The organism is Shewanella atlantica (assembly GCF_003966265.1).
GTDB lineage: Bacteria > Pseudomonadota > Gammaproteobacteria > Enterobacterales > Shewanellaceae > Shewanella > Shewanella atlantica.
On the sequence record NZ_RXNV01000021.1, the window covers coordinates 1 to 43097 of the forward strand.

Consider the following 43097-nt stretch of genomic DNA (forward strand, 5'->3'; position numbering starts at 1 on the left):
GCCTCCATTTGCAATATTGTATGGTCACAAATACAGTATGGCTCTGGTGCACAATTTAATTATTTTGGACTAACCCACGAACTTGGAGGCTAGCACCTCGTGGGGAGTCATTATGTCTATCGTATCCCCAGTAGCCTTACTTTTCATCATTCAAACCTAACGAGTTATGGTCTAGACTCTAACGCGCTTTTGTCCAAAATCGTGTTACAGGCATAAGATACTAAATGGAAGAGATACTTTTATCGAAACCAGAGTCTGTGTGAACGCGGCTGTGAACTTCGTTTTTTGGGAGAGGTGACTTGTAACAATCTCCTTATCTTAAAACCCGTTCGACATCCATGTCTCTCGTTCATAAGGGCTGACGCAACTATTCGTCCACCCAAGTTTGTTAGTTGTTATCCTGTCTACTCAGCATTCAGGGCTGAGTGGTTTACACCAGATATTCATACTCTCGATCTGGCCACTGATCTGGGTGTTGTTAATCAGTCGTCCCTGATAGTGGTAGCCATGTTTGGCAAATGTCCTGTTCATGCCGACAGAGCCCGCTCGGGCTATGGTAAAAGCCTGACGAAGGCCCTGTTGTACCATGCAAGATTCCATCTTATCCAGTAGTGCGGCAGCCAGTTGCTGCCCTCTGAACTCAGGTAAAGTCGCAAAGTCTGTCATCTCCACGGCCATATTATCCAAATCCTGCTCAGCAGAGGCCAGGGCAATCAGTCGGCCCTGGTGTTTGATACCAAAATAACTGACATTATCGGACATGGTTTCACGCAGGTAGCTGGCCTGTTGAATAGGGAAGGGATAACTTGGGAAGACCTCTCGATACAGATGGGCCATCTCCTCACAGTATTCTTCCCCCAAAGGGATTACCTGCCAATGGGTTTCAGGCGCTGCTTTAGTCAGATTATTGCGGGCCAGAGTGAGCACTTTTTCATGTTCTGCAGCTTTGAGATCCGTTTGTCGATCCATGTCCAGATAAGCGCCTAACAATAACGCATCTTCAGCTTTTTCTTCATCTTTAGCTCTCTCTTCACCTTCGCCGACAGCTAGATTTTGGCCAGTGGCCGGGTAATACCCCGGCAGGCGCGCTTCCTCGGTAAAGCCCTGGTTGAGAAAGTGCTTAGAGTCAGACTGCTTCACCTTGGCAATCAATTTGCCATAACCCTGTGCTTTGGCTAATTGGCGCATGGCCGCCGGCAGACGAGCCGGTTCAGCTTGCTTCATAGACATTAAATACACCCGGCTGCTGTTAGGGCCATATTGAATACTGGCACCTTCAAGTAGATCACAGGTATCAAACGAGCTGCATTTAACTTCGCTCATAATCGACCTCCACATCTTGTGCCGTGGCCGTGAGTTCAGGTGATAATTTGTAGCCTATAAGCATGGTAAGCGCCGACAGAGCCAGACCATAAATGCTTACATCCAGCCCTAAGGCGGTAAGGGGCTCGGGTAGTGGCAACAGGCCAGTCATCAAAGCGATGGCGCACAGTCCACCACTTAACATCGAGGCCAATGCCGTTTTGGCGCTCACCTTGGGCCAGAACAAGGCTGCGAGGGTGGGGAAAACCAGACCGGAAACCATAAAGCCATAGGCATACAAAATGGCGTCCAGAACCTGATTTGCCTGACTCGCCAAAAAGATTGCTGCGAGTCCCAACAGGGCGGTGGCTATCATTGAGATGCGAACCGTTTTAGTGTGACTGGCTGGAATTTTGAGTACGTCTTGCGTCAGATTCGCCGATGCGGCCATAAGGCAGCTGTCAGCAGTCGACATAATGGCAGAGAAGTAGGCTGCAATTATGATCCCGGTAATGCCAATGGGCAAAAGATCACGGATCATCGCAGGTACTGCCATCTCCGGCTCCATATCCGGCAAAAGTACTCTGGCACACATCCCCAGAATGACACCACTGACAGCCATCAAAGGGAATTCGAGAAACCCTGCAAGGTACCAGGCGCGCTTAGCGGTTTGTGTGTCTCTACAGGCGAACATGCGCTGATACAGTGTCATGGCAACCAGCCAGATAGGGGTAATGGTAAGTAACCAGTTGATGGCTAACGCCGGAGAGATGGCCGTGAGTGAAAAGTAACTGGCAGGCAATGAGTCCATAAGTCCCTGCCAGCCACCCACTGCATCGAGTGCATAGGGCAAAGCAAACAGCGACATACCAGCAAGTAGAATGAGCCACTGCACACTGTCGGTGTAGATCACCGCCTTTAAGCCGCCAAATACGGTGTACAAAATGGTGACACCACCTATCACCCATAACATGAGTTGCAGGTTGGAGATCCCCAATGCTGGTTCGGTCATTAAGGTTGCCGCGGCTAACTTAGCACCCGCCAGCATCTGTGCACCGGTGAAACCCAGGTAACCGATACAGGAAATTATCGCCGCCAGCATGGCGACTTTGGTGCCAAATCTAACTTTCAGCAGTTCCGGGTAGGTAGACAGTCCGTGTTTCCCTTCCAAAAACTTAACTCTGGGGAGCAACCACACGGCCGAGAGCCAGGCTCCCAGCAGGCCGGTAAATAGCAGCCAGGCACCTGAAAGCCCCATACTAAAACCCAGCCCGGCAAGTCCGATTGAGAAGCCGCCACCAACATCCGTTGCAGCGATGGAGAACCCCACGTGTCTGGCTTTGATATTTCGCCCACCGAGATAGTAATCTTCACCTGTTTCGTGACGACGAAAATGGTAGTAACCAAACGCTAACAGTCCAATCAAATAGCAGGCAAAAATTGCATAGTCAAAATAATGCATTATTACTCACCCAGCAGGAAAGACATGTCGGCGTTTCGCCCTTCAAAGTTGGTTGCTAAGAGTTTGGTTTCGCCATCGATCACTTGCTTGCGTACGTATTCCGGCTGTACCGGCATTTTACCCAGACCACCAATGCCATCAACGATAAAGGTTGGAATGGCAGGGCCCGATACCCAGCCCCGCAGGCCATGGTAGATCTCCAGCATACGGTCATAGCTGACTTGAAACTTGCTGTTACCCGGAGCCGGATCCATGGAATAAACATAGTAAGGACGAATACCATTGGAGACCAGATCCATGACCAGATCTCGCATCACTTCAACGCTGTCGTTAACGCCCTTGATCAACACGCTTTGGTTGCCAAGCATAATTCCGCTGGTGCGCAGCATAGCCATATGCTTCACAAACAATGGAGTGATCTCTTTGGGATGATTAACCTGGGTATTGAGCAGGGTCACTCGGTTTTTAACCAGTATCTGACACAGCTCAGGCGTAATACGTGTAGGCAACTGAGTGGGCAGGCGGCTACCGATACGCAATATTTTCAGATCAGGCCTTGCTTCACGGATCATGGACAACACCTGGTCCAGTTTGTCATCTGTCAGCAACAATGGATCACCGCCTGAAAGCAGCACGTCCTGTACTTCCGGGTGTTCACGCAGGTATTCCACAGATTTGCGGATCCGCTCCATAGAGATAACATTCAGGGGATCTGACACCATGCGCTTTCGGGTACAGTGGCGACAATAGGCGCCACAAATATTGTGTACCAGAAAGAGCACGCGGTTAGGATAGCGGTGAACGATAGAGGTTCCTTCAGGCATCATGTCATCTTCAGCCAGCTGATCCCCCATCTCTTGTGGTGCAACATCCATCTCATTTTGCTCTGGAACGTATTGAATGCGGATCGGGCATGCCTGATCGTCCTTGTCCATCAACTGAGCAATATAGGGCGTAATGCGGGTGGCAATGACCTTATAAACGTCCTCTTCGACCGGATTTATATTGCCGAATACTTTGGAGAGCTGCTTATCCGTTTTAAAGGAGTGAGCCAATGTTTCCCGCCAGGGGCGACCGGCAACATCAAAGTCCATCAGTGACTGGTAGTCAGCAAACTTATCTTCTTTATTATTTTTGACCAGCTTAAGGGGGATCTGTGGGGTGTATTGCTTAACTTGTGCGGATGCCTGAGACATGAAGGGGTTACCTGTAGACGAACTGAATTTGGTTACAGTCGTAATGATTAGAGTTCGAACTATTTTCGCATTAATAATCCATGGCTTCAATACTGCCGTTGCAAATTGTTTACATTTGGCGTGGTGAAGTTTAACAAGTGGGCCCCGATTTTTAACTGAAACATCGACTGAGCTGAATATCGAGAGCGTCACAACAGACAGTGACTTCGACAGGTGACAGAAGAAAAAACACTATGTTTATGGCTTGGGTAAACGAAAGGGGGTTGTTTAAATTTGTTTGATTAAACAATCATTAACTGACTGCTTGGCTCTGCATCTTGATCGGTTTTGTCTGCTGCTAGGGGGATGTTAATTAGCGAATCAACAGTTTTATCCCGATGAGTCAGTAGTGATGATGTATTGAATAAATATGTGATTATGAAAGCTTAGAAGTTTAACGTCTATTTATCTTATTTGAACTAATGATAAGGGTCGGTGTGGGCAAAATAATTTCAACTGAATGTAATTGATGTCTGAACCTATAGCATTAGCTTCTATGAATAACCAGTTAAAACTCTTGCTTAGAAAGTTAGGAATTAGTGAGCACGTGAATTGGTGCTCACTTTTTAGCTAAGTTAAGTCCTGTCCAGTTTAGCTAGGCTTGCTCTGAAGCAATCACATCTTTGATCCCATGGGGATGCACCTTGATGCAGATATTACTCTTCTTGAATGCGATGGTGGGGTTAGCAAGACGTTCATGTTCGCCCTGAGGAGAGCTCATCTTGACCTTAATGTCTGTGTTATTCGTAATGACTGATTCGAGTTGCGGCGCTATCTTGAATAGTTCGTCTCTGAGTTCATCACAGTTTTTAACCTGGCAAGGCAGGACAAGCTCTATGTGCTCCCATCCTTCTACCGGATAGGCTTTCTCTCCCGGGTAGGGCAGTTCGACACAATCTATGCTCATATCGCCAATGATTAAGGGAGCGTTAAGTTCAAATATTAATATGGGACGACCATTGATGATATTGTTGGAGATGACGTTGCCGACCCGTTCAAAATCCTGGCTTAAACGTTTGGCAGACTCGGTGTCATTGACTCTTAAAGCCACATGGTCGCAGGCTAATTGAAGCTGAGTTAATCCTAATTCTGAGATGAAGTCTGTGATGCTGTCACTAAAGTTTGGCCATGCATCAACTAAGTTCCGATATGAGATTGGAGAGGTCATTATAGGTGTATATTTCCAGTAAAAGTTAGGCGTTAAGGCCAGATTTCGATCGGGGTACCTTCGTCTATCGCGCGCCAAAGTTCATCCATTTGAGCATTGGTAATGGCGATACAGCCATCGGTCCAGTTGTACCTTTGTGCCTCTTCGGGCGATAACGATGAATTTGGATTTTGTCCGTGGATCATGATCTGTCCGCCGGGATCTAGCCCTAATGCACTTGCCCTGAGGCTGTCTTCTTCATTTGGATAGGAGATATGGATGGCGCGGTAGTAGGCGCTATCTGATTTTTTGTAATCCAGCAGGTAACGGCCTTCAGGTGTGCGCTGATCGCCTTCGGTTACCTTGTGGCCTACAGGGCGGTCACCCATAGCAATACGATATTTGCGTAGGATCTGTCCATTACGCATCAGCGCCATGCTCGACTGTGACTTGTCGACAACGACAAGATCTATTTTGCCAATGCCGGTATTAGAGGAGCTGTAACTCGCACTCTGTAACGAGGTTACCGCACCTGACTGTAAAGAGAAGCCGATAGAGCAGGCTAATAGGAAAAATCGAAATATTTTGTACATTTAGTATCGAGAGTCCGATGATTAAACCGCTGTTAATAATTATATCTTACCTTAAATATTAGTTTAGGGCAGGGAGGAATTTAATCTGTTTGGTATTCTCTATTAGAAGTGGCAAAATACTCTGCTGCGCTATTTGGCGTTGCCTCATCACCTCAATCAAGGAAAGTGTGCCTACATGCGTCAAGATAATCATCAAATACCTGACACTTCGATGAGGTATAAACTGCGAGAGATCATCTTTGGTACCGATACCAAGGCTGGGCGATATTTCGATATCAGCTTGATAATTTGTATTATCATCAGTGTCTCTCTGGTGTTCTTAGACACCATGGCTGGGATCCATGAGCAGTATGGTGAAATCATCCGGATATTTGAATGGATATTTACCGTTATTTTTACCATAGAGTATGCGCTGAGGCTGTATTGTTCGACTCATCCCGTTAGCTATGCACGTAGTTTTTATGGCGTCGTCGATCTCTTATCCGTTTTGCCCAGTTACCTGGCCCTGTTTTTCCCCGGAGCCAACTTTACCCTTGTCATCAGAATATTAAGGCTCTTTAGAATTTTCAGAGTGCTTAAATTGTTACGATATCTTAGTGAGGGCAATGTTTTACTGAGGGCTATGTTACAGTCCGGGCGTAAAGTCTTTATCTTCTTTTTCTCTGTCAGCCTGATTGTCATGGTGCTGAGCGCGATTATGTATGTGGTAGAAGGGCCTGAAAATGGCTTCACCTCGATACCTAAGTCAATCTATTGGACCATAGTGACGATCACAACGGTAGGGTACGGTGACATCACGCCCGGCACCACTTTGGGTCAGGCTATCGCGGCATTTACTATGTTGCTTGGTTATTCAATTATTGCGATCCCAACTGGCATTTTAACGGTAGAGATATCTCAGGAGATGGGACGAAATAAAGACCTGCGACGATGCAGCAACTGCTTGAAGAAAGGCCATGAAAATGACGCAGAATATTGCGATCATTGTGGCAGCGAATTACAGAGGGATATCTAGCCGGATAGGCTTTAACCTGAGTTAAGGTTATGTAACCCGGGTTCAGGATATTTAAAACGAAGGAAAGAGATGACAGTCGCTAAATTTGTTCAAGGTTCGATAATGCGTCACATATTGGTGATGAGCTCTACGGCAGCGGTCGGGATCTCGGCGCTGTTTGTGGTCGACTTAATCGATATCTTTTTTCTCAGTTTACTCGGTGAGCAGGAGTTAGCCGCAGCCGTCGGTTACGCCGGCACCATCTCATTTTTTACCACCTCTATCGGCATAGGTTTATCTATCGCGCTGGGCGCATTAGTCTCCCGCGCCATAGGGGCGAAGAAGTTAGATATGGCCAAGAGGTTACTGCTCAATAGTGCGGTGGTGACCTTACTCATGACCCTTTGTGTATCTGCGGTCGTGACCTACTTTATTCCTGAAGTGCTTACCTTAGTCGGCGCGACCGGCCATACGGCTGATTTAGCCGCCAGTTATCTCTATATCCTGGTGCCGTCTCTTCCTATTATCTGTCTGGCTATGGCGTTAGGCGCCGCGTTGAGGGCCGTCGGCGATGCTAAGCTATCTATGATGTCTACCTTAGCCGGCGGTGGCGTTAACTTAGTGTTTGATCCGATTTTTATCTTTGCCTTAGGCATGGGTATAGAGGGAGCCGCGGTTGCTTCTGTATTGGCGCGCACCGCGGTTCTCGTTATCGCAGCTCGAGGTGTCATCCAAAAGCATAAACTCTTCGGAGAGTTTGATTTTGATAACTTCAAGGCCGATTTGAGGCCGATATTTGCCATTGCAGGGCCTGCGATGTTGACCAATGTGGCGACACCTATAGGCAATGCCGTTGTAACCAGGGCTATTGCCGATTTCGGTGATGGCTATGTGGCAGGTTGGGCTGTTCTAGGGCGGTTAATACCCGTTTCATTTGGAATGATATTTGCGCTGTCAGGTGCTATTGGCCCCATTGTGGGCCAAAATTATGGTGCCCATGAATTTAGCCGGGTAAGAGAGAGTCTTACTAAGGCACTGCAGTTTTGTGTCTTATATGTCATAGGTGTCTCTCTGATTTTGATGCTGTTACAAGAGCAGATTGTCTCCATATTTGATATGAGCGGAGACAGCGCCGACATCATTCGTTTCTTCTGTACCTATATTGCCGTATTTTTTATCTTCTCCGGGGCACTGTTTGTAGCGAATGCTTCATTTAACAATTTAGGTAAACCTAAATACTCGACCTTCTTTAATGTGGGTAAAGCCACGATTGGCACCATTCCATTTGTCTATTTCGGGGCTAAGTTGGGCGGCGTATATGGTGTCTTGATAGGACAAGTTATCGGCGCGATTATTTTTGCCGTGTTTGGGGTGATTGCAGCATTCAGGCTTATCGAGAAAGTTAAACAAACGTCTCTGGAGTATGGTGATGCGGAGCCCGTGAGTGAAACTGATGAGGAGTTGCTGGAAGGTGAGCTTATTCCAAGTAGCCCTAACCCCTTGTCCTCATCATGTGCTCAGATGGCACAGATAACCGAAGAGCAGGATTGTGAAGCCAGTAATGAACTGACTAAACCATTGAGGAGTACGGAGCGCGGCGCTGGCTAACCGCAGAGTTGATTTGAATATCAAAAAAGGGAGCTTAAGCTCCCTTTTTATTGCCTTAAACCTTATCAAGAAAGATATTGTTTAAGCTTTTTCTGTATCCGTTGGCTCAGCCTGTATCTCCTGAACCTCTTCGACTGAGCTTTGCTCTGCGTCGCTTGGCTTGTTACCCGATAGCGCCGCTTCGGCTTGCTCTTGAGCTAACGCTTTCGCACGGTCACCTTTAGAGACATATTTCTTGATGGTAGGAGCTGTATGCTTATTTTTACGGGCTTTAGCGCGCTTAGCCGTAAGTTTGATCATTTTCTGTTTTTTGTTCATAGCTCTCTACCAATGTGCTTTCATATCTCTGACCATCAAAAGTGTCGGCCAGTTGTAAACCGGGTGCGGATTTTAACTTAATCTAAGCCGTCAAGCCATTAAATATGGATTTTCTTGCTACTTATTGGCAAAGTGAACCCCAATTTACTGCATCAATAGACTAGTGAAGCTTTATGACATCGAATAAAATTACTTTTTTTCAAAGGTTTGAGAAGGATATTCTTTCCGGAGCGAAAACCATTACATTAAGAGATGATTCTGAATCTCATTTTAAGGCGGGGCAAGGTGTCAGTGTCTCAACCTATGAAACCGATCGTTGGTTTTGTGATGTCATGATCGACTCGGTTGAGCGCATCAAGTTTGATGAACTTAACCTTATTCACGCCGAGCAGGAAAATATGACATTACCGGAATTGAAAACTGTTATTACCGATATCTATGGTGAGATAGAGAATCTATGGATGATCAGCTTTCACCTTGTACGCTCGTAAAAAAGGTTAAAAGTCTGGAGGGAAGGTTTTTGGCACTATGTTGGCCGATATATTCCCTTTGACTGATTCTACTAAGAGGAGAACTTCGCTCTGTCTTCATCGGTGGCACCTTCATTGCACTCACCTCTGATTTCTGCGCGTCCAACCTCTATCATTCTGCTTAACTCCATAAAGCCTTCCCGGCAGTATCCCGTCATGTCCAATGTCTTCGATAACCCTAATTCTATCTGTTCAGTCCAATCTGAAAGATCGGGTGTGTAGATAGAGCGCTTGCTATTTTTGGAGCGACTCTGTTTCTTTAGCTGATTGATTCGTTCACGGTGAGCCAGTTCCGTATTGTTGTCATCAGGCATCTCGAGCTTAGCATTGTATGTAAATAGCTTTATGCCATTACTTCTGATGTCCGTTTTAAATCTGTCTTTAACTCGGTTCTTGAAATCGTCGGTATCTGGCTTATGACTGGCACAGCCAGAAGCTATAATGAAAGCCATGAGGATCGGTACAATTCTTATCATTTTTTTAACATATCCGTTCTTTTAATTCTTTACTTCTTCGCTGACGGTTTTACCATTTTGGTTAGCGTAGAAATTTACCATGAAATGCCACTTTGACAGCAGGATAACTGAAAACCAAGCAAGTTAGCAGCTTACTGACATTTTTTTACACTCCTGATTCGGATATGACCCGGTGACATCTGAATTAACGGCAACTTGATTTTGGTCAAGGATTGATGTGACTCTGTTATTTAGTTGTTGCTATTTATTACGGTGCTGGCACTATTTATGTGTGGCATAACCCAAAGGAGAGGGGAGTTTATGGTGAATGTTGGATCTCAGTTTTCCATTTTCAGATTGTTCGATTCGGAGATTAGATGGCCGCTATTATAAAACTGCTTCAATCCCTGTTATCGAGTTTTAAGGATCTTATCCCAATCATTCTCGTAGTCGGCTTTTTTGAAATTTTTGTTCTGCAGCAAGCTCCGGATAATCTTTTCTCTATCCTTATTGGCCTAGTGTTCATTGTTTTTGGTTTGACTTTTTTTGTATTCGGACTGGAGATGGGTCTGTTTCCCATAGGTGAGTCTCTGGCTCAGGCGTTAGCGAGAAAGGGCAGTATATTCTGGTTGGTTATTTTCTCATTCTCTTTGGGGTTCGGGACGACATTAGCCGAACCCGCGCTCACCGCCGTGGCAAATGAAGCGGCAGAAGTTGCGGCGGAGGCCAATGCCATCGCGATGACCGAAGAGGCGATGGACAGTTATGCTATGGGTCTGAGGCTAACCGTTGCAGTATCGGTTGGCTTGGCCATTTTGCTCGGTGTGGTACGTATTCTTAAGGGCTGGCCGATCCACTATCTGATTATTGGCGGCTACATTACTGTGATGATACTGACGAGCTTTGCTCCTGAGAATATCATCGGCATCGCCTATGACTCGGGCGGTGTTACCACTTCAACCATCACAGTCCCTTTGGTTACGGCTCTGGGCGTTGGTTTAGCGACAGTCATTAAGGGGCGGAACCCTATGTTAGATGGGTTTGGTTTAATCGCTTTTGCCAGTTTAACACCTATGATATTCGTCCTTCTTTACGGTATGGTGGTGCTCTGATGGAGATGTTAACCAGTTTACTGACGACTTTATTATTGACTGCACGGGATGTGATCCCCATTGCTGTTATTCTGTTTGGCTTCCAGCTTGGGGTATTGAAGCGTCCGATAGCAAATTTACGTCAGGTTGTGTTGGGATTTGTCTACGTGATCATTGGCTTGAGTCTATTCCTGGTTGGGTTAGAGCTGGCGCTGTTTCCTATTGGTGAGAGTATGGCTGAACAGCTGACTTCACCTGAATTTATTCACCCTGAAGCCGGTGCTCATGCGCCTACCGTTTGGCAGGATTATCTTTGGGTCTATATATTTGCTGCGGCCATAGGCTTTAGTACTACCATTGCCGAGCCTTCCCTGATTGCGGTAGCGATTAAAGCAAATGAGGTGTCGGCTGGAGCTATTGGTGTACAGGGCTTGCGGATCTCGGTGGCTATCGGTGTATCATTTGGCATCGCGTTAGGGTGTTTTCGAATTGTTGTTGGCGATCCTATTCACTACTACATCATGGCGGGTTATGTGATCGTGGTGATCCAGACCTTTTATGCGCCTAAGCTTATCGTTCCGTTAGCCTATGATTCCGGAGGCGTGACAACTTCAACGGTGACCGTCCCCTTAGTTGCGGCCTTAGGTTTAGGTTTAGCAACCAATGTCGATGGTCGAAATCCGCTTATCGATGGATTCGGTCTAATCGCTTTTGCCAGTCTGTTTCCCATGATATCTGTGATGGGCTACGCGCAAATAGTGGATAAATTAAATAAGAGACGTTCGTTAAAGGAGCAAGAAGATGCGCTTTAAACTCATTATCGCATTTGTAGATGATGTTACTACCAACAGTATTGTCGACGCTGCGAGAAAGGCGGGTGCGACAGGCGCGACAGTAATCAATCACGCCAGAGGCGAAGGGTTAGAGAAGAAAAAAACCTTTATGGGGCTCTCTTTAGATGTTCAGCGGGATGTGATTCTGTTTCTGGTAGAAGAACATAAGAGCAGAAGTATTCTTGAAACAATCAACCGAGTCGGTGGGTTTGATATAAACCCGGGTCAAGGGATAGCAATTCAGATTGATGTCGAAGATGCCGTTGGGGTTGCCCATCAGGTTCAGAAGATTAGTAAAGATATTGAGGATGAGTTATGAGCCACCGCAAGATAGTCCGAAATTCAGATGTGATGACTAAAAAGTTTGTTATGGTTGACGGGCTTCATACTGTCGCCGATGCCATCGAACTCGCCAGCGCTCAAGACGTGAGAGTACTGCTCGTCAATAAGCGTAATGAGGATGATGAGTTCGGTATGGTACTGATGAGTGATATTGCCAAAAAAGTGCTGGCAAAAGATAAGGCTCCGGAGCGGGTGAATATCTATGAGATCATGATAAAACCGGTACTATCTGTCAGCCCTGAGATGGACGTCCGCTATTGTGCCCGCTTATTTGAACGATTCCGTATCACTAAAGCGCCGGTGATCGAAGCCGGTGAAATTTTAGGTTTAGTCAGTTACCATGACTTGGTACTTAAAGGGATGATGGCTGAAAAGCAGTAATACTAATCGGTATAACAATTCGATATCGTGAACTTAGTAAATGAAATAGCGACCCGCAAGGGTCGCTATTTTTGTCTCATTTATGCGAATCGCTTGTCCAGATAACTGATAATATCTGAAGATTCATACATCCAGCGAGTCTCGCCGTTCTCTTCTATTCGCAGGCAAGGGACTTTAGCGTGACCGCCCTGGCTGACAAGCTTTGCCTTGTGGTCATCTTGTTTAGCGTCGAGAGTCTCGATGTTGAGCCCCTGACGACGCATTGCGCGACGAACTTTGACGCAAAACGGGCAGGCCTTGTATTCATATAAGGCTAGTAGCTTAGTTTCAGCATCGATTTTTAATTGCTCATCTTGCGGGCGCTTACGTTTCTTAGGAGTGAAAATAAAATTAAGGATCAGGATGATACGGCCTAAAATCCAACGAACAATAAACATGAGCTACCTCTGAATAAGTCAAAATCCGCCAGAGTGTAACCCATGTCACAGAATTATTAAATCTTTTAATCAGCCCCTAATGTCAGCAGCGCCTCTTGTGCGCCTTGATTGATATCAATGCGACTGTCGAGCAGAAATATTCTGTTAGCCGGTACTTTATCGATTTCGACCAGATGTGTTTTCACCGCTCTGGCCCTCTCACTTGCAAGCGTGCCTAGCATATTGTCATCGACCACCTGCTGGTTAAGGCAGGTGTTATAGAGCGCGATATGCCACTGAGTCAGCAGCTGTGTTTCATTGAGCGTTGAATCCGGTTCGGTGCTCTTGCTAATTTGTTGTTTTAGCTCATCGGCATTTTGCATTAATTCAGTTTCATACAGGGCTATAAGCGCTTTAGATAGTGGCCCTTGTGTCGGATACGTACTGGGAGATAGATTTTTCGGTAACTCCTCAACGTCAAGCTGACTTAGCTGAGCCAGTTTGAGCCTGAGAGCTTGCTCTTGAAGTATCCGGCCGTCACTTGCCGGGTCGATGGCTCCTTCGATACTCAAGGTAAGCTTAGGCCTGTCGAGAAGGGCGGTGGCAAGTGTTGTCAGCTTACTGTTCTGTTCATCTGATATCACTGCAGTACCAGCACCGAACTCGACTCTATCGAGCTCCTCATCATCACCAAATATTCCGGCAAGCAAGGTAAATGGGGCTGTTACTGCTTTAGTTATCACATTGGTTAATGCCGTCATCACTATGCTGCCCACGCTGAAGTCGGGGGAGTCTAAATCGCCAGAGACCTCGAGTCCTAAGTCGATAACACCATGCCTGTCTTGCAGTAGGGCGATGGCAAGGGTGACCGGCAGGCTTGTTGCCAGACTACTATCACTGGGTTCGCCGAGTTTTAGCTGATTGACGACAATATGATTGCTGCCGTTTAGTTTATTGTCTTTTAGCAGGTAGCTTAGCTCTAATGAAAGCTGGCCCTTGTCGATATAATATCCAGCATAGGTGCCGGAGTAGGGGTTAACGGATGTGAGTTCCACGCTGTTAAAGTCAAGATCCAGATCCAGATAGGGCTGTTCGAGTAAGGGGTTAATCTCTCCTTTGAGTGTGACGGGGGCATATCTGTTAATCTTTCCCTTTATATCGACGACTGCAGCCTTATTCGAAGATGAGGAAAGCTGGCTCACACTTCCCTCTACCTGTTCAATACTGGCCGCGAAGTTAGGGGTCAGAGAGTTATCGGCAAAGAAGGTCGAACCGTCAGTGATATTGATTTTCCCAATCTGTATCTCTAAAGGAGCTTGTTGATCAGCGTTTGTTTGCTCAGGAGCATTTTTACTGGCTTTCGGGGAACTCTCAGTCTCGTCAGCAACGGCTTGGGCCGTATTCACTAACAGCTGTTGAAAGTTAGTGCTTTTATCTTCCGCTATGATGATGCGACTGTAAGGTTGAGAGAAGTTAATCTGATCTACAGATAGTGTCTGTTTTGCTTGATCAAAGATTAATTCCTCAATCATCATAGACTGCCATTTCAGTAATGTCTTTCGGTGCTGATTGTCTTTGACCAGTAGATCGTTGATGGTGATATCGCCGGTAAAATTTAAATCATCGGCCGAGCTTGCCTCTATGGCTCCTATCGAGTCGAGCTTACCATTTTTGACTGTGATATTAATAAAGGGCTCAAGATAGGGCTGTATCTGTGTTAAAGCAAAATCTGTCAGTTGTAGCTCAGCGTTGAGTTGTGGTTGATTGACCTCTACCTGACCCGTTGAGGTCAATTTTCCTTGGTCATTGATGATCATATCTAAACTGTATTCTATTGGCTTATGGAAGTCTGAATACACGGCGCTGGTCGTCAAATTTAGGGGGGCTATGCGCCATGGAGTCTCCTCTGTGACCAGACTTTCTGTGATATTGAAGCCATAGTTTTTTACTGAGACAGCACCTAAACTAACCGACCAAGGTGTCTGTTCATCTGCCTCTTGTTCATCAAGTTGCTTCGGCTCACTGTCATCGGTTTGTGAGATAAAGCTCGGTATGAACAGTGGGACAATATCGATTCCATCTGAGGTGATATGGGCATTCAGGTCTAAATTTTCGCTATGCAGGCGCTCAACCACTACCTGTTTATCGTTAAGGTTGAGCTCAATACCTTCCAGTGCCACCCGAGGCAGAGTGACAAGCGGGCGCTTTTCATGAGTAAACAAAATATTGTCCAAAGAGAAAGAGCCTTGATTGGTGATCACTTGGACAGAGCTCTCTTCTGTCGATGCCTGAGATTTAACCTCAAAGTGACTCTTGAAATTTAATTGTCCGGTTTCGAGTGTCGCCTGAAAGTCTTGTGAGATAAATGACCAAAACTGTGGCAGCTTTATTGCGGTTAACTCTAACTCACCAATGACATTGAGCGGAGATATTTGTATTTGTCCCTGTGTGGAGATCTCGCCCCCTTCATCACCGACAAAGTGAATGGAAAAGTGATTCCCCGAATCGGCGCTTGCTATGTCATTTAAGGTATCGAATGCTTTCACTTTCAGGTTGACCGCCGGGTAGCGGATCTGGCTGTTGGTGACCTTATCTGAATAAAGAAGAGCTGCGTTAGCTATTGATAGGTTTTCAACGATCACATGAGGTAAAGCATTCTGTTTGTCCGCTGGCTCTTGCGGTGCTTCAGGAGACTTTGCAAGCTCTGCCAGAATGTCTGAAAAATTGAATTGGATCTCTTGTTGCGATTTTAATCGCTCTGCATAGATAAAGGGGGTACTTAATGTCACATCGTGAATGCTGATAGCTCCATTAAACAGCGAGTGCCAAAAACGGAGTTCAAAATTAAGCTTATCGAAACCGATAAAATCGCTGCGATCTGGCTCATCGATTCTAAAGCCGCTCAATGATACGTTAAGAGTGAAGGGATTTATCTTGACTTCATTAAGCTGGACAGGTCTTTTGAGCATAGCGCCCAATTGAACTGGTAGCTGTTTTTCTACGGCATAGGGAACAACCAGTCCTAAGATGCCGGCGAAGGAGAAATAAGCGGCTAACAGGAGAGAGAGGTATCGCTGATACTTAGGTAATTGTTTAAATTTCTTCCACAGACTACTGAATTTTTCCCTAATAGCGAACATACTTACCTTAATCATCTATAAATAACTTTGATCCTTTTGCTAGTTTAGCTAACTTAGTAGATTTGTAGTAGAAATCTCTGGTAAAAAAAGCTTACTTGCTCGGATTTGAGCCAACTTTCTAAGCTGAATATTTATTAAAATTGGTATAAAAGCAGATGACAAAATTTTATTTTGATGGGCAGGCAGTCGATGCCTTGCCCGATGAAACTGTATTAGATGCCTTGTTAAGAGAGGGGCATCCGGTTAACTACTCCTGTAAGAAAGGCAGGTGTAAAACCTGTTTAGTGCAACACACTGAAGGGGAGTTGATGGCGGGTGCCCAAAGAGGGCTCTCCTCTCGATTAAAAGAGAGTCATTATCTGTGCTCTTGTCAGTGTCGGCCGACAGAGGGGCTAAAACTAAAATCGTTATTGGCTCAAGATCTTTTTATTCCTGCAAAATTGTATTCCAAACAGTACCTGTCTGACTCAGTTGTTAAATTGAAAATTGAGGCGGCGGAGAAAATTGAGCATAAGGCAGGCCAGCACATGAATTTACGTCGTTTCGATGGTCTGACGAGAAGTTACTCGGTCACCAATGGGGCTTATTCTGAGTTCATCGAATTGCATGTCAGAAGAAAATATAATGGCCAATTCAGTGACTGGTTGTTCAACCATGCCAGTGTCGGTGAAAATTTACTGATCCAGGGGCCCTTGGGAGCTTGCTGTTATTCGACAGACTATAGCGATGATACCTTGATCTTAATTGGCAGCGGGACGGGTTTGGGAACGGTTTATGGTATAGCCAGAGATGCATTGATGAGCGGGCACAGGGGAGAGATTTATCTATACCATGGTGCTAAAAACTTCGATGAGCTTTATCAACACTCAACCTTGTTGAAAATGATGATGGAGTATCGAAACTTTACTTACCAGGCCTGTATTGAGAGTGGTAATGAGGGAGATGAACACCTTTCGGGTCGTGTGCTTCAGGGCAACCCGTTCGATGTGGCGATGAGCCGGCACCCGTTTGATGCAAGTCTGCCTTGCGATAGTCAGAATCGTTTTTACTTGTGCGGAGAGTCAAGCTTTGTCTCCAAGGGACAAAAAACGATATTCTTAAACGGTACACCATTGGATAGAGTGCACGTGCTATCTTTCGATTATAAAGATCTCAGGAGTCGAGCACGGGATTAACTATACTGCCTCTTTATCATCGGCTACTGCCGACTTCAGGTAACTTATTGCCGCAATGATTGCGCCTTGGGGATCTTTTATCCAACAAAATCGGCCCACGTGAGGAATATCTTCGGGGCCATATAGCAGCTCACCTCCTAATGATTTAGCCTTGATAGCGACTCTGTCCACATCTTCTACCGTGATGTAACCGGTCCAATGGCTGGTCTGCTTGGGGCAAGGGTTTGGAGTGATCCCACCGATGGCGACGCCTTGATTTTCTATTATGTGATAGGGACCGTGTCCCAGGTGCATGGTTTTAAATTTCCAGCCAAAAACTTCTCCGTAGAAAGTGATGGAGTCTTCACAATGGTTTGAAGTTAACTCGTGCCAACTCAATGCGCCAGGTGTCGTGAAAGGTGAGCCCATCTTTAGCTCCTTAATGAGCAACATATATGGATAAAGTGTAGTTCAGCTTTAAATTTTTAAAATATGTCTGAGTATATTGTTTTCAGCTAATAAAATTACTAATCTATGATAAGGTGATGTAACAGAAAGAGAAGTTACCGGTATCGGTCAGGTTTAGAATTAGGTTTCGAGTCAGGTTTAGAGTTAGTTTTGCCCCTGGTCAAGGTATTGTGGGGCGCCGTTTCAAGGAATGAAAATGCAGATAAGAATAGCGATAGATGAAGATCTTGAATCTTTAGCACTCATGTTCAATGAATATAGAAAAAGTTTAGGAATGAAGTCAGATCTTCAGGGTGGAAGGGAGTTCATCGAGTCCAGATTACTCGAAAATGACTCGGTTATTTTTATCGCTATACGTGCCGGTGAGCCGGTTGGATTTATTCAGTTATACCCGTCATTTTCATCCAGCTTATTAAAACCTTTGTGGTATTTCGATGACCTTTACGTGGCCGAGCCATGTCGTGGCCAAGGGATTGCGAGAGACTTGGTCGCTAAAGCCAAAGAGCTTGCCGATGAAACTCAGGTCCTCGCCGTTCGTCGGGAAAAGTTGGAAGGGGATGGGTTCATTCCTATCGAATCATTCTCCATTTAAGCTCACAATAATATGGGATTAACACTTGATTAATGCCGAATACTCTATGGTATTATTGCGTGTTTAGTTAATTTTGGAGCTAGTAGGTTGAATAAGAGCGTTATTACAAACCTGATCGCAGCCGCTTTGGTTATGACAGGGTATTTCTTTGCATCCCAAATTTTAATCAGTATTGGATTATTTGCACTCTCCGGAGCTGTCACGAACTGGCTCGCCGTTCATATGTTGTTTGAGAAAGTACCGGGCCTTTATGGTTCAGGGGTCGTCCCGTCTCGTTTCGAAGAGTTCAAGGACGGGATCTCTCATTTAATGATGAAACAATTTTTCACCGACGAGAATATCGATCGATTTTTGTCGGAACAAGGTGGCGCTGAATCCCATATCAATTTACAACCTGTGATTGAGCAGGTCGATTTGACGCCGGCATTCGATGCATTAGTCACAACCGTCGAGCAGTCTTCATTGGGTGGCATGCTGGCCATGTTTGGCGGAAGTGAAGCCATAACCCCCTTGAAAGAGCCATTTATCGAGAAGATGAAAGGCTCTTTGGTTGAGCTATCCCAAAGTGAAGAGTTTTATACTCTGCTTAAGAGTGAGTTAGAGCAACCCGATGTGCTCAATGATATGCGCACAAAAATCAATGAAATTGTCACTCAGAGACTCAACGAGCTGACACCGCAACTAGTCAAAGAGATCATTCAAGAGATGATAAAAGAGCATCTCGGTTGGCTGGTTGTTTGGGGTGGCGTTTTTGGTGGGGTTATCGGCTTTATCGCAGCAATGATAAAGATTTGATATTCACCTATTTGTTATCGTTAAAAGGGAGCTTCGGCTCCCTTTTTGTTATCCGTGAAGCTATGATATAAGAGAGTATGGAAGGAGAGGGAGTAGACATGGATCAGCATAACAAAATCAACTATTTGGAAATTCCGGTAAAAGATCTGGCTCAAACTAAACATTTTTTCAATCAGGCATTTGGCTGGGACTTTACCGACTATGGGCCGGAATACAGTTGTTTTAATCATGCAGGTATAACGGGGGGATTTTACCTGTCGTCTCACTCTTTCGAACTAAGTACAGGTTCGGTACTGATCGTTATCTATTCTGATGATCTGCTTGAGTCAATTTCCGGTGTCGAAGGCGCGGGCGGCACTGTCAGCAAGCCGGTCTTCTCTTTTCCCGGTGGAAAAAGATTTCATTTTAAAGACCCCAATGGTAATGAGTTTGGGGTTTGGTCCCAGTAGTTAATATGAGTGGATTAATCAAAGTCGTTTAATTGGAGTAGTTTATGCCTCATTGCATTATTGAATATTCGGCGCCATTAGCGCACGAGATTGACATTAAGCAATTTGTTCAACTTGTTCATCATGGTGCGATTAACTCAGGCTTGTTCGAACGCTCGGCGATAAAGACCAGGGCGATTAAGTGTGATGAATATCAGGTGGGCGATAACCATTTAGGTAGTTTCATTCATATCACAATGAAAATACTGCCCGGACGAACCGATGAGCAGAAGCAACATCTGCTGTCAGCTGTTTATGAGTCGATTTCCGCCGAAACTGTCTCAGTGTATAGCCTGACTCTTGAAGTGATAGATATTAATGCTAATGCTTATGTCAAACACTTAGCTAGTGGTCACTGAGTTTATCGACTGACTGAGTACGACTAACTGGAGGGCTGATAAAAAAGCGGTGGTAATTTTCATTACCACCGCTTCAATCAACGCGTTTATTGATTAATAGGCTTGTTCATGAACCGAGCGCACCGCACGGCCAGATGGGTCTATGATACCTTGCAGGCTTTCATCCCAAGCTAAGGCTTCAGGGGTCGAGCAAGCTACCGATTTGCCACCCGGTACTGTTTCTGCGGCTGTAGGCAATGGGAAGAGCTCCTCAAAAAAGCTGCGATAGAAATAGGCTTCCTTAGTTTCTGGTGTGTTGTAAGGGAACCTGAATTTTGCGTTCGCTAATTTAAGATCGTCAACTTTCTCTTCGGCCAGATCTTTGAGTCCGTCAATCCATGAGTAGCCAACCCCATCGCTGAACTGCTCCTTCTGGCGCCATGCAACCTCTTGAGGCAGTTTGTGTTCGAAGGCTTGACGAAGAATATGCTTCTCTATGCGGCCATCTTTAGACATCTTAGCTTCCGGGTTGATGCGCATCGCTACATCCATGAACTCCTTGTCGAGGAAAGGTACCCGAGCTTCCAGTCCCCAGGCTGCCATTGCCTTGTTGGCACGCAGGCAATCAAACAGGTGCAGTTTATCAAGTTTACGAACTAACTCTTCGTGGAAGGCCTGCGCGTTTGGTGCCTTATGGAAGTAGAGGTAACCGCCAAATAACTCATCGGCTCCTTCACCGGATAGCACCATCTTTATGCCCATAGCTTTAATTTTCCTTGCCATCAGGTACATAGGTGTAGCAGCACGAATGGTGGTCACATCATAAGTTTCCAGATGATAAATCACATCTTTGATCGCATCGATACCATCCTGGAAGGTAAAGGTGATCTCATGGTGAATAGTTCCAATCGCATCGGCCACTTTTTTGGCGGCAATCAAGTCTGGTGCGCCTTCGAGTCCGACGGCAAAAGAGTGAAGTTGCGGCCACCATGCACTGCTCTCGCCATCATCTTCGATACGACGCTTAGCGAAGGTCTGAGTGATTGCAGAGATAACCGAAGAGTCGAGACCTCCGGAGAGCAAGACACCATAAGGGACATCGGACATCAACTGACGTTTAACCGAGGCTTCAAGTGCGTCTCTCAGCTCTTCAACGCTGGCAGGGTTATCTTTTACCGCATCAAACTCTCGCCAGTCACGCTGATAATAATGAACATAGCCCTCGCTGCTGGTCATATAGTGACCGGGCTTAAACTCTTCTACTGTTTTACAAACAGGCATTAAGGCTTTCATTTCCGAAGCAATATAAAAGTTACCCTCAGCATCCAGGCCTGTGTATAGCGGAATTATCCCCATATGGTCGCGGCCGATCAGATAGAGGTCTTTCGTCTTATCATATAAAACAAAGGCGAATATGCCGTTAAGTTTGTCCAGGAAGTCAGGTCCATACTCTTGATAAAGCGATAGGATCACTTCACAGTCGGAGTTGGTTTGATAGCTGTATTTATCGCCTAATTCGGCCTTGAGTTCTTTGTGGTTATAGATCTCACCGTTGACGGCAAGAATGATGCTTTCGTCTTGACTGATAAGCGGTTGCGCACCGTGCTCAATATCGACAATCGCGAGACGTTCGTGAGCGAGAATAGCCTTATCACAGCTGTAGATCCCAGACCAATCAGGGCCGCGATGACGAAGTAGTTTAGACATCTCCAGTGCGACCTGACGTAAAGATGTCGCATCAGACTTAATATCTAAAATGGCAAATATTGAACACATAGGCTATCTCCAGCAAAACGGTGTAAATCTCAATTGAGTGTTACTGTGCCAGCAATTTTTCCTTTTGCCAAATGTGATATTAATAAATCATCGGTTAAAATGGGTTTTTCAGCTTGTTTAATTTGGTTTTTTGCGTACAAAAATATTGAATAATTAAAAATTCTTGTGATTTATTGGTTAATCCTTATTTTGTGGTGGTTGAGAGGCTCATAATTTAATTATTAACAATGAAAATATTATTGTTTAAACAATAACGAAAAACAGCTATTTAGCGCGATTTATATACCAAGCAGCCTAAAAGTTGAACTAACAGTGAGGAATTTGGGGAATAGTGATTTTTAATGTAAAAGCTGCCGAGCTTTGTTAGATCTCTATAGAGCTGGGATAGTCTTACTGGCAATTGATGTTAAAATGATGGGTTCTCGGGGATAAAAAAGGCAGCTCTATTGAGCCGCCCAATTTTTAGGAGCAGATTGACTATTAATCTTCTAGTTTAGCTGTCGCTTGGCTCTCATCAGACTTTGCCCCTCGCAGTGAGTGAAACTCGGTTCCCTGATAATAGCCTGGCCAATCTGAGTTGTTGGCGAGCGAGTCGGCCGCATGGTAATAGACGGCGATATCTTCGAGGGCGCCGCTAAGGTCCCAGTCATCGCGGTATTCATCACAGGTATTGTGATAACAACCTTTCATTATCTGTTTCATTCTGGCTTTATATTGGCTGGTGGACTCGTCGACAGGCTGGCTGCCTCCACCTGCAAATACCGCGGGTACTCCTTTCTGAGCGAAGCTGAAGTGATCTGAGCGGAAAAATCCACCGGATTCAGGACGTCTCTCTGGAGTGGCCACTCTGTTTTGAGGCTCAAGCGCAGCAATAAGATACTGTTCTAACTCTGACTTTCCTTTGCCTATAATGGTGTAATCACTGGTTCTGCCGTAGATGTTCGTGCTATCGAGATTAAATACGGCCACCGACTTGTCGATGGGGTAGATGGGGTTAGCCGCATAATATCGAGAGCCGAGTAAGCCTTGTTCCTCACCCGTAGTTGCAATGAAAGTGAGCGAGCGCTTCGATGGATTACCAACTTCTGCCTGATGTGCAAACTGGCGAGCGATAGCTAAAATACCAGCAGTGCCAGAGGCATTATCGAGCGCGCCATTATAGATTTTATCCTCGTCCTTACTTTCATCGACGCCTATGTGGTCCCAGTGAGCGGTAAACAAGATATGTTCGTCAGTAGCCTTAGCGCCCGGTAGGGTAGCCACCACGTTGTAGCTGTTGGCATATTCAGCTTTATTGGCAAACTGAATGTCGGCGTTCTGCTTTAACGGCAGGTTTACCGGGCTGTTTGCGGCGCGGTCACTGAGGTTCTTCAACGATATTCCGGACTTGTCGAACAGCTGAGTTGCCGCATCAAGGGTTATCCAACCTTCAACCTGAACCCGTTCAGCTTGTTTCTGCTTACTGTGCACCAGATCTTGCTGCGCGCCGGTCCAGCTGCTTTCTACCACCGACCAGGGGTAGGATGCCGGAGCCGTATCATGAATGATGATGGCACCCAGGGCGCCTTGTCTGCTGGCCTCCAGATACTTGTAGTCCCATCTACCGTAATAGGTCATCGCCTTGCCGTTAAACAGGCCAGAATCTGGTCTGGCAAAACCAGGATCGTTTACTAACATAACGGCTATCTTGCCCGTCATGTCGATGTCTTGATAATCATTCCAGTCATACTCTGGGGCGGTGATGCCATAACCGACAAATACCAGTGGGGCATCCTTAATATCGACGCCACCATTATCATGACGGCTTCCCAGAACTACATCTTCACGGAATTTTAATGCCAAGCCGGCGAGGTTAACCTCTTGCTCTTCCGATGCAGTGTAACTGACCATAGGCACGGCTTGCAGATAGTCACCATTATTGGCTCCTGTTAATCCCATCGTCTTAAAGGCTTGAGTTAGGTAATCCAGTGTCAGCTTTTCGCCACGGGTAGTAGGCGCACGGCCTTCAAATTCATCGGAGGAGAGGGTTTTAATATCTTCACGAAATAGGGCTTCATCGAAGCTGATCTGAGCTATCTTTGCCGAATCACCTTGTGGTTCGATGTCTGACTTTAGTGTTTGGGATTGTGATGGGTGTTGGCTACATGCACTGAGCAGTGCAAGCAGCGATAGCGGAAGCAGTAATCGCATTATTGGTCCTGTTATTATTGTTATTATTATTCATTGTGACGCAGAGTGATGCGGAACGATTTATTAACATTGTCGGCGACATCATGAATGAAAATAGCCCGCTTTGACAAGAGGGCTATGGGAGAAAAAGTGTTACCTTGTGTTGCATCAAGGTTAGAGGTCTAGCAAGAGAGCAAGAGAAGGCAGAAGAGTGCTGGCCATCTCATCTCCTCTCTATGCTCGCTATGAAGTGTGTAATTTGATTCAGGTACTTTTATTGAGGATGAACAAGCGATTTCAAGCCGCCTTTAAGGGGGAGCAATACTAGCCCTATGCAAGCAACCAAGGTACCGCAAACCAACGAAAGTAAGTTCATCGTTCCGTGAGCGGTATATCTGACGCAAAAAAATGCGATTATCGAGCATAGAGCCCACAACAATCCAAACACAGATGTAGAATTTCCCACAAACACCTCTTTTGATAAGCGATGTAAAAATGTTACAGATGTATCTTTAACCAGACATCAATAAGAGTCTTAGTAATGCTGGTTATTGCTACCCGGGTTCAGTTGGTTGTTATGCAGTAAAATGCCGTCGCCTATGCTTCAAATGAAAAAAGTGCAAATAATATTATTCATTAATAGATCTCGTTTGAATTGGGAAATCAGTGCTCTGTTTAACCAGAATGCTTTATAAAATGCCAATTTAGGCGTGATTACAATGGCTTTTATCTGAGATTTACCTAAACAGGCATAGTTTAACTAGGCTAAATGGCGAAACCGAGGCGAGTGGCTTGAATGGTATAAAGCCCAAACTCGGCGAGCTTGGGCTTAGGCGAGGCTTTAATCTACCAGCCTGGTTATTTGCTGTTAGAGGCTAACTTATCGAAGATGGTGAACATGGTATCGAACATGTACAACATAACCATCTGCTGTCCCGATGGCTGACGATATGCCCCCGAGATGGAGATGACATTACCATTTTCATGGTCGAACGCAGAGTATTGACCGTTAACACCAATCATGGTGGAGATAGTACGACCGGTTACCGGGTGTGTAGCCGTACGCCACTGGTTCTTATAGAAAGCTGTCGGGAAAATCATGTATTCATAAGAAACTTTTGACCAGGCGGCTTTCACGCTGTCATCACCATTGAGTATCGCGTCAACGTAACCCTTTGGCAGTACTTGCTCGCCCAGATGATTTTTTCCTCCATTTGCCATGAGCAAAGAGCCGATTGCGAAATCGCGGGCTGTCATGTTGGCCGAACCGGATGCTGCAGACTCATGTGCTTGGTTTACGTACATTGTCATGTCAGAGGTAAACCCACCCTTTGACCATAAGTACTTTTCGAAGAACTCAGAAAGTGTGAGCCCTGAGCTACGCACTATCGCCAGTCCAAGCATTTCAGTATTCACATCTTTGTACTCATAAACCTCACCGGGTGCATACTTAGGTGATGTCGTAGTTGCGAAGATTTTCAGGTAGTCGCTGAATGTATTCAACTGTCCCAGATTATCGGCTTTAGGCAGTAATTTACCATCAACGACATGTAGTCCGTTGTAACCCATTACCGATGGCATGTTACTGTCCCAGGAGCCTGTAGTTCCCGCTCCATAAGAGCCCCAATGGTAATCGGGGCGAGAGTCTGGCAGGTCTACCGCACCGGCGCTCATATCGGCAAAGTTCTGCAGTGGGATATTTTCCCATTGAGTTCCTTTGACCTCTGGAGCGAACTTTCCGATTGGGTCAGACATTTTTAAGAAGCCTTCACGCTCAGCTATGAATATCGCCATAGATGTGAATGACTTATGCGCCGACATGATGTGGTTCTTGGTATCTTTGTCTGTACCGTTCCAGTAATCTTCGGCGATGATTTCGCCTTTCTTGTTCATTACGACATAGTTTTGAATCGCAGCCCTGTCTCGCATCACATCGTAGAGGCTGATTTTCTTGCCTGGGATCACGTTGTCGAGCATGATTTTTGACACATCCAATCCGCCAATGACTTTTAACTCCAGGGCTTTCTCTGGATTGTTGTGGATTAAGGCATAGTGGTGATAAAGATGTGAATCGGCCATGGTTAATTGAGTGAGCCTTGCCTCCTCCCAATTCTCGACGCCTGCGCCATAGGCATTGAGGTTAGCTTCCATCTGAGCATCAGGCTCATGGTAAGTTACCGTAGCGTTAGCCGCAAAGGCAGTAGTTAGCGCGAGTGATAAAGCGATAAGTGATTTTTTCATTGTCTGTATTCCTGATAGATGGTTATAAAAGTTGTGCAAATTGCGGTGCTTTATAACCTTCAACAGGCTGCGAATGATGAGCCCATCTCGAGTAGTTGTGTTATGCCGGATACCTTCACTTTATTCCTCCTAACAATGATTTGAAGCTTGCTTCACCCGTTTTTCTATCGGTGTTGCCAATCGATATGGCTAATATCCCAAAACAATCGATACTAAGCACCATTAAGATGTTTAGTTATTCGTGACAAGCCATAGGCTTCATTCAACTAATCGAATAACCAGGTTAGCTTCGAAGGGGGCTATCTCAAGCTCGTGGCAGTGGTCTACTAAATAGCGTTTTGAGTCGTGAAAGTGGTAGTTGAAGTATTGGGATAATCGATTGTCATCCATCTCATACATCTTGGTCGCCCAGTGATTGAGTACCAGAAGGCTGACATAGGCGCCGAATGCTCTGGGACTAAGCTCGGTATCGATATATCTGCTGCTTATCTGGTATGGGGAGTTTGCACTTGGGAATATTAAAAAGTTATAGCCATGATCGACCAGACTGTGCCAATTCGAATTCGAGTCATGGCTGCTGGAATGGCTGGCGATCTCATTGAAACTGTTGATTAGCCTCAGTGTCATCATGCCCGGTAACGCATCTTTAAACTTTGAAAACATAATTCCGCTAATGCTCCCTGTATTTGTTTTAAATATGGAACAAGAATAGAGAGAGAATTAAAATCAGACATCACTATTGGTCTTAGTGAACTTATATTAAAAGCTTAGGTTAAAAGCTTAGGTTAAAAGCTTAGGTTAAAAGCTTAGGTGAAGCGCTTAGGTTAAAAGCTTAGGTGAAGCGCTTAGGTTAAAAGCTTAGGTGAAGCGCTTAGGCGATGAGCTTGGATGATGGATCAGGAATAAAGATAAGAGATAAAAAAAGACCCGAGAATCGGATCCTCAGGTCTTTTTATAACGAATTGAATGTTACCGGGCTGAAGAGTTAGTCAGCCGCATAGCCCGCTTCATCGAGACGTAAATCGTCGAGGTAAGCGGCACCATCAGTCATCTGTAGTCGCCCTTGGCTAAACCACTTAACAACCATTGGATAGATGGCATGCTCTTGCTGATTCACGCGTTCAGCCAAGGTTTCAGCGGTATCTTCGTCGTAAACCGGCACTTTAGCCTGCAGGATCACAGGGCCTGAATCGAGTTCCGGGGTGACAAAGTGTACGCTGGCACCGTGTTCTTTATCGCTCGCATCGATGGCACGTTGATGTGTATTGAGTCCTGGGTACTTAGGTAGGAGAGAAGGGTGAATGTTGATCATCTTTCCCTCATAGCTTTGTACGAACTCGTCACTCAATATGCGCATAAAACCAGCCAGAACAATCAGATCAGGCTGGTACTTCGATATGGCAAGTTTCAAGCGAGTGCCATACTCGACACGAGTTTCGTCTTCATGAGCAATCACACAACTGGTATCAATCTCATTTTGGTGAGCGCGGATAAGACCGTAAGCATCAGATTTGTTGCTGATAACGCCAACGACATCGGCTTCAAGGTTATCATCACACCCATCGATAATGGCTTGTAGATTACTACCATTACCGGAGATTAATACTAATACGCGACAGCTTTTGGACATTACAGGATCTCCACTTGCTCTTCATCACCATTGCGCTTTGCAATGTCACCGATTAACCAGGCTTTTTCACCTTCGGCATTGAGCAGCGTTAGTGCGGCATCAACTTTATCGCTAGGTAAGGCAACAACCATACCTACGCCACAGTTGAATGTGCGGTACATTTCAAATTCAGCAATGTTACCGTTTTCCATTAACCAGTTGAAAACGGTGGGCCACTGCCATGAGTCGCCTTTAACTACGGCTTTACAATCTTGTGGAAGCACACGTGGGATATTTTCCCAGAATCCGCCGCCGGTAATATGGGCCATCGCATGAACATCTGTTTGTTCGAGTAGCTTTAATAGCGACTTAACATAGATTTTTGTGGGTTCAAGCAGGTGGTCAATCAGTGGCTTACCCTCAAGGTTCAGTTGAGGATCGGCTTCGCTGACTTCAAGTACTTTACGAATGAGTGAGAAGCCATTTGAGTGAGGTCCGCTCGATGCCAATGCGATGAGTGAATCACCGGTAACGACTTTAGTGCCGTCGATGATCTCTTCCTTTTCAACGACACCGACACAGAAGCCAGCTAAATCGTAGTCTTCACCATCATACATACCTGGCATTTCAGCAGTTTCACCACCAATAAGCGCACAACCGGATTGTACACAGCCTTCGGCGATACCTTTAACGACAGAAGTGGCCACTTCAACGTCAAGTTTGCCTGTTGCATAGTAATCCAGGAAGAAGAGTGGCTCAGCACCTGACACGATTAAATCGTTTGAACACATAGCAACAAGGTCAACACCTACGCTGTCATGTTTTTTATAGTCAATGGCTAATCTGAGTTTAGTTCCGACACCATCGGTACCAGAAACGAGAACAGGGTGTTTGTACTTGGTTGGTAACTCACAAAGAGCACCAAATCCACCTAGGTTGCCCATAACTTCTGGACGGTGGGTACGTTTCACTGCAGTTTTTATATTATCAACAAGTGCATTACCGGCGTCGATATCAACACCTGCATCTTTATAGCTCAGCTGGGTAGGAGTGCTCACGAAGATCCTCTCGGGTACGGTACAGTATAGTTATTGGATTTTATGCGGCGCTATTCTAACAGTTTGTGACAGGGCTCGAAAGCGAAGTTTTTCATATATAGAACAGACATTGGTCACGATTTATCGTGTTTTTGAAACTTTATGTTTTCCATTTCGGACAAATCATCTAAAATCGTATGAATTTGCTTGTTATATACGTCAAAAATCAGGAGAAGAAGATGAAAGTTGTTGAGGTTAAGCATCCTTTAGTACGCCATAAGATTGGACTAATGCGTGCAGGAGATATCAGCACTAAACGTTTCCGTGAGTTAGCCGCTGAGGTCGGAAGTTTATTGACCTACGAAGCAACAGCTGATTTTGAGACAGAAGCTGTGACCATTGAAGGTTGGAACGGTCCTGTTGAGATTGAGCAAATAAAGGGCAAAAAAGTCACAGTAGTCCCTATTCTTCGTGCAGGTCTTGGCATGATGGATGGTGTTCTGGAAAACATTCCAAGTGCACGTATCTCAGTAGTTGGTATGTACCGTGATGAAGAAACGCTCGAGCCTGTACCATATTTCGAGAAGCTTGCCAGTGATATGCCTTCACGTATCGCCTTGGTTGTCGATCCTATGCTTGCAACCGGTGGTTCTATGATTTCAACTATCGATCTTCTAAAAGACCGTGGTTGTACCGAGATTAAAGCACTCGTCCTTGTTGCTGCTCCTGAAGGTGTTGAAGCACTTCAAAAAGCACACCCGGATGTAGAGCTTTATACCGCTTCTATCGACCGTTGTTTGAACGAGCAGGGATATATTCTTCCTGGTCTTGGTGATGCGGGCGATAAGATTTTCGGAACTAAATAAATTTATCGGGACATGGTTATCGAGAAATTGTTTTAATACAATCTTTTAATACATAGTTTCGATAACATAAAAAAAGGAGCCAATTGGCTCCTTTTTTATTTTTCATTTTTGCTAGCACCTAGCACCTAGCACCTAGCACCTAGCACCTAGCACCTAGCACCTTAACTTAAAGCACCATGGCCGCAATCCAACCAAATACCAACAGAGGAATGTTGTAATGGATGAATGTTGGGATCACACTGTCTCTGATGTGGTCGTGTTGTCCATCTGCATTTAAGCCGGCCGTTGGCCCTAAGGTCGAATCTGAAGCCGGTGAGCCTGCATCGCCGAGGGCCGCTGCGGTGCCTACTAATGCGATTGTTGCCGTTACCGAGAAACCGAAACTCATGGCTAACGGAACATAGATGGTCGCAATAATCGGAATGGTCGAAAATGACGAACCAATTCCCATAGTGATAAGCAGACCTACCAGCAACATAAGGAAAGCGGCTAGTGCTTTATTATCACCAATAATGTCACTCAAAGAGCTGACTAGACTGCCTACATCGCCGGTCTCTTTTACCACTGCGGCAAAGCCTGCGGCAGAGATCATGATAAAGCCGATGTTGGCCATCATTCTTACGCCTTGGTTGAAGACATCTTGATCGGCGACGTGCTTAAGAGCACCGGAGAAACTAAAAATGATAAAACCAATTAAGGCACCAAAAATCATCGAGCCGGTGATCAGTTGTACTGCGAGTGTAGAGACTATCGCTACGGCGGCAATGGCGATATTGCGGCTATTGACCCCCTCTTCGGGTTCGGCGGCTAAGATTAACTCCTCTTTATACTCACGTGGCTTACGGTATGAGATAAATACCGCTATCAATAAACCTGTGATCATCCCAAGTGCCGGGATCAACATGGCTGTCGGGATCTGCTCTCGCACCGCATGAAGGTTATTACTGTTGAGGTTAGCCAACAAAATATCATTTAAGAAGATGCCACCAAAGCCGACCGGTAGGATCATGTAGGTGGTCACCAGGCCGAAGGTGAGTACACAGGCCACCAATCTTCGGTCAAGTTGTAATTTCGACATGACATGAAGTAAGGGCGGGATCAAGATAGGGATAAATGCGATATGAATAGGAAGCAGGTTTTGTGAAGACACTGCCATAGCGAGTATGGCTAATAATAGCGTCCATCGTACCCGATTCATATTGGTTGAGTTGTGATTCTTCCCAAGTGTCGAAATGACCTTTCTCGAGATCAGTGTCGTGAGCCCTGAGTGAGAGAGTGCAACGGCAAAGGCACCGAGTAGGGCATAGCTTAATGCTATTTGTGCTCCGCCTCCTAAGCCTGTGTTGAATGCATCTACGGTTTGTTGAAGATCCATGCCTCCAACAAGACCCGCAACAAGCGCACTGATGGTGAGTGCTATGACGACATTTACCCTGGCTAAACTCAGACCGAGCATTAGGCAAACAGCGATGACAACTGCGTTCATATCAATAAATTCTTTATTACCGTTAGATTGAGCGCCATTTTTGCCTGCCAGAGCAGGCTTGTCCAGTATAGAGAGGATTTATCTGACAAAAGTTCGGTTATGTTAAGTCAGTGTGGAAAATAGTGAGGCGAACTGTGAATAACATCAATACATGTAGGGGCATTAAGGCGAGTTATTATACGGCGAGATGAATAATCATTTAAAAAAGGTGATATTGATCCCAAATAGCTTGTGCCTGCCTAAACACTGCCTATAATGCCATAAGATATAAACGAAAAACGTTTTTTCAATCCATAGATGGAGATATAAAATGAGCGTATTAGTAGGCCGTCCGGCACCTGACTTCACTGCTGCAGCTGTTCTTGGTAATGGCGAAATAGTAGATAGCTTTAACCTTAGCGAAGCGATTAAAGGCAAGCCAACGGTAGTTTTTTTCTACCCACTTGATTTCACTTTCGTTTGTCCATCTGAATTGATTGCATTCGATCATCGTATTGAAGAGTTCAAGAAGCGTGGCGTAGAAGTGATTGGTGTTTCTATCGATTCTCAGTTCACACATAATGCATGGCGTAACACTCCAGTTGCTGAAGGCGGTATCGGTCCTGTTCAGTACACGCTGGTTGCTGACGTTAAGCACGAGATCTGTAAAGCCTATGATGTTGAGCATCCTGAAGCTGGTGTTGCTTTCCGTGGCTCTTTCCTTATCGATAAAGAAGGTCAGGTTCGTCACCAGGTCGTAAACGATCTTCCACTCGGCCGTAACGTCGATGAGATGCTACGTATGATCGATGCACTTCAGTTCCATGAAGAGCACGGTGATGTATGCCCAGCGGGTTGGGAGAAGGGTGATAAAGGTATGGACGCGAGCCCTGAAGGTGTAGCTTCTTACCTGAATGATAATGCTGACGACCTATAATTTCTTGATATTTATCGAGTAATAATTGTGGGATTGTTCTAGCAAGAACAGACATTCTTTTTAAAGCCAGTTGCGTTTCGCAACTGGCTTTTTTTATCTCTTTTTTAATCTGTTCCAGACCCGTTTGAGTGGTTAAATCCGGCAAAATAATGCTGGGGGCTAAGCTTGATCAAATCCAATGTGGCGCTTATTCTTTCTATAGCGAAGGAGGTTTTTATGGCCATTGCAATCACACTTAATGAGTACCTCGATAAAGAACATGTGCATTTCGAGCATGTAGGACATCGTCGCACCCAAACATCACTGGATTCGTCTCGTTCTGCCCATCTACCCGCAGCTAGGGTGAGTAAAGCTGTGGTGTTACAAAATGATGATGGAGAGTACTTGATGGCTTCTCTGCCTGCTAATAAGCGGGTGTCACTACCCGAAGTAGACAATCTCATGGGTAAAAACTATCACTTAGTCAGTGAGCGTAAGTTGCAGGATCTGTTTCCTGATTGTGTTAAAGGAGCGATACCGGCGATTGGACGCGCTTATCATATGCCGATGTTGGTTGATGATAGTTTATTGTCCGCTGAACCTGTCTATATTGAGTCCGGCGATCATGAGAATTTACTAAAACTGAATGCTTCAGAATACGCAAAACTTGTCTCTAAGGCGCCTCATGGAAATATTCAGGGGGCTAATATGGGGGCACCACGCTTGTGGGAAAGATCGAGCCGAGATAGATGGTTATGAATTGGTATAAAAGTCAGATAGTAAAAAGCCAGTGAATTCACTGGCTTTTTTATGCGCACCTTTGTCTCATCCTGAGATAAGTTAACTCAGTTACGCTTCATTTTCAGTGTCGAGTGTCGACTCATCTGGGGTGGCTAATGGCCAACCGCCTAATGCCTTCCAGCGGTTTACGATTAAGCAAAATAGCTCTGCGGTACGTTCGGTATCGTACAAGGCCGAGTGGGCTTCATTGTTGTCGAAGGGAATGCCGGCAATTGAACAGGCTTTTGCTAGGACGGTATGTCCTATGGCTAATCCCGCAAGAGTTGCAGTATCGAAAGTGGCAAAAGGGTGGAAAGGCGTTCTTTTTAGCCCGTTACGTTCGATGGCTTTTGAAACGAAGCCATGATCGAATGCCGCATTGTGCGCTACGATTATACTGCGGTGACAGCCTGCGGCTTTTTGTGCTTTCTTAACTTCTTTAAAGATCTCTAAGAATGCTTCCTTTTCGCTGACAGCACCACGAAGCGGGTTGCTTGGATCGATACCGTTGAACGCGAGTGCCTCGGGTTCGAGGTTTGCTCCCTCAAAAGGTTCGATATGGTAGTGCAGAGTCTTGTCTAAACCGAGTACACCTTCATCATCCATTTTCAGTATGGAGACGGCGATTTCAAGCAACGCATCTGTTTGGGCATTGAACCCGGCTGTCTCAACATCGATGACAACGGGAAAATAGCCTCGAAAACGGTGATTTAATTTATTGGCGTCGCAAATTTCGCTCATTAAAAATGTCCAAATAGTTAGCAGGCCGCTATTATGCTGCAACTGGGTATTGCTGTCATGTTCGAATGTTCATATTATGAGCTAAAGGTATAGAAAAATGTGCCGATAGCTTTAAGTAATGGAATTAATAAGAGTGCTTTGTATGTGGCTTAGAGTATTGTTGGCGTTGACACTGTGTATGCCTTTTTTTGCTAATGCAGAGTTGCGCCATTATGTTGCCTCTCTCGACCAATCCCAATGGAAGCTCAGCGACAGTACCCCCATAATATGTCGTCTTGAGCATGATATCCCCTCATATGGCAAAGCGGTATTTACAAGCATTGCAGGCAAAGATCATAACCTGAATTTCAGTTTAGATATGTGGGTTAAGCCAGATCAAGTGACTCAGGCTAAGTTAATGAGCTTGGCACCGGCATGGCGCCCCGGAATTCTATCTAAAGAGATAACCGAGCTGAGTTATCAGAAGTATTTTAGTGGTGAAGTACCAAGAAATGCTGCCTGGTCCATGTTAGCCGAGTTGGAAAGAGGGATGCAGCCCACCTTCTATTATGCTGATTGGTATAATCGGTCTAATAAAATTGCAGTAGGGCTCTCGGCCGTTAACTTCAACCGCAAATATGGTGAGTTTAAATCCTGTTTAGCGGGTTTGTTGCCATACAGTTTTGATGATATTGCGTTTACCGTGTTGACCTATGAATTTGGTGGTGCGGAGTTGACGCGCTACGCTAAGGCGCAGATTGCTAAAATTCAAGAGTACCTTGCCTATGATCCTGAGGTTGAACTGGTATTGATCGATGCTTACACCGATAGTTACGGCGGCCGTTCAATTAACCAAAAAGTATCCGAGGAAAGAGCGGATTCTGTGAAAAACTTCTTCCTGTCGGCGGGGATCACACAAGAGAGAATTCATACCGTCGGCCATGGTGAACGCCATCATGTGGCATCGAATGATACTATCGATGAGCGCTCACGAAACAGGCGAGTGGTGATTAGAATTAGTAAACCTATGTAGTAGATTCACTTAACGAGAGCTGCTTAAATAAATCTATCTGGTAGCTTCTTATAACTAAATGCCCAACCTTAATGTTGGGCTTTTTTATGCCCGTATGCTTCTGTTAAAGTGTTGGGAAATTAAGATAGGAATTTCGGATAAAAAAAAGCCCACTTAATAAATTAAATGGGCTGCAAAATGTGCATTGCAATCAACAAATTGAAGGAAGGAAGTCAAGCATAAGAACCAGGGATAAAATTCACGTGTTAGACACGGGAATTAAGAGTTCTTGTTTTCATATCTGCCAAGCAGACACTTCCAGAAAACGAGATGAATTATAGGGTTCGCCCTCTAAACTAACAAGCTAGAAAAATTGCATTGTTACATTAGTTTTTCTTATGTCACCAAGTGTGATCCAGGTAGATAAATTCAGTTGGATAGCTGGTTTGCGGGTGTTTAAGCAGAATTTCTGCATAATTGAACGGTTCAAATAAATAATCTATGTTACAGATTTATTAATCCGGGTTTGGTGACCAGGGTTTCCATAATTTTTTTCTTTCATTGCCATCATTTTTTTTGCTTGTATAGTACTTCGTTAATTGAGGTTTTCCCTCCAATAATAACAATATCTAAAATTCCAATAATATCTGCATCAGGATGGCAATGATGGTATTTAAATCAATACTTAAAAAACAGCACCTTTTAATAGCTGGAGTCGGCATCGCGTTAATGGGGTGCCAGGCAACTACGGCTGACAAACAAGTCTCATCTCCTCAAGCTCTCACGCCGGCGAGCGCTATAGAGACAATACATGGTGTACAGGTCGCGGATCCCTATCGCTACCTCGAAGTGGAGTCCGAGGAAACGACAAGCTGGGTAAAAACTCAACAGGCAGATGGACATGCCTATCTGGCAGGAATTGAAAATAAACAAACCATTGTCGATCGTATTACCGAACTTTGGAATTATGAAAAAGTGTCGGCGCCTTTCGAGCATGGTGATAATACGTTTTACTACCGAAATGATGGCCTGCAGGCTCAATCAGTTCTGTTTGTAAAGGGAGCTGACGGCGAAGAGAAAGTGCTTCTCGACCCTAACACGCTTTCTTCCGACGGTACCATTGCCTTATCTGGGGTTTCCGTTAGCGGCGATGGTAATACCTTAGCTTATGGTGTTTCAAATTCAGGTTCAGATTGGCAGCAATGGCAATTTGTCGATATTGCCAGCGGCACTAAGTTAAATGACGAGCTTAAGTGGATTAAGTTCTCGGGTGCCGAATGGAGTAAAGACAACAGCGGCGTTTACTACGCGCGATACGATGCACCTGCCGGCGGCAACTTACTTGCCGATGTGAATTTTAATCAGAAAGTGTACTTTCATAAAATAGGTACAGATCAGAGTCAGGATAAATTGGTTTACGAGCGACCACAGAATAAAGATTGGGGCTTCGGAATCGAAGTCTCTGAAGCTGGTGACTACTTGTTATTGTCCATCTCTCAGGGAACGGATAGTCGTAACCGCTTTTTCTATAAGAGCCTGGAGAAGGATTCTGATGTCGTTGAGTTGATCATCAATCTGGAAGCCGAATATAGCTTTCTTGGAAATGATAAATCAATTTTTTACTTCAAGACTGATCTCGATGCGCCGAACGGTAAAGTGATTGCCATAGACGTGAATAACAGTGATAAGGCTAACTGGAAAACGATAATTCCTGAGTCTACCGATCCAATAAGCAGTATAGCGATTATTAATGACCATCTGGTTGTCAGTTATCTGCACGATGTGCTCGGTAAGCTTTCTATCTTCAGTTTGAGCGGCGACAAGAGACAAGATGTGGCTCTTCCCGGAAAAGGTAAAGTTGCCGGTCCATACGGGAAGCGCAGCAAAGACTACTTCTATTATGTCTTTAATAGTTATGTTCAGCCCAAAACGACCTATCGATTTGACTTTAAGACGGGCAGCTCGACTTTATTCACCGAGCCAAAAGTGTCATTCAACCCCGATGATTACGTGTCGGAACAGGTTTTTTATAACAGTAAAGATGGCACTCGTGTGCCTATGATGATCTCTTATAAGAAAGGCTTGAAGAAAACCGGAGACAATCCTACTTTACTCTATGCCTATGGTGGATTTTCTATCTCACTAACGCCTAGATTTAGCCCTGCTAATATTGCATGGATGGATCTTGGTGGTGTGTATGCGGTGCCGAATTTAAGAGGTGGTGCCGAATATGGAGAGAGCTGGCATCAAGCCGGCATGCTGGATAAAAAGCAGAATGTGTTTGATGATTACTATGCTGCCGCTGAGTACCTGGTAGCACAGAATTACACCAACAAGAGTAAGTTAGGGGCTTATGGCCGAAGTAACGGTGGCCTGTTGATGGGAGCGACACTAACTCAAAGTCCAGAACTGTTTGCAGCCGTTCTTCCTGCTGTAGGCGTGCTTGATATGCTTCGATTCCACAAGTTCACCATTGGCTGGGCTTGGACTAGCGAATACGGTAGTGCGGATGTGGCGGAACAATTTCCGGCTCTGATGGCGTACTCTCCTTACCATAATGTTAGCGAGAGAGCTTATCCTGCGACTATGGTAATGACTGCGGACCATGACGACAGGGTTGTACCTCTGCACAGCTTTAAGTTTGGCGCTATGTTGCAAGCCAACCAAAAAGGCGATGCACCTATCATCATGCGAATAGAATCGAAAGCCGGACACGGTAAGGGTAAACCAACAGCCATGAAAATTGATGAATTTGCCGATATATACAGTTTTCTTTTCGATAGCTTTGGTCTGAAAATACCGGCAAAAATTAACCAATAGTCACTAAAAAGTGAAATCCGTTAAAAAGAGGAGCAATAGCTCCTCTTTTTTATGAACAAAAATTTACGAAGATAGTGATCCTAGCCTGCTGAGAAGCATTCACAATTTCATTTGGGCTAGGTATAGTAGCCCTCTGTTTTAAATCATTGATTGGCACTTACTACTCATGTTTCGCTGGCCTATTTCAGTCTATTACGAAGATACCGATGCCGGTGGTGTTGTGTATCATTCAAATTATCTTAATTTTTTTGAACGAGCCAGAACCGAATGGTTGAAAGATATGGGAGTGAAGCAGACAGCCCTGTTAGCTGAAGATATTGCATTTGTTGTCAAGAAGGCCGAACTGGATTTTTGTAAACCTGCGAAGTTCGAACAGGACCTTATTGTAGAAACTGTTGTCACAAAGATTAAGAAAGCGTCGTTGATGTTTAATCAACGTCTAGTCGATAAGCAGGGCGTAACATATTGTGAAGGTAACATCTTAGTTGCTTGTATCACTTTATCTCGTATGAGACCTCGTGCCATTCCCCAAAATATTGCTCAGGAGTTTACAGGTGGAAGCTGATATTTCATTTATTGGATTATTTTTACAAGCCAGTTTGTTGGTTAAGTTTGTGATGTTAACCTTACTGAGTTTATCAGTGATCTCATGGGCGGTAATTATTCAGCGCCGCCGCTTGTTAACATCGGCTAAACAGGGAGCGATTAAATTTGAAGATAGATTTTGGTCTGGTGTAGATCTCAACAAGCTTTATAAAGAAATTTCCGCTCGACAAGATGGTAATGAAGGGCTGGAAGCCTTGTTTCATTCCGGCTTTAAAGAGTATGCCAGATTAAGTAAGTTAAATGGCAAAGTTCCTGCGGCGGTGATGGATGGCAGCTATCGGGCCATGAGGGTCTCTCTGTCAAGAGAGATGGAAAAGCTTGAAACCCACCTTCCTTTGTTAGCAACCATAGGTTCAACGAGTCCATATATCGGCTTGTTCGGCACGGTATGGGGGATCATGAACTCTTTTATCGCCCTCGGTGCCGTTGAAAATGCGACACTTGCCATGGTTGCTCCGGGTATCGCTGAGGCATTGATCGCTACGGCGATGGGCTTATTTGCCGCGATCCCAGCCGTTATTGCCTATAACCGCTTTACCACCCAGGTCGATAGTATTGAGATGTCCTATGCAAACTTCATGGAGGAGTTTTCAAGTATTTTACATCGCCAAGCTTACAGCGATAGGGATGAAGGCTAATGCAGCAGGGCTATCAGCGAAAGCGCCGTCGTCCTGTGGCTGAGATCAATGTAGTGCCATATATCGATGTGATGTTGGTATTGTTGATTATTTTCATGGTGACAGCCCCTATCGTGACCCAAGGGGTTAAAGTCGATCTACCGAAAGCCTCATCAGAGGCTTTACCCGCAGACAGTAAACCGCCCGTTGTCGCTTCTATCGATGCCGACGGGGATTACTTCCTGGATGTGGGGAGCTCAAGTGATCGACAAACTCTCGACTTGGAAGAGATAGCAATCAGAGTCGGCGCTATTATTCAGCTGGAGCCTGAGCGCCCGGTTGTGGTGAAAGCCGATAGAAGCATCGCTTATGAGAAGGTCATACAGCTTATGGTGACGCTACAAGGTGCCGGTGTGCCTTCGGTCGGATTGATGACAGATTCACCTGAGGAGTAGTCGGTGACAGATAAAGCAAATTTTACGTTACCTCTAGTGATTTCAGCTGGTATTCATATTGGCGTGTTAGTTATTCTCGCGCTGGGTGTCGACTTTTCTGAAAAGCCGAAACCTCAGCCTCAAGCAAGTGCTCCAGCAGTACAGGCCGTTGTGGTGGATCAGAAAAAAGTGGCTCAACATGTTGAGAAACTTAAAGCCGACAAACGGGAAGCGGCCCGTAAAGAGAAAGCCAGACAAGATGAGTTAGAGCTTAAGGCTAAGAAAGCTCGTCAGGAGAGGGAGCGCGAACAGGCTCAAATTAAAAAGCTCGAAAAGCAGCGCAAGCAGAAAGAGATAGAAACTAAAAATGCCGCTGCGGCAGCCAAGGCAGCTCAATTAAAAGAGAAGCAAGCCAAGGATAAAGCACAAAAAGCAGAAGCTGACCGTAAACAAAAAGAGAAAGAACGTAAGGCCTCTGAAGAGGCGGCAAGAAAAGCCGCTGAGAAACGTAAGCAGGAAGAAGCCGCAGCGAAAAAAGCTGCCGATGAGCGCAAGCGTAAAGAGGAGGCGGAACGCAAACGTAAGGCTGAAGCCGAGCGCAAGCGCAAAGCAGAGGAGCAGGCACGTCAACAACAAGAGCAGATGATGCAAGATGCCTTGGCTGCGGAGCAGGCTGCCCTGTCTCAGACGCGTAATAAGCAAGTGATGAGTGAAGTTCAGCGATATACCAGCATGATCAGAGCAACAATTCAGCGAAACCTTGTTGTCGATGAGTCTATGCGAGGTAAGAGTTGCCGTATCTTTATTCGTTTAGCTCATGATGGGTTTGTCACTGCCAATAAAATTTTGTCGGGTGATCCTGTTGTATGTCGAGCGACTAAAACGGCGATTAACAAAGCCGGACGCTTGCCAGTATCGACCGAGCCAGATGTTTATAACAAATTAAAAGAGATTAATTTAACTGTTCAACCTGAATTTAATTAAAAGGAGTCATATGAAGACTTTGGGAAAATGGCTCGTATTAGGGCTGGTTATATTAAGCTCACCTGTAAGAGCGGCACTGGATATCGTGATTACCGAAGGTATCGATGCGGCTAGGCCTATCGCAGTTGTTCCTTTTGTCTGGCAAGGGCAGGGGCCCGCACCGCAGCAGATCTCTGATGTTGTTATGTCTGATCTGACTCGAAGTGGTACGTTTAAAACTTTGGACGAGCTGAGTTTGCCGCAACGTAACATCAGTACAATTTCTCAATTTCAAGCTAAAGACTGGGCGAGTATTGGCGCCGAAGCTGTGGTCATGGGGGCGATTAAACCATACGGCACTGATAAATATTTGGTGACTTTTGACCTGGTCGACCTTGTTAAGGCTCAAATGCAATCTGGTACAGGCCCTCAGTCAACTCAGGAGTTCTTGATAGATAGTCGTGAAACCGTTATCTCATCAGCTCAGTTCAGACAATATGGTCACCGTATTAGTGATATTATCTACGAAAAACTAACGGGAATTCGTGGTGCTTTCTTAACTCGTATCGCTTATGTTGTTGTAAAGCACGGTGAGAAGTCGCCGTACCAGTTGATGATTTCTGATTACGACGGGCATAATGAACAGATGCTTTTACGATCTCCTGAGCCCCTAATGTCACCATCATGGTCACCCGATGGACGACAGCTTGCTTATGTGAGTTTCGAAAATAGAAAAGCGGAAGTTTTTGTACAAGATATTTATACGCAATCTAGAAGTAAAGTTACCAGTTTTGATGGAATCAATGGTGCTCCCGTTTTTTCTCCCGATGGAAAAAAACTGGCGTTGACTCTGTCTAAAGACGGTCAACCTGAGATTTATGTCGTTGATATCAACACTAAAGCACTTAAGCGTGTCACAAATCATTATGCTATAGATACCGAGGCATCTTGGTTTCCTGATGGAAAATCTCTGATCTTTACTTCGGAGCGCGGCGGTCGCCCTCAAATTTACAAGGTGACACTGGCCTCAGGCAAGGTGCAAAGAATGACCTTCGAAGGGGAGTGGAACTTAGGTGGCTCAATTTCACCCGATGGTCGAAGCATGATTTTTGTGAATAGAACAAATGGTAAATTTAATATTGCCAGAATGGATCTGGAAACACGCTTTATGCAGGTTCTGACGTCGACACGTCTTGATGAATCGCCTAGCGTAGCACCGAATGGAACTATGGTGATTTACGGAACTACCTATCAAGGTAAACAAGTTTTAGCAGCGGTTTCAACGGATGGACGATTTAAAGCCCGGCTGCCCACGGGTCAAGGGGAAGTTAAATCACCTTCTTGGTCACCTTTTCTCTAATATATTAACGATAAAGAATAATAAGGATTAAAAATGGATCTCAATAAGCTGTTTAAAGCTATGCTGGTTGCTCTTCCTATCATGGCCATCAGCGCTTGTAGTTCAACTTCTGAGTCTGAAACCGATGCGACTAGTTCTACTTCAGGTTCTGGAAGCGAACTATCAACTGGTAGTGGTGTAGAAACTGGTGGCGTTGCACCAATCCTTACACCTGAAGAACAACAGCGTTTGAAGTACCAAGAGTTACGTAAAGAACACATTATCTATTTTGATTTCGATCGCAGTTCTGTTTCTATGCAATTTGCTGAAGTATTACAGGCTCACGGAAACTACTTGGTTGAACATCCTAATGTTCGCTTAATGATTGAGGGACATGCCGACGAGCGTGGTACTCCAGAGTACAATATCGCGCTTGGCGAAAGACGTGCTAAAGCTGTTGCAAAGTACCTTCAGGGGATGGGTGTATTGCCTAGTCAGATGAGTATCGTGAGTTACGGTGAAGAAAAACCACTCGACATGTCTCGTACAGACGATGGGTTTGCCATAAATCGTAGAGCTGTCTTAGTTTATTAATTTAGTTGTTAAGGTTTTTATGAAAAGTGCCGTATTAACTACGGCAATTCTTCTCAGTATTGGTGCAGCGTCTGCTGCACCTGCTCCGGTTGCTGATGTAACCGGCGGTTCAAACGATGAAAGAATTGCGCGTTTAGAAAGGATATTAAAGGCGAAGCAGCAATCTGAGTTTCAGACGCAGCAACGCTTGGACGTGTTGCAGCAAGAGGTGCTTGACCTACGTGGTCTCAATGAGCAACAAAGTTATCAAATTGAACAGATGTTGCAGCGTCAACGTCAGCTCTATGATGACATTGCCAATCTATCAGCCAAGCCGGCACAACTCCCTGCTGTGACCTCACCTTCAGGGGGGAACGCCTCTGCATCATCAACATTAGGTGAAACAGCAAGCTATGAGCATGCTGTTAATTTGGTACTTAAGCAAAGAAAATATGATGAAGCGATTCCTGCCTTCAGTGATTTTATCAAGCAATACCCAAATTCGACTTATGCGGCTAATGCTAATTATTGGTTAGGACAGCTTTTATATAATAAAGGTGAATTTGACTCGGCCAAGAAAGCATTTGAAACCGTTGTAAATCAATTTACTGAGTCCAATAAACGTGGTGATAGCTTGGTCAAGCTGGGAATGATCGCTGAGAAGACTGGAAATGCTTCTTCGGCCAAAGTGTATTATCAGAAAGTGTTAAAAGAGTACGCCAATAGTGCGGCAGCTCGTATTGCTAAGCAGCAACTGGCTGCACTTTAATCTGATTTTAACTAAGAAACATACTCTTAGTCTGTTTTTCACGCAAACAACAAAAAATGCATAATTTGCACTTGCAAGCGAAGATGAAAAAGGTATTATAGGCGCCCTCAGAGCGGCAGAGTCGCTTGAGGGTTTACGGATTAAGAAGTTTTTAACTGTAGATGTGGTTCTCAGGAACTAGATGGGTCGTTAGCTCAGTTGGTAGAGCAGTTGGCTTTTAACCAATTGGTCGAAGGTTCGAATCCTTCACGACCCACCACTTTTTTGAAAGTGTACGATGTCTTCGTTAGATTCAAAGCAAAAGTAACACCAAGATGGGTCGTTAGCTCAGTTGGTAGAGCAGTTGGCTTTTAACCAATTGGTCGAAGGTTCGAATCCTTCACGACCCACCACTTCTTTGAAAGTGTACGATACTCTGTTTGTTTAAGAGTCGTTAGATTCAAGGTGCAGCGTTTGCTGTAGTTATACCAAGATGGGTCGTTAGCTCAGTTGGTAGAGCAGTTGGCTTTTAACCAATTGGTCGAAGGTTCGAATCCTTCACGACCCACCACTTCTTTGAAAGTGTACGATGTCTTCGTAGAATTCAAAGCAAAAGTAACACCAAGATGGGTCGTTAGCTCAGTTGGTAGAGCAGTTGGCTTTTAACCAATTGGTCGAAGGTTCGAATCCTTCACGACCCACCACTTCTTTGAAAGTGTACGAT

Annotated in this window: 42 protein-coding genes and 4 tRNA genes; 28 read left to right on the plus strand and 18 right to left on the minus strand. The window is 45.1% G+C overall.

Annotated elements, in window-relative coordinates; translation table 11 throughout:
- Positions 1-408 precede the first annotated feature (408 nt).
- The 5 genes from ablB to EKG39_RS21805 form a co-directional block, all read right to left on the minus strand.
- Entirely contained in the window at positions 409-1323 is a 915-nt protein-coding gene (gene ablB, locus EKG39_RS21785; RefSeq protein ID WP_126508090.1) for a putative beta-lysine N-acetyltransferase, read from the minus strand.
- Positions 1310-2764, minus strand: a complete 1455-nt coding sequence (locus tag EKG39_RS21790) for a sodium:solute symporter family protein (RefSeq protein ID WP_126508091.1) — start codon at positions 2762-2764, stop codon at positions 1310-1312. Before EKG39_RS21790 ends, ablB begins: the two co-directional genes overlap by 14 nt.
- Positions 2765-2766: 2 nt before the next feature.
- A complete protein-coding gene (locus tag EKG39_RS21795) occupies positions 2767-3960 on the minus strand; it encodes a KamA family radical SAM protein (protein WP_126508092.1) in 1194 nt (397 codons plus the stop codon).
- A 634-nt stretch (positions 3961-4594) separates the two neighbouring features.
- The gene (locus EKG39_RS21800) at positions 4595-5167 is read right to left on the minus strand and encodes a VOC family protein (protein ID WP_126508093.1); all 573 of its coding nucleotides are present in this window, start codon (positions 5165-5167) and stop codon (positions 4595-4597) included.
- 32 nt (positions 5168-5199) lie between these two features.
- Positions 5200-5739, minus strand: a complete 540-nt coding sequence (locus EKG39_RS21805) for a L,D-transpeptidase family protein (protein WP_126508094.1) — start codon at positions 5737-5739, stop codon at positions 5200-5202.
- Between the two features lie 175 nt (positions 5740-5914).
- Here EKG39_RS21805 and EKG39_RS21810 point away from each other — a divergent pair, with 175 nt between their 5' ends.
- Together EKG39_RS21810 and EKG39_RS21815 are read left to right on the plus strand one after the other, a co-directional pair.
- Entirely contained in the window at positions 5915-6754 is an 840-nt protein-coding gene (locus EKG39_RS21810; RefSeq protein ID WP_126508095.1) for an ion transporter, read from the plus strand.
- 69 nt (positions 6755-6823) lie between these two features.
- The gene (locus tag EKG39_RS21815; RefSeq protein ID WP_126508096.1) at positions 6824-8341 is read left to right on the plus strand and encodes an MATE family efflux transporter; all 1518 of its coding nucleotides are present in this window, start codon (positions 6824-6826) and stop codon (positions 8339-8341) included.
- An 81-nt stretch (positions 8342-8422) separates the two neighbouring features.
- On the opposite strand, the gene EKG39_RS21820 is transcribed toward EKG39_RS21815, so the two are convergent.
- Positions 8423-8659: a DUF2986 domain-containing protein gene (locus EKG39_RS21820; RefSeq protein ID WP_126508097.1), complete on the minus strand. Its 237-nt coding sequence runs from the start codon at positions 8657-8659 to the stop codon at positions 8423-8425.
- 173 nt (positions 8660-8832) lie between these two features.
- Here EKG39_RS21820 and yqfB point away from each other — a divergent pair, with 173 nt between their 5' ends.
- Positions 8833-9150 carry a N(4)-acetylcytidine aminohydrolase gene (gene yqfB / locus EKG39_RS21825; protein WP_126508098.1) on the plus strand — a complete coding sequence of 106 codons (318 nt, stop codon included), beginning with the start codon at positions 8833-8835 and terminating at the stop codon, positions 9148-9150.
- Between the two features lie 71 nt (positions 9151-9221).
- Here the strand turns inward: yqfB and EKG39_RS21830 are convergent, their stop codons facing one another.
- Complete coding sequence (locus EKG39_RS21830; RefSeq protein ID WP_246028588.1) at positions 9222-9641, minus strand: hypothetical protein; 420 nt, start codon at positions 9639-9641, stop codon at positions 9222-9224.
- Positions 9642-10021: 380 nt separating this feature from the next.
- Between EKG39_RS21830 and EKG39_RS21835 the strand changes: the two genes are divergently transcribed.
- Genes EKG39_RS21835 through EKG39_RS21850 form a run of 4 tightly spaced genes read left to right on the plus strand, consistent with a single transcriptional unit; the run spans position 10022 to position 12291 of the window.
- Positions 10022-10756 (plus strand): DUF1538 domain-containing protein, encoded by a 735-nt coding sequence (locus EKG39_RS21835; RefSeq protein WP_126508100.1) that lies wholly within the window; start codon positions 10022-10024, stop codon positions 10754-10756.
- Complete coding sequence (locus tag EKG39_RS21840; protein ID WP_126508101.1) at positions 10756-11547, plus strand: DUF1538 domain-containing protein; 792 nt, start codon at positions 10756-10758, stop codon at positions 11545-11547. The genes EKG39_RS21835 and EKG39_RS21840 overlap by 1 nt, the downstream gene beginning before the upstream one ends.
- Positions 11537-11887 carry a P-II family nitrogen regulator gene (locus EKG39_RS21845; RefSeq protein WP_012142175.1) on the plus strand — a complete coding sequence of 117 codons (351 nt, stop codon included), beginning with the start codon at positions 11537-11539 and terminating at the stop codon, positions 11885-11887. Before EKG39_RS21840 ends, EKG39_RS21845 begins: the two co-directional genes overlap by 11 nt.
- Positions 11884-12291 (plus strand): CBS domain-containing protein, encoded by a 408-nt coding sequence (locus tag EKG39_RS21850; protein WP_126508102.1) that lies wholly within the window; start codon positions 11884-11886, stop codon positions 12289-12291. Before EKG39_RS21845 ends, EKG39_RS21850 begins: the two co-directional genes overlap by 4 nt.
- An 80-nt stretch (positions 12292-12371) precedes the next feature.
- On the opposite strand, the gene EKG39_RS21855 is transcribed toward EKG39_RS21850, so the two are convergent.
- Together EKG39_RS21855 and EKG39_RS21860 are read right to left on the minus strand one after the other, a co-directional pair.
- Positions 12372-12728 (minus strand): glutathione S-transferase N-terminal domain-containing protein, encoded by a 357-nt coding sequence (locus tag EKG39_RS21855; protein ID WP_126508103.1) that lies wholly within the window; start codon positions 12726-12728, stop codon positions 12372-12374.
- A gap of 65 nt (positions 12729-12793) precedes the next feature.
- A complete protein-coding gene (locus tag EKG39_RS21860; protein WP_246028589.1) occupies positions 12794-15862 on the minus strand; it encodes a DUF748 domain-containing protein in 3069 nt (1022 codons plus the stop codon).
- Positions 15863-16002: 140 nt separating this feature from the next.
- Between EKG39_RS21860 and EKG39_RS21865 the strand changes: the two genes are divergently transcribed.
- Positions 16003-17022, plus strand: a complete 1020-nt coding sequence (locus tag EKG39_RS21865) for a 2Fe-2S iron-sulfur cluster-binding protein (RefSeq protein WP_126508104.1) — start codon at positions 16003-16005, stop codon at positions 17020-17022.
- Here EKG39_RS21865 and EKG39_RS21870 read toward each other — a convergent pair whose 3' ends face one another.
- Positions 17023-17430 carry a VOC family protein gene (locus EKG39_RS21870; protein ID WP_126508105.1) on the minus strand — a complete coding sequence of 136 codons (408 nt, stop codon included), beginning with the start codon at positions 17428-17430 and terminating at the stop codon, positions 17023-17025.
- A 235-nt stretch (positions 17431-17665) separates the two neighbouring features.
- On the opposite strand from EKG39_RS21870, the gene EKG39_RS21875 reads away from it, so the two are divergent.
- The 4 genes from EKG39_RS21875 to EKG39_RS21890 all read left to right on the plus strand — a co-directional run bounded on the left by EKG39_RS21875 (position 17666) and on the right by EKG39_RS21890 (position 19703).
- The gene (locus EKG39_RS21875; RefSeq protein ID WP_126508106.1) at positions 17666-18061 is read left to right on the plus strand and encodes a GNAT family N-acetyltransferase; all 396 of its coding nucleotides are present in this window, start codon (positions 17666-17668) and stop codon (positions 18059-18061) included.
- Between the two features lie 87 nt (positions 18062-18148).
- Complete coding sequence (locus tag EKG39_RS21880; protein WP_126508107.1) at positions 18149-18856, plus strand: DUF445 domain-containing protein; 708 nt, start codon at positions 18149-18151, stop codon at positions 18854-18856.
- Between the two features lie 98 nt (positions 18857-18954).
- Positions 18955-19305: a VOC family protein gene (locus EKG39_RS21885; protein ID WP_126508108.1), complete on the plus strand. Its 351-nt coding sequence runs from the start codon at positions 18955-18957 to the stop codon at positions 19303-19305.
- 44 nt (positions 19306-19349) lie between these two features.
- Positions 19350-19703, plus strand: a complete 354-nt coding sequence (locus tag EKG39_RS21890) for a 5-carboxymethyl-2-hydroxymuconate Delta-isomerase (protein ID WP_126508109.1) — start codon at positions 19350-19352, stop codon at positions 19701-19703.
- Between the two features lie 93 nt (positions 19704-19796).
- Here the strand turns inward: EKG39_RS21890 and asnB are convergent, their stop codons facing one another.
- The 6 genes from asnB to purM form a co-directional block, all read right to left on the minus strand.
- Entirely contained in the window at positions 19797-21458 is a 1662-nt protein-coding gene (asnB, locus tag EKG39_RS21895) for an asparagine synthase B (protein WP_126508110.1), read from the minus strand.
- A 480-nt stretch (positions 21459-21938) separates the two neighbouring features.
- Positions 21939-23648 (minus strand): M28 family metallopeptidase, encoded by a 1710-nt coding sequence (locus tag EKG39_RS21900; RefSeq protein ID WP_126508111.1) that lies wholly within the window; start codon positions 23646-23648, stop codon positions 21939-21941.
- Between the two features lie 837 nt (positions 23649-24485).
- Positions 24486-25868: a serine hydrolase domain-containing protein gene (locus EKG39_RS21905; protein ID WP_126508112.1), complete on the minus strand. Its 1383-nt coding sequence runs from the start codon at positions 25866-25868 to the stop codon at positions 24486-24488.
- A gap of 258 nt (positions 25869-26126) precedes the next feature.
- Positions 26127-26531, minus strand: coding sequence for a hypothetical protein (locus EKG39_RS21910; RefSeq protein WP_126508113.1), 405 nt, complete (start codon positions 26529-26531; stop codon positions 26127-26129).
- Between the two features lie 322 nt (positions 26532-26853).
- A complete protein-coding gene (gene purN, locus EKG39_RS21915; protein WP_126508114.1) occupies positions 26854-27498 on the minus strand; it encodes a phosphoribosylglycinamide formyltransferase in 645 nt (214 codons plus the stop codon).
- Positions 27498-28535 (minus strand): phosphoribosylformylglycinamidine cyclo-ligase, encoded by a 1038-nt coding sequence (purM, locus tag EKG39_RS21920; RefSeq protein WP_126508115.1) that lies wholly within the window; start codon positions 28533-28535, stop codon positions 27498-27500. Before purM ends, purN begins: the two co-directional genes overlap by 1 nt.
- Before the next feature lie 218 nt (positions 28536-28753).
- Here purM and upp point away from each other — a divergent pair, with 218 nt between their 5' ends.
- Positions 28754-29380: a uracil phosphoribosyltransferase gene (gene upp, locus EKG39_RS21925; RefSeq protein ID WP_126508116.1), complete on the plus strand. Its 627-nt coding sequence runs from the start codon at positions 28754-28756 to the stop codon at positions 29378-29380.
- Positions 29381-29546: 166 nt separating this feature from the next.
- On the opposite strand, the gene EKG39_RS21930 is transcribed toward upp, so the two are convergent.
- On the minus strand, positions 29547-30866 hold the full coding sequence (locus EKG39_RS21930) for a Na+/H+ antiporter family protein (RefSeq protein ID WP_126508117.1): 1320 nt from the start codon (positions 30864-30866) through the stop codon (positions 29547-29549).
- Between the two features lie 310 nt (positions 30867-31176).
- Here EKG39_RS21930 and EKG39_RS21935 point away from each other — a divergent pair, with 310 nt between their 5' ends.
- A complete protein-coding gene (locus EKG39_RS21935; RefSeq protein WP_126508118.1) occupies positions 31177-31782 on the plus strand; it encodes a peroxiredoxin in 606 nt (201 codons plus the stop codon).
- Between the two features lie 216 nt (positions 31783-31998).
- Positions 31999-32520: an aminoacyl-tRNA deacylase gene (locus EKG39_RS21940; protein WP_126508119.1), complete on the plus strand. Its 522-nt coding sequence runs from the start codon at positions 31999-32001 to the stop codon at positions 32518-32520.
- A 90-nt stretch (positions 32521-32610) separates the two neighbouring features.
- Here EKG39_RS21940 and rnt read toward each other — a convergent pair whose 3' ends face one another.
- Positions 32611-33282: a ribonuclease T gene (gene rnt / locus EKG39_RS21945; RefSeq protein ID WP_126508120.1), complete on the minus strand. Its 672-nt coding sequence runs from the start codon at positions 33280-33282 to the stop codon at positions 32611-32613.
- A 142-nt stretch (positions 33283-33424) separates the two neighbouring features.
- Here rnt and EKG39_RS21950 point away from each other — a divergent pair, with 142 nt between their 5' ends.
- From EKG39_RS21950 to EKG39_RS22010, 13 genes are all read left to right on the plus strand, one after another.
- Complete coding sequence (locus tag EKG39_RS21950; protein WP_126508129.1) at positions 33425-34294, plus strand: flagellar protein MotY; 870 nt, start codon at positions 33425-33427, stop codon at positions 34292-34294.
- Between the two features lie 645 nt (positions 34295-34939).
- Positions 34940-37093, plus strand: coding sequence for a prolyl oligopeptidase family serine peptidase (locus tag EKG39_RS21955; protein ID WP_126508130.1), 2154 nt, complete (start codon positions 34940-34942; stop codon positions 37091-37093).
- Positions 37094-37259: 166 nt separating this feature from the next.
- Positions 37260-37658, plus strand: a complete 399-nt coding sequence (gene ybgC / locus EKG39_RS21960) for a tol-pal system-associated acyl-CoA thioesterase (protein ID WP_126508121.1) — start codon at positions 37260-37262, stop codon at positions 37656-37658.
- Complete coding sequence (gene tolQ / locus EKG39_RS21965) at positions 37648-38337, plus strand: protein TolQ (RefSeq protein ID WP_126508122.1); 690 nt, start codon at positions 37648-37650, stop codon at positions 38335-38337. The genes ybgC and tolQ overlap by 11 nt, the downstream gene beginning before the upstream one ends.
- Positions 38337-38771 (plus strand): protein TolR, encoded by a 435-nt coding sequence (gene tolR, locus EKG39_RS21970; RefSeq protein ID WP_126508123.1) that lies wholly within the window; start codon positions 38337-38339, stop codon positions 38769-38771. Before tolQ ends, tolR begins: the two co-directional genes overlap by 1 nt.
- 3 nt (positions 38772-38774) lie before the next feature.
- The gene (gene tolA / locus EKG39_RS21975) at positions 38775-39734 is read left to right on the plus strand and encodes a cell envelope integrity protein TolA (RefSeq protein WP_126508124.1); all 960 of its coding nucleotides are present in this window, start codon (positions 38775-38777) and stop codon (positions 39732-39734) included.
- 10 nt (positions 39735-39744) lie between these two features.
- Positions 39745-41073: a Tol-Pal system beta propeller repeat protein TolB gene (tolB, locus tag EKG39_RS21980; protein WP_126508125.1), complete on the plus strand. Its 1329-nt coding sequence runs from the start codon at positions 39745-39747 to the stop codon at positions 41071-41073.
- Between the two features lie 33 nt (positions 41074-41106).
- Positions 41107-41646 carry a peptidoglycan-associated lipoprotein Pal gene (pal, locus tag EKG39_RS21985; RefSeq protein ID WP_126508126.1) on the plus strand — a complete coding sequence of 180 codons (540 nt, stop codon included), beginning with the start codon at positions 41107-41109 and terminating at the stop codon, positions 41644-41646.
- A gap of 19 nt (positions 41647-41665) precedes the next feature.
- On the plus strand, positions 41666-42394 hold the full coding sequence (gene ybgF / locus EKG39_RS21990) for a tol-pal system protein YbgF (protein WP_126508127.1): 729 nt from the start codon (positions 41666-41668) through the stop codon (positions 42392-42394).
- A 183-nt stretch (positions 42395-42577) separates the two neighbouring features.
- Positions 42578-42653 (plus strand) — tRNA-Lys (locus tag EKG39_RS21995).
- A 57-nt stretch (positions 42654-42710) separates the two neighbouring features.
- Positions 42711-42786, plus strand: a tRNA-Lys gene (locus EKG39_RS22000).
- Positions 42787-42868: 82 nt separating this feature from the next.
- Positions 42869-42944: transfer RNA gene (locus EKG39_RS22005), tRNA-Lys, on the plus strand.
- 57 nt (positions 42945-43001) lie between these two features.
- Positions 43002-43077 (plus strand) — tRNA-Lys (locus EKG39_RS22010).
- Positions 43078-43097: the final 20 nt, after the last annotated feature.

Coding starts and splice junctions, on each gene's coding strand:
- ablB (WP_126508090.1), bottom strand. CDS start 1,323: ATGAGCGAAGTTAAATGCAGCTCGTTTGATACCTGTGATCTACTTGAA.
- EKG39_RS21790 (WP_126508091.1), bottom strand. CDS start 2,764: ATGCATTATTTTGACTATGCAATTTTTGCCTGCTATTTGATTGGACTG.
- EKG39_RS21795 (WP_126508092.1), bottom strand. CDS start 3,960: ATGTCTCAGGCATCCGCACAAGTTAAGCAATACACCCCACAGATCCCC.
- EKG39_RS21800 (WP_126508093.1), bottom strand. CDS start 5,167: ATGACCTCTCCAATCTCATATCGGAACTTAGTTGATGCATGGCCAAAC.
- EKG39_RS21805 (WP_126508094.1), bottom strand. CDS start 5,739: ATGTACAAAATATTTCGATTTTTCCTATTAGCCTGCTCTATCGGCTTC.
- EKG39_RS21810 (WP_126508095.1), top strand. CDS start 5,915: ATGCGTCAAGATAATCATCAAATACCTGACACTTCGATGAGGTATAAA.
- EKG39_RS21815 (WP_126508096.1), top strand. CDS start 6,824: ATGACAGTCGCTAAATTTGTTCAAGGTTCGATAATGCGTCACATATTG.
- EKG39_RS21820 (WP_126508097.1), bottom strand. CDS start 8,659: ATGAACAAAAAACAGAAAATGATCAAACTTACGGCTAAGCGCGCTAAA.
- yqfB (WP_126508098.1), top strand. CDS start 8,833: ATGACATCGAATAAAATTACTTTTTTTCAAAGGTTTGAGAAGGATATT.
- EKG39_RS21830 (WP_246028588.1), bottom strand. CDS start 9,641: ATGGCTTTCATTATAGCTTCTGGCTGTGCCAGTCATAAGCCAGATACC.
- EKG39_RS21835 (WP_126508100.1), top strand. CDS start 10,022: ATGGCCGCTATTATAAAACTGCTTCAATCCCTGTTATCGAGTTTTAAG.
- EKG39_RS21840 (WP_126508101.1), top strand. CDS start 10,756: ATGGAGATGTTAACCAGTTTACTGACGACTTTATTATTGACTGCACGG.
- EKG39_RS21845 (WP_012142175.1), top strand. CDS start 11,537: ATGCGCTTTAAACTCATTATCGCATTTGTAGATGATGTTACTACCAAC.
- EKG39_RS21850 (WP_126508102.1), top strand. CDS start 11,884: ATGAGCCACCGCAAGATAGTCCGAAATTCAGATGTGATGACTAAAAAG.
- EKG39_RS21855 (WP_126508103.1), bottom strand. CDS start 12,728: ATGTTTATTGTTCGTTGGATTTTAGGCCGTATCATCCTGATCCTTAAT.
- EKG39_RS21860 (WP_246028589.1), bottom strand. CDS start 15,862: ATGATTAAGGTAAGTATGTTCGCTATTAGGGAAAAATTCAGTAGTCTG.
- EKG39_RS21865 (WP_126508104.1), top strand. CDS start 16,003: ATGACAAAATTTTATTTTGATGGGCAGGCAGTCGATGCCTTGCCCGAT.
- EKG39_RS21870 (WP_126508105.1), bottom strand. CDS start 17,430: ATGGGCTCACCTTTCACGACACCTGGCGCATTGAGTTGGCACGAGTTA.
- EKG39_RS21875 (WP_126508106.1), top strand. CDS start 17,666: ATGCAGATAAGAATAGCGATAGATGAAGATCTTGAATCTTTAGCACTC.
- EKG39_RS21885 (WP_126508108.1), top strand. CDS start 18,955: ATGGATCAGCATAACAAAATCAACTATTTGGAAATTCCGGTAAAAGAT.
- EKG39_RS21890 (WP_126508109.1), top strand. CDS start 19,350: ATGCCTCATTGCATTATTGAATATTCGGCGCCATTAGCGCACGAGATT.
- asnB (WP_126508110.1), bottom strand. CDS start 21,458: ATGTGTTCAATATTTGCCATTTTAGATATTAAGTCTGATGCGACATCT.
- EKG39_RS21900 (WP_126508111.1), bottom strand. CDS start 23,648: ATGCGATTACTGCTTCCGCTATCGCTGCTTGCACTGCTCAGTGCATGT.
- EKG39_RS21905 (WP_126508112.1), bottom strand. CDS start 25,868: ATGAAAAAATCACTTATCGCTTTATCACTCGCGCTAACTACTGCCTTT.
- EKG39_RS21910 (WP_126508113.1), bottom strand. CDS start 26,531: ATGTTTTCAAAGTTTAAAGATGCGTTACCGGGCATGATGACACTGAGG.
- purN (WP_126508114.1), bottom strand. CDS start 27,498: ATGTCCAAAAGCTGTCGCGTATTAGTATTAATCTCCGGTAATGGTAGT.
- upp (WP_126508116.1), top strand. CDS start 28,754: ATGAAAGTTGTTGAGGTTAAGCATCCTTTAGTACGCCATAAGATTGGA.
- EKG39_RS21930 (WP_126508117.1), bottom strand. CDS start 30,866: ATGAACGCAGTTGTCATCGCTGTTTGCCTAATGCTCGGTCTGAGTTTA.
- EKG39_RS21935 (WP_126508118.1), top strand. CDS start 31,177: ATGAGCGTATTAGTAGGCCGTCCGGCACCTGACTTCACTGCTGCAGCT.
- EKG39_RS21940 (WP_126508119.1), top strand. CDS start 31,999: ATGGCCATTGCAATCACACTTAATGAGTACCTCGATAAAGAACATGTG.
- rnt (WP_126508120.1), bottom strand. CDS start 33,282: ATGAGCGAAATTTGCGACGCCAATAAATTAAATCACCGTTTTCGAGGC.
- EKG39_RS21950 (WP_126508129.1), top strand. CDS start 33,425: ATGTGGCTTAGAGTATTGTTGGCGTTGACACTGTGTATGCCTTTTTTT.
- EKG39_RS21955 (WP_126508130.1), top strand. CDS start 34,940: ATGGTATTTAAATCAATACTTAAAAAACAGCACCTTTTAATAGCTGGA.
- ybgC (WP_126508121.1), top strand. CDS start 37,260: ATGTTTCGCTGGCCTATTTCAGTCTATTACGAAGATACCGATGCCGGT.
- tolR (WP_126508123.1), top strand. CDS start 38,337: ATGCAGCAGGGCTATCAGCGAAAGCGCCGTCGTCCTGTGGCTGAGATC.
- tolB (WP_126508125.1), top strand. CDS start 39,745: ATGAAGACTTTGGGAAAATGGCTCGTATTAGGGCTGGTTATATTAAGC.
- pal (WP_126508126.1), top strand. CDS start 41,107: ATGGATCTCAATAAGCTGTTTAAAGCTATGCTGGTTGCTCTTCCTATC.
- ybgF (WP_126508127.1), top strand. CDS start 41,666: ATGAAAAGTGCCGTATTAACTACGGCAATTCTTCTCAGTATTGGTGCA.